This window comes from Ignavibacteriales bacterium (assembly GCA_016214905.1).
Classification (GTDB): Bacteria; Bacteroidota; Ignavibacteria; order UBA10030; family SZUA-254; genus PNNN01.
In genome coordinates this window covers 57,672-115,342 of the sequence record JACRMQ010000006.1, presented here as the reverse complement: position 1 = coordinate 115,342, position 57,671 = coordinate 57,672, and the positions used below count along the sequence as shown (strand labels likewise).

Below are 57,671 nucleotides of genomic sequence, written 5' to 3'. Positions count from 1 at the left end.
TTTTATGTTTCATCTTGATGGTGCTTTTACACTTTGGATCGTTAGTATTTCTGCCGAGCTTACTATTACTGCTTATCTTTAAATGGAAGAAAAAACGGATTATCGCCATCGGATTGATCGCCGGGATTGGTATTATCGGGATCTCGATGATGTATTTTATCGGATTCAATTTAATGAATATAATCCGCCCTCTGAGATCAGGGTCGGTCGATTTCCTTCAACCTTTTATTGCAGAAGGCGGAAACTTTCCATATGCGATGTTTTCTTTCGCTCATTTGCTAGATTGGTTTAACGCCATCATGCTGGTTGCGCCTTTTGGTTTATTCCTAACAATTATTCTGATCCCGGCGCTATCACCGGAAAAAAGATGGAATAATCCGATATTTTTGTTTTTATTGACTGCCGTTTTCTGCGGAATATTTTTCACTTGGGTTATAAACAGTGCACTAGGTCTTGCTAGAGATTGGGATCTATTTGCAAGTTTTTTTGTCCCACTCATTGTGCTACCAATATATTTATTATTGCAGCCCCTCGAGATCCAATTACGTAGAAACATTCTTTTTCTAATTGCACTAGTGTCAATTTTGCATACTGCTCCATGGATCGGAGTCAATGCATCAGCTGAGAAGCACTTAACCAGAATGCAAATGCTTAATAGTTCACTGTTGTTATCAAAAACAGCTCAGTTGGTACATAGTGAAGCTTTGGCAAATTATTTTTTTGATAACCAACGATATGCCGATGCAAGGAGCTACTATGAACTTTACATGGTGATTGATTCGGCAAATCCGCGCATCATCGGAAACATTTCAGACGTTTACAGGAAATTAGGTGAGAAGGAAAAATATTTCTATCAACTAAAACGTGCTGCTGAAGCAAACAGTCCGGATCCGGGTATCTATTCCAATTTAGGTGTTGAATACGCAACACGCGGTGATACACTGAAAGCAATCGAGTTTAACGAGCGTGCCATCCAAATGAATGGCAATAGTTCGCGCGCGCACGCGAATTTAGGAATCTTGTATTCAGCAAAAAATGATTTTGCAACGGCTGATAAACATTTCAGAGCGGCTATTGACCTAGGAATGCGTGAGCCGCTTTTGTTTCTGTATGCAGGCGATTGTGCAACACGGGTAGGAGATTTACAGCGTGCAATTACGAATTACGACACATATCTTTTAAATAATCCGAACGATAAGCGGTTGCGCGCGTTAAGAGATAAAATGTATGAATATTTATCGAGAGGGAAAAAATAAATTAATTAAGTTCGGCTAAATGCAAGTTATAGAGATCAACATTTTTTATTATTTTCTTTTCTCTTGAAAGAGATCCCCAGAGCGATTCCGATTGGAATTCCTATTGAAAGTCCGAGAAGAAGATCACCAAGTGCCACACCGATTGCACCCGACAGGGCAACACCAAGGGCGACACCCCTAATCATTGCGGTGCTGTTTTTCTGTTGCAGATCTGGTTCAACATTTTGATTCATTATTATCACTTTAAATTAGTAAAATAAAAACCACAAACATCTGGATGATACTTGTGGTTTGTGGGCCCTGTAGGACTTGAACCTACGACCCGCAGATTATGAGTCTGCTGCTCTAACCAACTGAGCTAAGGGCCCTTAAATAACAAAACGTTTATAAATCTTGATAAATATATCACTATTTTGTCAAATTTCAAAGAAAAATAATCAAAAATCTTTATAATTGACTCATTTGAAAGAATTTCATATATTGTATATGCTGTGATGTAGGTGTTCGGTAACTGAATCTTGGGAACGTGTAATAGAAACCTCGTTCATATCTTCGGTACATCTCAGAAGTTAACTAATTTTCCAATGAACCAATTGGGGAGTACGAATGGGACGTACAAAATATTCTGGACGTTTCTGTGCATATTGCAACAAAGAAACACGGATGGTGCAGGTTGGTACAATGGAAGGAATTCAAGGTAAAACTTGGTTCCGTTGTACACGGTGTCATCATGCAGCTTTGTTAGAAGAAGAGTCTGTTGATAAAGCGCAAGCTGAACTCGAGCCTTCACAAGCAAGGGTGTACAATCCATGGCAATCATTCCATATTGGTGAATCGATATTTCATCAAGAATGGAATGAAGTAGGAAAAGTTCTATCTAAAATAAAAATGTCGGACGGCAATCAAGCAATTGTAGTGTCGTTCGAAATCGCGGGTCAGCGGCGGCTGATCGAAAATTTAAAGCCGGAAGAACCGGTAGAAAGCGAAATTGTATCGTAATTCGTTTGTTACTAAGATCGGAAGGAGGTGAATCGAATGGTCGGTATTGTTGTAAATGAAAATGAAAACATTGACCGTGCGATCCGAAGATTCAAAAAGAAATATGAACGCTCAGGTATCCTGAAAGAAGTGAAGAAACGTTCATACTTCACCAAACCTTCCGTGAAGAAACGCATGGAGAAAATTAAAGCCGTGCGCCGTGCCTATCGCACAAATATGGAAGAGATGTAAAATCCGTTTGCACAGAATAATTAAAGGGCCGGTATTGCTACCGACCCTTTTTTATTCCCCATTCTAATAAACTTTTCTCAAACAGATTTATTATCGGTAATCTGTATTTTCTTTCCTAATCCGATTCGCTTTTTAATTGCCGGAATCTGGATCAACCCTACTAAAACCAACAACAGGCTGATGCCCCAACCGGCATTCGTAATTGCTAAACCGGTTTCATAAATAGAAGCATCGAACCGGAACTCTACTGTGTGCTCACCTGCAGGTATAATAAGTGAACGCAAAACATAATTCGTTTTATAAATCTCCACAGTATTCCCGTCAATAAATGCTTTCCACCCCGGAGGATAATATATTTCGCTCACCACCAACAGTGCGCTTTGAGCAGTAAATACTTTCATGCTCAGTTTTTGGGATTGATATTGAATGTCAGATACCCTCGTTGAATCAGATTTTAAGATTGCGGATGGAAGCGCAGTTTCAAGAATTGCTGTTTTGTGTGGATTCCAATCGGGTGAGTTAAGATGGAGAAAAACTGCATTTTTGGATGATGCGACAATCGCGGTATCAACAAACCAAGCTCTCGGTAAGCAACCCGGATTTATGTAAGTTAACATTTTCTTCGTCTGATCGAAGTTTACCATCTGGAACTTATTTGCGGGTAATTGACCGGGCGCTATAAGGTATTTTACGTTAAGCATATTTACAACGTTCATATTGATTGGAAATTGCGGATCGGCTCCGTTATAAAGGGCTGACTCAATCAGATCTTGATATATTCTGATTTTCGCCGGGCTGTAACCCCCAATGGATGATAGTTGATGATACATGAAAGAATTATTTTGAAATAAATCCTGACCGGACCCATCGCGTCCGAGAGGGAATATCCTATAAAGCGAGGAATCATTATTCAGATACTGTACAGTCGCGTCTGCTTGTGGTTCTTCGAAGGATGTTCTCGGACGGGGATTGACAAATTTAACATCCACCGCTGCCAGATCAACAGTCACAAGTAAAATCATTCCGGCGGCGGCAAGTGTCGGCGATTTCCTTCCCTTGATATAAAAATAAATTAATCCCAGCAATGCACCTGAGAGGACAAACATTTTTATCATGTCACCCCAAAATACATCAAAACGTTTTTCTTTAAGGAGTGTTTGATATTGCAGAGCACCTTGTTGTCCGGCTTGCTGGATAAATTCCCTCAACTCCCCTTCTTTGGAGAACATAAAATCCGATAGAAAACTTTGGAGAAAAGATTTACCCACTAGTGAGAATACGATCACAGCACCGATGATTGCTATCCACTTAAGAATATTTTTATTTATTTTTTCAAGATCGATTTCTTTGCCACGCTGGTGCAATTCCATTAAAAATGAAACACCGAAAGCCGCAATCAACCCGCACGTCAGTGAAACCAGCGATAGAATCATGGCAGGCGCGCGTAACGAATTGAAGTAAGGTAGATAATCAAAAAATAGATTGTAGATAAGACCCAAATGATTTCCGAACGATAGGAATAAAATGAAAATGGTGAAAATTGTCAAGAACCATGTGAGGCGGTTTCGCTTATATATAAACGCGAACACCATAAGCAACGCAGGTATAATGCCGACATAAACAGGTCCTTCCACAAACGGCATCCAACCCCAGTAAAGCGGCAAAGCCTGCTCTGCCCCCTGGATCTCCGTGATATAATTATTTGAGAAACCGAAAAATGACGGGTGAATAAATGTGAGCATCTCTAACGGATGGTTAGACCAGCTTGTGGCATATTCATAAGTTAAACTGCCTCGGATTGAATGTGGTTTGTACTGCTCGGTGGGGAAATATTGATACGTGAATATCGCGAAACCGATCGCCATAGCGGCTGCAAATAAGGCGAATCTTTTTGCAACAATCACTGGTTGTGTTTTAATGTCGAGTATGGATTCGTATAGAAAATAAATCCCAATTAAAAGTAATCCGTATAATGCAATCTGGGGATGTTTATTCAGAAGCATTGTACCGGTGGCAGCACCGAGCAAACCAAGACTTAGGATATCTCTACGCTGAAATAACGAAACAGCTAAAAGAAACACCAATGGTACGAAAGTCAGTGTCATCATCTTAGATCCGTGTCCCGATTGTGCCAAACCGATTGCGTACGGATTCAGCATCATAGTTATCGCAGCGAATAGGGATGGAAGGTGGAGAAATTTCAATTGACGCGCAAGGAAGTAGGTGAATATACCCATTAGGAAATAGTGAAGAATAAACCACGACATCTCACCACCGAAGAAAAGAGGTTTACCAATAAATAGTAAAATGATTTCGGGATAGTTGAGATCGCGGGAAAAAATCATTGCGCTTGCAACCGGCAAACCACTGAAGATGTACGGTATCCAGAACGGGTCTACTTTTTCTGTAGTTCTGATATGTTCCATCGCCTTATCCCAGCTACGGACCGAAGCAGTATCACCAGAATCTGCGAACATCATATCAGATGTAATAATCTTGAAGAAAAGAATATACAGCAGTACAAAAAGAACAGCTATACTGAATATATCTTTTTTCACAGAAGAAAGATTATCGAACCATGTCGGTTTTAAATTAAACGAACTTTTTGTGCTTGATAATTTAGATTTGGTTGACATATAGACTTTCAATCGTTATTGTTTTCCATTGACAGGAATGAATATACGGAAAAAAAGGGAAAGAATTAACAAGGGTGCCGAATGACACCCCTTCAAACTGTATCTGATCGGAAAATATTTATTTAACCATGACTCGAAAATCTTTGTATTGAATTGTTGACATATTCTCATTTCCGATTCCTATATACCCTTTTTGAACATCGGCAAGAAATTCGGTTGCGGGGTGTTGCCCGGTAAATATGTCAATTTCAGAACCATCATAAAATATTTTTAATGTATTATTTTTGTCCTGAATTTCTATTGAATGCCATATTGTTGTGTCGATTGGGAGACTAACTTGATTGTAAAAATATGAGCCATTAGGCCACCCATAGTAAAAACCATTCCAATTTATATGTGCAAGAATGAACGTACTCGGATAAACCCATTGCAGGATCAATGCTTTACCGAGTAATGAGTCTTGAGGTGAAATTCTCCAAGCAAATTTAAAATTGTCCCCTTTAAATTTGAAACTATACGCACCCTCTCCTTGGTTGACTGTCTTGTTTATAAAGTGGACATGATTAACCGGGGAAATAGATATTATATTGTTCTGAAATAAAATCTTATCTTGCGACCCGCCACCCCTTGCATCGCGCGTCCATTCCCAAAGCAAATTATTGGGAAAAATTGTGTTACTTGGCCAAATTGCTTTAATCTCGATATCACCAGTAATTGCAACCATATTAAGTTCAATCAGTGTTGTCTGGCCTTCTATAACATCTAAATCAGCTTCACCATAGTAACAAATGATATCCGAGCTATCAAATGCATCTATCAACAAATGCCATCGGCCTACGATAATATTTTCAAACTTTCCATTAGCAGAAATACCCGTATCAGAGATCGATAAAAATATCGTATCACTCTCAAATCCCGTGCGAGTTATACATGCTCGAATCGATTTTATACCGTTGGGAATGTCGCTTAAACTGAAAGCTACTTTACCAAGCTTGTCAACTCCAGGGCCAATTATTGTCTCTTCATTTTTGCTACAACTTGAGAAAAGAGAAACAAATAAAATAAATAAAATAAACCTATAGGAAAGCATAGATCCTCCTTGGATAAAAAATATATTATGTTTTGAGATTTCTAAATGATTGTTTGAAAAGAAAAGTATTTGATCTGATATAATCAAAACCATTCGAAATTATTTTGGTTCGATTAAAAATAATCACCCTTCCAATCGATCTTTCAGTTAGCTCAATGTTTTAATCAGTTAATTCAAGAATAAATTACTGATTTATTCAATAATAGTCAATACAAAAACGTTTGCTTAAATCCTCTTTCTCTGCACTTGTGTTACATCTGATTATCGAGTGCGCTTGCATGGTAGATTTTGTATATCTTAGTATTTCTAAAGATCTTATCAGGAATTTCCCTATTGACATAATCGTTTAAATTGAGTACTTTTATTAGGAGATTTATCATTTTGGGAAAACAACTTATAAACTTTATAAAATCATTCATAGGAGCTAATATGGTAATCCGGATTTTTTGTATATTCGGTATCCTTTTTCTTTTTGCGAGTCTTTCACTCAGTCAAAGCTTGTTTACATTTGAAGACCACTTTGATAGTGTTACATCATCAGGTAACTGGCATCATACACAAGATTACCGAGGTGGTGGTGTTTTTGAGGTTGTTGATGGACAATTTAAACGCACTACACCAGGTTTTGTTTTTTATTACAACGATGGCTTTACAAACGGTACTGGGACATACGAATTTAAAGCCCAAGGGTGGTGGGTTTTTCTATGGCGGGGATCAACTAATGCTTATAGTGGGAAAGCAGTTCTTATTGGATCGGCAGGTTCTTCAGCAGAATATTTAGATTATGATGAAGCTGTTTGGTCTGGATACGATCACCAATATCATAACGGCTCTATTCTCCGACAAGAAAGAAAGTTTGTCGGGCAGTATCTTCGCGATAGTATGAATACAATAAAGATAGTTGACTCTGGTGATAGTGCAAAAATCTATGTCAACAATGAGCTCATTCATAACGTTATCATTTCACCTGATTGGAGACAGGATGGATACATAGAGATTGGTGCTAATGGAGAAACCGATTTAACTGCTTTTGATGATATAGTTATTTCCGGTATAATAAATACATCTGTAAAAACAATTGAGAACACAACCCCAACCACATTTCGTCTTCAACAAAACTATCCAAACCCGTTCAATCCAATAACAAAAATAAAATATCAAATACCGGAAGATACAAGGGTATCCTTTAAAATATTCAATGTTTTAGGTGAGGAGATTAAAACTATTGTTAATGAATATCAATCGGCAGGGTATAAAGAAATCACATTCAATGGAGAAGACCTGCCATCCGGTTTTTATTTTTATCGATTACAAACCGATAAATTTACCGATGTCAAAAAAATGTTATTGGTAAAATGATATTCTAAACTATTTAATTCTGAACTACAAACAAACCGCCGGTCAATGCACCGGCGGTTTTATTTTACAAGCAAGCTCGTGGCAGGTGATAAAATAAATTTAAACCTTCACAAGTTTATAAAGTTGAATTCTATGAAAAGCCGTTCTGAAAAAAGGCCGAAAACCTGTTACTGCCCACCAAGCAGGAAATGGACTGAATATCTCCGAGTTTACTATTTTGAAACCGCAATAATCAAACATTCGAGATAGACCATGCTCTTTATATTCGATAAAGTGAGCATCGGTTTGATATATGGGGATAACTGCGAGTTTCGGCGTCGAAAGATATAATACACCGCTGGGAGTCAACAATTTGTGAATTTCTTTTAAAAAGTGAGACGGATTCATAACATGTTCCAAGACTTCAAAACATAGAATCGTTTCGTATTTTTCACTTTTAGTCTTGATAGAATCATTAAAATCAGATTTTAATGTATTCTCGATTTTGATGTTGTGTTGTTTTGAAATTTGTTCGCCTATCCAATTAGGATCGCTGATATCAAGACATGGTTCACTAATTTTTTCTATCATTTTCAGATAGTGTTTTAAACGGTTCCTTTGATTTAGATCGGGTGAAAAAATTACTTCATGTGCGAATGGTATATCCCGGAGTGTTTCTTTAGTCTTAAATCCTCTGTCAAATAATTTCATTGATATTCCTTTTTTTTAAATTCTCGATCGTAATAATTTCATTCACCCGTTTTCTGAACACGGGGTATACAAAATCATGAAAGCGATTACGTGCACGTTCTCCTACACTGATGTCAACCTCCCCATGGATAATCCTGGTCGATAATTTCATCAAATCATCAATTGTATCCCACAAAAATCCATTCATTCCATGTGTGATAATTTCCCGCTGTCCTCCCTTTGCAATAACGACCGGAATACACCGCGCAGACATTGCCTCAACGGTGGTCATTCCGAAATGTTCGGCGTTTTCAGGATTCCGCTCCTCGTCAATTCCGTACCCCGCGCCATGCCAGAATATCGTTGCTTCATTATACATCCGCCGCATTGTATCAAACGATTCATTGACGTGGAATATAACCGGATAATTTTTATTATCTACTTCCAATTGACGAATCATCTCCCTCGAATCGCTATCAGTTGAGGCACTTCCGACCAGATGATATTCCCAGTCGTGTAGACCGGCGTCGTACAACATTCGGAATGCAGCCGTTAACACATCATACCGTTTATTATTATACAACCCTTTGAAGAATCGTCCCACACTCAGGATAATATTTTTCTTGGATATACCCGGTTCATACAAATCCTGAATGGGTGGATAAAGAATACAGCTCTCGATATCATAATTCCTCTTCAGGATATCTTGAACAAACTGAGAGTATACCAGCACAACAGACGCCTGTCTCCGGGCAAACGACATCAACCGCAACCGGAGAATATCTTTTCCGCCCTCTCGTATCTGACCCCGGCATACTTTCGTTGCGACCGAAAGCGGTGTAATTTCCCTATACGGGATTTGGATGATTTGGACGTGTGAACGCGCTCTTGTGACAATCTTTCTTACATTCGACTGAAATATAAAACAGTCGGCATCACCAACCACTTCCGGAACATCACTCATTCTGGCTGCATGCTTAAAGTGTACCTTTGAGAGATCGATATGAGAGAATTTTTCCAGTTGCATCTTACTGATCGACGCATCCGAGGAAACAATCGTGGCATCATGCACGGGATTCTCCGATAACGCTTCAGCGATACCGAGAAGATATTTCTCCCCTCCGCCAAACGTTCCCCAATATGGTGAATATAGGAAAATACTCTTCATCGGCTATCCACGGATTTATTTTGTAATGGTATCCGGAATAATTTCGCCGCAAGTTCCATTTCTTGTTCTCCAAATCCACCAATGAAATATAAAACTATCAAATAGGAAACAGCACCTAACAAAACAATTAAAAAGAAATTCAATCCCGATAATAAGACTAAGAGAGTACCCATTAATAGTGCCGCGACAAACGGTTTAATGATAGAGATGATCGATAAATTTCCATAAGATATTTTTTGAAGATACAAACGGTGAACAATAAAAATCAAGAACTCAACACCAATCATCGTTAACGGCAAAACGATGTAACCATACTTGGGCACTATGACTACGGAAAACGCGGTAGTTGCCAAACCAATAATTATTGATAAAAACATTAATAAAGTTTGTCGGTTAATTGCCATAAGAAATGTTGCAGTAACCCAGTTCAAATATGAAATGATAATCGAGATTATTCCCAATTGGAGAACAATAATGCCTGGATTAAATTCAGTGGTGAATATAATGGCAAATAATTTAGGTGCGAGTATAATTATTCCGGTCGCCACAGGAAAAGCTATAATCAGCATAATACGAAGAGAATCGTTTAAAGCTTTTGATAATTTATTTGCTGCAGTAGTGTAGAATTCTGAAAATATTGGATAAACAACCTGTGAATAAGCCGTTGGAATCATCATCAATATCGAAATCAATTTATACCCCGCGGTATAGATCCCGACCTCGATATCACCTCGCGTATATTTTAGCACTGTAGGACCTATAAACATATACATTGAGGCTCCAAGTGAATTCATCGCGATTGGTGTGCTGTCATTCAGGAAACTTCTCCATATTTTTTTATCGATGGAATATTCGGGAATACCGATCGTACTCGAATACTTAAAATACAAGAAAATCATGTTTGCAAGAGCAACGATAATACTTAAAATCAATACCGTTATTACATATGGACTCGCTTTAATAAGAAGAACTACAAATACCGATAAGAGCAAATCATTCAAAATATTTGAAACCGAGACAATGGTCATTTTACGGTGTGCTTGAAAAGCGCTTAAAAATATCATCGATATTCCGTTAATGGCAAATACGACTGTAGTTAAAAGAACTGCCCAGTTAGTTTGATTATCAAAATGTAAAACTATACCAGCCAATCCAACCACCAAACCAGCAATAAGAACAACAATAATCTTTAAATAGATTATTCTGCCAACGAGACCGGTACTTTTTGATAAGTCACGCGCAATTTCTCTGGTAAGAAGCTGGGACATGCCGAAATCGAATAGCACTTGAAAGAGTGAACAAAAATACAATGCAAAATTCAAAATACCGAAATTTGCCACTCCAAGATTTGCTGCGAGATAGCTTAATCGCATCATTCCGAAAATGAGGCCAACAACCTTTCCGAAAAATATCGCTGCTGTATCAAGAGTTATTTTTTTTGTCTGCGTTGCCATCTGAATGAATATCAATACCTGAAATTATCAGATTCAGATGAAGTGAGCCATTGAGCTAAAGTTCGAGCTGTTGAATCGCGTTGTGAAAGTACGGGATTTTTTGTCGGCCAATCAATTCCAATATCCGGATCGTTCCAAAGTATGTTAGATTCCCCGTTCGGATTATAAATACCGGTACATTTATATTGTAGTTCGGCGACATCGGAAAGAACACAAAATCCGCGTGCAAAACCCGGAGGAGCCCAAACCTGCAATTTATTTTCCGCCGATGCCTCGATACCGAACCATTTACCAAGTGTTGGAGAATTTTTTCTTATATCGACTGCGACAAGAAATGCGGTTCCGACTATAACGCGCATTAATTTCCCCATAGCGGGATTCCATTGAAAATGCAATCCTCGCACAACATCTTTTGCAGACCGTGAATGATTATCCTGCGGAAAATAAGATGGGATTCCTAACGCCTTAAATGTATCTTCACGAAACACCTCCATAAAATATCCACGATCATCCTTGAAAATTTCGGTTTTAAGAACAACGATTCCATTTAAATGTTTCGATAAAATAGTGAACGGCATAAGCTGATGTTTGGTTGATGATTATTAAACTGATTGTAAAATAATAATTAAAATTTTTATGAAGAACAATTATTGGATATCGTTTTGCTTCGATCTATAAATTGTAAACAAGATATTCAAAGGCATTAAGAAAGGTATGGTAAACCAATGAAATGGTTTTGCATAGCGAACGAGAAAACGTAACTGACTTTTCAATTTGTTCCAATTTTTAAACCACGAAAAATGACCACCGGTGCTAACCGATACCTTATGCCACACTAATGCCTGAGGTACAAATAGTAATTTGAATCCGGCGCGAACGGCTCTTAAACTCCAATCTGCATCCTCTCCATAAATATAATATGATTCATCCAGGACGCCAATCTGTTCGATTACACTCTTTTTAACCAGCATACTACATCCTGTGACATAATCAGTCGTTTTTATTTTTTCGAATTGTCCGATGTCGATTTCCCGGACTCCCAGATGAGATGTTGATCCAGTCCACCAATCAATTACACCACCAGCATACCAGATCCGTTTCGGATCGGAATGATAATATATTTTTGGTCCCGTCATTCCAATCCGTTCATCTGATTCTGCAGCTTCTACAAGGTGAGAAAGAAAATTTTCTGCAACTATCGTGTCGTTATTCAACAATAAAATATAATCAGCTTTATTATTAAGCGCAGTTTTTATTCCGATGTTATTGCCACCTGCGAACCTAAGGTTCGATGAATTTCTGATAACCTCAACAGACGGATAAAGATGTCGAACTTCTTCTGCGGTACTATCGGTGGATGCGTTGTCAACCACAATAATCTTATAATTAGAATAAGATAGTTTCTGAAGAGATTGTAAACACTCAAGGGTATCGGCTTTCCCGTTCCAGGTGAGAACAATTATATATACCAACGGTGGATGGATCACTATTTTACCTTTTCGAGGAGGATATTCACAATGCGTTCAGCAGCTTTTCCATCTCCGTACGGATTTGTTTTTGTCGACATATCTTGATATGCCTTCTTATCCGAGAGTAATTTCTGCGCTTCGGTCACGATAGTTTGATAATCCGTTCCAACAAGTTTACTGGTTCCAGCATCGATTGCTTCAGGTCTCTCAGTTGTAGTTCGCAATACTAAAACCGGTTTACCGAGCGAGGGGGCTTCTTCCTGAACCCCGCCCGAATCTGTAAGAATCAGATACGATTTATTCATCAATTGAACGAATGGACGATAATCCAACGGCTCTATCAAATGAATTCTTGGGACACCGGCAAGTATCTCATCAGCTTTTTGGCGTACATTCGGGTTTGGATGAACGGGATAGATCATCTCAACGTCTGAATTATTTTCAACGATATATCGGCATGCTGAAAATACCCGCCCCATCGGTTCTCCGAAATTCTCACGGCGGTGCGATGTTAGGAGAATTACTTTCTTTCCGGAATAATCGATTTGATTCAGTGGAGATTCTTTGAATTCAAAATTCGGATCAACAATCATCAGCAATGCGTCGATTACTGTGTTACCGGTTACAAAAATATTTTCCTCGTTGATACCTTCTCTCACTAAATTTTGTTTTGCCCACGGTGTGGGTGCAAAATGATATTCGGTAAGGCGTGTGGTAATCTGTCGATTCATTTCCTCAGGGAAAGGATTTGTCTTGTTCCAAGTTCTCAGCCCCGCCTCAACATGTCCGACCGGAATTTTCAGATAAAAAGCGGCAAGACTTGCCGCGAATGTTGTTGTTGTATCCCCTTGCACCAATAGCACATCAGGTTTTTCTTTTTGAAGAACCGGTTTGATTTCATCCAACACAGCGCTCATTACATGGAATAAGTCTTGATTATGTTTCATTATGTCCAGATCATAATCCGGTTTGATTTTAAAAACATCTAATTTTTGATCGAGCATTTCACGATGCTGTGCGGTAACTATAACGAGCGGTTGTAATCCGCGTTTTTCAACCTCCTTAACTACCGGAGCCATTTTTATGGCTTCTGGACGAGTCCCGAACACGATTGCGATTTTCATTAATTCATTTCTCCTTTGATGCGAAGATTTCAATTCTATCGCCGAAAACTTTCAGCGTGCGGGTGAGGAATACATTCGGATATTGAAACAATTTTTTCATCAGCTTCTGCAATGCCGATCCGCGGAGTGATATATCCGCCACAGGCATTATGGTCTGGTTTAACAATTCAATTTTGAATTGGTGAGAATTCAACAAATATTTTATGCTTTTAGCTCTGTATTCAAAAAGATGATACGGCGGTAAATGCACCGTCGCCCTTTTCCTGAGCAAGGTATAAACCATGAAGCCAATACGAGAATACAGTGTATTCGTTTGCATTGGACAGCGAATTCCCAAAACTCCGCCCTGTTTCATTATTCTGTGAATCTCACCTAAAGTAGCGTTTGGATCAGGCAGATGTTCAAGCACATCTCCCATATAAACCAGGTCGAACATGTTGTCGTCAAACTTCGCCGATAAAAGATCGCCGGTGTGAATATTTAGATTGAATCTTTCTTTCGCAAATTGAGTTGCCTCAGAAGAATATTCGACTCCCTGAACCGAGTATCCTGCTTCGCGAAGTGTGTTTAAAAAAGCACCACCGGCACATCCAATTTCTAAAAACGTCCCTTTATCTTTAAATTTCTTGAATTGAACCAACAATTTATCTTCGCCAAGCGAAGCAAGGGCAGATTCATCGAAATAACTTCCGGTATGACCGCAGCGAAAATCGTGTTCAAAATATTCTTTGGAATATAAAGAAGCGATTTCCTGATTCGTAGGTTGAGGGTTGATGAAAATTATTGTACATTTTTTACATTCAACAGCATTTAACCAGCGATTTTTAAAGAGATACCCGAACGGTTTTGCACCTAAATTTCGGTTACCACAAACAGGGCATAGTAAATTACTTTCGTTCATGAGTTTCCATTAATCCTTCAATCGCTCGTATAAAATTCTCCCACGAATATTTAGTTTTTTCTATTTTCACCATGGCAACAAATTCCTGCTCATTTTTTTCCGTATAAAATCTTTTAATCGCGCTCGCTAAAGCAGCCGCATCGTTTGGAGGAACTACGTACCCAGTCCGTCCATCAATCACAACTTCCGCCAATCCGCCTACGTTTGTTGCTATAACCGGTTTATCAAAATTATATGCAATCTGTGTTATTCCGCTTTGAGTGGCAGATAAATAAGGCAGCACAACTATATCGGCAGCACTGAAATAAAGCGCTACCTGATCGTTTGGTATGTAATCGGGATAAAATTTTATTCGAGATTCAAGTCCGAATGATTTAACCTTATCAACGTATTTCTTTTGATCATCATAGTATTCCCCGACCGCTAATAATTGGACATCATCTAATTGTTTCATAGCATCGAATAGAACAAGCAATCCTTTATACGCTCTGACGTATCCGAAATAAAGTATAACCTTTTTAGAATTAATTCCGAGATTAGTTCTGGCTGTTTCTTTATTCATTGGTTCACCGAAATTTTCATAAACCGGATGTGGAACTTTGCAGTAATGTGCAATAGGAAAATACTTTCGCAGATCCCGTTCGACCGCATCGGACTGAACTATAAAATAATTTGCCTGTTTGAATGCATACTTTGTAAAAACGACATCACCAAACCGGCGTTCGTGAGGAATAATATTATCGCAAATAAAAAGTACTTTTGTGTTAGATTTACGTTTGACCAATTTTGCAATCGTACCGAAGCAAGGACCAAAAAACGGAAGCCAGTATTTGAAGATAAGCAAATCAGGTTTTTTTTCTTTTATGATTTTTGCAACCTTGAGCCAGTTTAATGGATTAATCGAATCTACCAACTGCGGAGCTTCTGCAACGTCAATCGGTGCACCCGCCTCATCCTGTGTTTTGCCGGGGAATAGGAATTTCGGATATTGACGTTTAAAAGTAACTGTCTCAACCGTGTGGTGAATACCAAGATGTTTGGCGAGCAAAGCATTGAAATGCGCTATTCCACCACGAAGAGGATATGCTGTTCCAACAATTACTATTTTCATAAATTTATCATTTTACCAATATCAGACGATATATTTCGTCTAATTTATTTTGAATTTCCGTTTTTTTATCCTCCTTTAAACTCATAACTGCCAATAATCGGGCACTTTCTTCCAGTAACATTCCCTGCGCATCGTTAATATCCCGATTATTGATATTCTTATTATAAAAAGAAAAAAGATTAATTGCTTTATCGAATTGTTTCAGTTGTATCTTAGATAATCCCAAAGTTTTAAGCGCCGAAGCATTTTGTGAATCATACTGAAGAGCATCGGCACTACGATTACCGGAATTTTCAAAATCGCGTTGTTGATAATAAAGAACAGCCAGTTTATAATATAACATGCTGATATTCAGGTCAGGTTTAGAAGTGTACGGCAACAAATCTTTAATCGTTTGTTCTCTATGTTCGATTTGTTTCTGTGAATCACCCATCATCTTCTCCCCCATATTTATAATATAGGTAGAACCGTTATAATAACTTTTGAAAACCCACTTACCAACACCTTCCAGACGTAAAGCCGACATTTGTTCATCTGCGTTTATGATAAATAATGTACCGGATAATATTGCAGCAGCACCAACGGCACCAATTATTTTCGAATAATAGAATCTGATTCTTGAATTTTTAAATAGTTGAAAAGTTATTGCAATAGAAGCAAAATTAATAGCTGCCGCAGTGGGAGACAACATATCCCAATCGCGCGGCATCGACAGCATCGGATTGATCGTGAAATTAAATATGATAAAATAAAACAGAGCAATGAGCGAAAATATTAAACGGGGTTCTTTCCACCGAATATTTTTACCATAGCCAACGATGGCCATCGTCAATAACACGAGCGCAGGTGACGCGATAAAAAATAATTGCTGAATAACATCAGAGAAATGATTTAAAGAAATAAGAGAATACGAATGCGGTTGCTGTAGCGGATTTACAACCGGAAGAAATATTTTCGTCATTATTTCTTTCTGGTCACCAACTGAATACCGATACGCATCAAAATAAAAAAGATAGACAAAGAATGAGCCAACCATGGAAGCTAATATAAGAAACATAATATTCCGCGGCTTCAACCAACGGTTCAATTTCCCTTGCCTTTGTTCCACCAAAAAAGCACCCGCATAGAGTAGCGCCGGCAGCAATAAAATCATTTCGATATGAAGTCTTGATCCGATAAGGAATACAATGATCATCCAACCAAACACTTTTTTTCCATCAAATAAATTCCAGGCAAGAATAAGGAACACGGTGATAGCCAAATAAACAAGAGTATAATCTTCCACATGTCCAAAGAACAATTGGTTGGCACCGGCAAAAAAGAAAACGATTAGTGCGAGCAATTTCCATGATCTTGTATTATTCCTGTTCACTATGAAGACAGTTATTAAAACTAAAAATATTCCCCCGCTAACGGCACTCACAATTTGGAACATCGATTTTTGATCCACACCAAATTTTGATGACAGAGATTGATGGATCATACGAGTTAACGGCTCTTTATCACTAAGGTCGAACAAATCCGCAAGCGCATATCGTTTTTCTGATAACAAACTTAAAAGAGTCAAGGTATCTCCGTACATCTCGGTACGGATTCGGTAAGAATAAAATATAGCTGTTCCTGAAATTGCAATCAGAGACAGGATTAAAATGCGAACTATGAGAGAATAAGAAAGAAAATGAATTTTATCATCGATAAAAAATTGAATATTTCTTGATATTAAAAGGAATCCGATGGACAATGCAATCAAGAGAAATACTATCCGCATCGAAACTGGAAGAAATGCCAGATGATTGATTCCCCACATGAATGAATCGGGGAAAAATGAAGCAAAACCATAGATAATCACTATGCCCAATATGAATAATCCCAAAACTTTTTCGGATTGATCACTGGTTGAAATATTTGAGTTAATACCAATCATTCTATTAAAAGTCTATCCAAATTAATTTTGTATAACAGGGCGACAGGATTCTTCGATATCGCAACCAATTCAAATCCGGGGGGAGCTGCATCACCTCTGAAAATTTTTTTAAATTGAGGTCTCATTTTTGCTTCAATAGAACTAAAATATAAATAATCTACACGCTTTTTTCGAATTTCTGAAACCAATTGGTTTATATCTGTCACATTTGGAAATTGCTCAAATTTCATCTGGAGTTGATAGGCAATTTGGGGCTTCCTCGCAATGATAACTTTTCCTTTTTCGCTTGACGAAAAGTTTTTATAAAAATCCGAGGAAATATTCAAAACATCTTTGGGTCCCAGAACTATCTGTCCAGCATTGTAATATACTGTATAAAATGCAGATAGCAGGAGTAAAATTGAAATTATTGCTAAAATAATTGTATGATTCATAATCTTAAATTTCTTTGACACTACCCAAGCGAAAAAGATAACGGCAAGCAGGAAATATATTGACATGAGTGGGAGTGTAAATCTTTCTGCATAGAAAACAGGTAGCAAGGAAGTAAAATAAGCTACTCCGAAAATAATTATTGCAAGTTGTTTTTTCTCGAGCTTGAATATTTTCAGCATGATGATTGCTAATAAAGAAAACAATCCGATCCAGTAATCAATTAAGAAGACAAGATCATCAAGCAGGTGATAATAAACATTCATTAAAGAAACCTTGAAAAATGTCAGCGGTTCATGAAAGATGACCCCTGCGAACGATTTATATTTGTAAGACTCTTGTGTCCACCAATCATCCCATGAAAAATACCTTTTACCGTAAAGTTCAAATGCTATGTTTAGGTAATTCTTTTGATAAAACATATCTCCGGTATTGATATACAAAAGTAGTGACCAAGGTAATACCACCGATAAATATCCTGAAATAAAAAATAAAATATAGTATAAGCGTTTTTTGATCGATTCATTGAATATATTCATTAGCAAAATTAAGAATACAAAAACGAAAAGTAAAAATACGCCATTGTATCTCACAAGATATGTAAATCCGCTCAGCGCCCCGCAAAACGCGAATCGGTTTCCGGACAATTTCTGATTGGACCAAAATACGTAGATAGAAATCATTATTAAAGCATAAAATACCATATCGGTGCTCGCTGTGTAAGAGTATTGCACAAATATTTTATTGGCAATTGTCATCAATACGACCAGCAAGCTAACATCGTAACTGAAATATTTAGCAAGCAATTTGTACAACATGATTAAAACTATTCCGGCAGAGATCGCGGAAATAAATATCCCGGCAATAAAATAATCCGCTGTCAACAAGTTTACGATGGAAAGAAGGATTGTATATCCTGGACCTTTAAAATCATCGATTGTAAGTTCACCGCTAGATAATTTTGCCGCCTGAGGCGCGTATGTCCAGTAAAAATCTGTCTCGACGCTGTAATCACCTATCTTGTGCCAGATCATGGCAATTACAATTATCGAAATCATATAAATGATGCCGATGAGATATGGGAAATACTTCAGTCGTATCCAAGACGGAGTGTATTTTCTTAAAACATCCCACTTCAGGTAATTGATATTATGCTCTGCTGCCAAGTCAATGAATAAGAAGAAAGATTAAAATTGCGTAAGAATATTTCTCGTTTAGAACGTCACCAATCAAATACCTACTTTATCTTTCACAATGTAAATAGGGCGGTGCTTTACTTCATCGTAAATACGCCCGATATATTCTCCGATCACTCCGAGCGTAAGCAAAACCATGCTGCCTATGAAAGTGATTGCAACAATTGTAGATGCCCAACCGAGGATTGCCTTATCAGTGAATAATTTTTCATAGATAACATATAAGCCGCCGATGAATGAGATTACCGCAACAGCAAGTCCCACGTAAATTGCAAGCCGCAGAGGCGCATTCGAAAACGATATCAATCCATCCAAGGCGAGATCAATAAGTTTTCTAATAGACATTTTCGGTTTACCAGCATAGCGTGCTTCGCGATCGAATTCTACGCCTGTTTGCCTAAAACCGGCCCACGCACGCATTCCGCTTATATATCGATTCCTTTCAGGCATGGATCGTATTACATCAACAACTTTCCGGTCCATAAGAGAAAAATTACCGGCTTCCATAGGAATTGATATCGAAGAAAATATATGCATCACCCTGTAAAAAGACGTGAATGCTAACCATTTTAAGGCGTTTTCTTTTCTGCTCCTTTTTATCGTATAGACTACATCGTAACCTTCAGACCACTTTGCTAACAAATCAGGTAATAATTCAGGAGGATCTTGAAGATCTCCATCCATAAGTATCACCGCTTCTCCTTCCGTGAATTCCATTCCGGCGGTAATAGCTATCTGATGTCCGAAATTGCGCGCAAGACGAATTACTTTAAAACGGGAATCTGTTTGATGAAGTGATTCAATCATACTAAAAGTTTTATCGACGCTGCAGTCGTCAACAAATATTATTTCTGCCTCCATATTCATTCTATCAAGAATTAGTTTCAAGCGGCGAGATAACTCCGGGATAATCGCCTCTTCGTTATAAACTGGGATGATAATTGAATATTTCATTATTGTTTTTCCGGATGTTCTAATTTACTTTTTCTTCTTGATTTGGATAAACAGAATAGACACTACTGATATCAACAGCGTTGAAAATGTTATCAATGAACCTATGCGAAAACTCTCGGGTTCAAAACGTAAAACTATTTCATGTCTCCCCGATTTCACCGGTATTGCTCTTAAACACCAATCAACCCTATGAATTGGCGTAAGCGTACCGTCGATATATGCATTCCATCCTGGATAAAATATTTCACTTAGAATTAATAATCCATTTTTCGGAGTTTCTGCTTGAACTGAAATTTTATTCAAAGAGTATGATGTGATAACCGCCTTTCCATCTCCGGAAATTCCATCAACTGTAAATTGAGGATCTCGCTCAAACACTGCTGTAGATCGTGGATTGAATTCATCACGAATCATATACGCACGGGCAGAATCTTCGTTGGTGATTATCTTTGAATCATAAACGAAAAAAACGCGAGGTAAATATGTTTTAGAAGGAACGAGGTCCATTAATCGGCGTGATTCATCAACAACGAGCTGATACTTTGCGTTCAGTAAATCGCACGCACGATCGAAGTCTTTCACGATAGGATAATTTCTTTGAAGCGAGAGCGGTGTATATCCTTCCATCATAAAGATACGGTCAATCATTCCCTGGTTTCTATCCAGTATCATGGTATTCTCGCGGCGCGAATTGACCCTGAAATATTCTTGTTGTCCCGCTTCTCGCAGCGATCGCACCAAACTTTCAGTCCTGCGGTAATATTCGTCGGGATTAGTCGTTCCATTGTTATGGTTAAAACCGAATAGATTGATATCAATAAATAGAACGATCAACAAAGCGCCTAACATTATAAACGCTGAAAACCGTCGGCTTATCAAAAATATTAAACCAACAGATGTTAACGAAATTAGCAACATTGAAGTCGATGCTTCAACGGTATTCGCATGTATTTGATCTGCCACTCTGCGGTCAACACCGCCTTGCATCCACCCTGCCAGGCTTAGAAGAAATAGGATTATCACGATGGCACCTATCCCGATCAAAATCTTTTTAAATTTTTGAGGCGATTGATTAATAAGATCGAACATTGCCTGGATTCCAAAACCAGCCAGTAGCGAAAAACTAAAAGCCGATATCAGCATAATGCGCCCCACACTGCGAAACTTATCGAACCCCGGTATATAATGAAAGAAGAAATTATGCAGAATAAAATTATCTCCCAATGCATAAAGTACAGAAAATATCCCTATGCTGAAAAAGAAAATGATATAACGATTTGCCCGAAATCTGGTCATCGAGAATATAATCAGAATAAATGCCGGAATACCAAGATAAAAACATGTTTCCCAGTAAACCCAGTATGCCCCATTTCCCCAATAAGTCGAACCCTCAGCGCCGCTTGATCCAAAATATTTAGGAATGATGAAAGTAATTAACTGCTGCCAAACAAGCTGGCCTTCCTGTGATTTTTCATATGTAATTTCAGCACGCTGCGATAATGGAGCTAATTCAATCGTCGGTAACAACTGTATTGCGGTGAAGGCGAGAGCGATTATAACAAATCCGATTGCGATTGAACTTTTCTTAACCGAGCCAGAAATAGAGTTTTCTTTCCAACCATTCAACAGTTCGAAGATAAAATAGATGAGAAGAAAAAACATAATGTATAAAGATACCTGCGGTGAACCGGCGAGTATCACATTACCGAGCACCATTCCACCTAAAATCATTGTAATAAGAGAGTGTTGTAGAACGGCACGACGGAAAAGAAGTATTATAAGAGGAAGCCATGCAATATGACAGATGATTGTATGGTGGATTACATGAGAGATCATGAATCCAGACAATGAGAAAATCACACCGGTGAACAGAGCGGCAAAGTTTAAGAGGCCGAACTCCTTCGCCAAAAAATAAATACTCACTCCGGCAATCATCATGTGTATGATAATTTGAATTTCTAGCCAATAGAAATTCAACTTTCCTCCGGCAACAAACAGTGTAAGTATCAAATTGGGTATATAAAAAACTGCTGATTGAATGTCTGCCTGGAAAGGAGAACCGCTGAATGTGTAAGGATTCCACAGCGGCAACTCGCCGCCCGACAACGATACGGCGGAAAAATTTCGGTACGGATAATATTGATATAAAAAATCATCCCAGAAAAATGCCTTTTGAAGGAGAATATCACGGAAGAATATCGCCACAAGTGAACAAATTATAATTACGGCGTGCCAATCTTTAATATGAGGCATACCAATCGAAGTTTTAGTTTTGCCTTTCGTCATATCCACCAAAATCTATTTTTTTGATTCGAGGAGGCGAACACAGGCATCGAAAACTTTGTCAACTTTGAGGTATTGCATGCAATCATTAGCACAGGTTGGCGAATAGAAACAATTGCAATCAAAATCCGGTTCTAAAACTTCGCCCCGCCCGTATAAATCGAATTCATGTTTATTGAAAATATTGTTGAACAGCACTATCTTTTTTCGTAAACCGATTGTAAGATGCATCGCCATTGTTACGGCAGTAACAACCAGATCGCATTGATTCACTTCGCTCATAAATTTATTCAGAGGGAAATGCCCGAAGTAAAGCGCCCCACTTTCGCGCGCGAGTCTTTGATTCTTCAGATGTTCCTGTTCACCGCCCAACATCAACGGAATATATCCTGCTTTCTTCAGTTTTTTCGCGAGTGAAATCCAATTTTTCTCTGCCCATAGTCTGGAAGTCCATCTGCCTCCGCAACCCGTGTTCAAACCTATAATCTTTTTATTCTTAGGTAATTTCCAGTTATAATTTATCAAAGAAGGCATTATATATTCTTCATTCGAGAATTTGTAACCGCATATTTCGAAAATTTCTTCCTGATAACTTTTTGTGTTAGACTTACTCAAATCGTCGAAAACACCGGTGAGATATTTATGGTCTGCATCATTATCGATCGGCACACATTTGCCTTCTCGCAATATAAAACCTTTTTTAACACGAGCTGAGATTTGATTGGCAAGTGCACAAGCTTCTTTATCTTTATCCAGATTGAATAATAGATCGAAAGAAACCGACCTTAATATCGCGATCGATTGAACGTTGAGCGGCAATATTACATCAACCGACCCGGGTACAACATCGGGTGTAAGGGTGAGCCACCAAATTTCTGCAGATGGTTCAACTGCTTTCAATTTGTGTAATAGTGGTGTCGTTCGGATTACATCTCCGATAGCTCCCAATTTTATTATTAGAATCCGTTTGTCGGTCGGTTCATAATGTTTGCAGGATTTACCTTTTGAATCGACACAATGAACTCCATTCAGCTTATGGGGCTTACAAGGAATATCACCGCGGAAATACCGACAATCAGATTTAATTTGTTTGGAGGAAAATTGTTTCATTTTATTTCTGATCTGATCGCCTCATTTCCAAAATTCTTTTATGGAGTACTCTTTCTCGTTTACAGGTCGGGTTTTTGCAATCATCTCTCCCAATAATCCGATTGAAATAATTTGAACACCTACTATCGTTAAGAGAATTCCTCCTAAGAAAAGCGGTCTGTTGCTTAGAGCAATCCCTTCAACAAATTTTAAAGCTACAAGGTATGCATCAATACCGATACCGATGAGGAAGAAGACCAATCCCCATAATCCAAAGAAATGAAGCGGACGTTGCAGATATCTCGTGGTGAATAGTGTGGTCACCAAATCAAGAAATCCTTTCCAAAATCTTCCGAGACCGTATTTTGTTTTACCAAATTTTCTTGCATAGTGTTGGACAACAATCTCACCAATTTTAAATCCGCGCCAGTGTGCAAGAACCGGGATATAACGGTGCAGTTCTCCGTAAATTTCAATTTCCTTGACTACTTCTTTTCTGTACGCTTTTAATCCGCAATTGAAATCGTGAAGTTTTATTCCGGTCATCTTCGATACAACAAAATTGAAAAACTTTGATGGAATCGTTTTGGTGATTGGGTCTCGCCGTTTCTTCTTCCACCCGGAAACGAGGTCGAATCCTTTTTTAATTTCGTTGACAAGATTCGGAATCTCATTTGGATCATCTTGCAAATCGGCATCCATCGTAATAATAATATCACCCTTCGCATGATTAAATCCTACGCTGAGTGCTGCCGATTTTCCATAATTCCTTCTGAAGCGAATAATTTTTATCCTTCTATCCCTATGTCGCAGATCATGAAGTATGCGCATCGAGTTATCAGTACTGCCATCATCAACAAAGATGATTTCAAATCTTTGATTCCGGTTTAAGGCATTTCTAATTTTATCATAGAGTTCTCTCAGAGATTGTTCTTCATTGAACAATGGAATCAGAATCGAAAGCTCTCTCGCCGTATCTTGTTGCCTTTCTGTATCTGTTCCCTGAGGACGCTGTCTGCGATATCTGTTATGCCGTTCCCTTCCCCGTTCTTCCTGTTTTTGTCTCGTCTGTTGTTGACTTTGTTGTGGGCGGGAAGGTGTTTGCGATTCTGCGGCAGGTGTGGCAAAATTTTCATTTTGAGGTGGATTCACTGGTATCTGTTCTCTCTCCCTGTCATTTTCATGCATATTATCTTGATTTTCCATTCTTCTCCTATTTAATTTGAGTCAAAATACGATATTTTTTTGTTATAATCAATGAGAATTTCATACTAACCACTTGATACAATAATAGTAATTTTATACATTAGAGTAATAAACACCTCAATGAACCGTCACCTTATTCCGGAGTTCTCTGTATGCAAAAATTATTAACAATTATATCGCTCATATTTATAATATCAGCAGTACAAACTGCTATCGCACAACCTCAAAAAAACTTTGCACAACGACGTGGTTTAGAAATTCGTCAAGAACTTGCTGAAGCAGAATCTCTCGCTGTGAAATTAAAAATGCCATTAAGAGCCACACTTGAAGATGGAGCCGGTGTTGCAGTCCATCGAGTTCAAAATGGTTTATTGATTTACAGAATAACTGATAATATTAATGCAGCAAAAACCATCTCAACAAATAAAGTTTGGCCTACAGGCGGTAACGGTTTGGCACTGACTGGTGAAGGTATTATACTAGGGGAATGGGACGAAGGTGCTCCGAGATCTACGCACAAAGAATTAACCGGAAGAATACTTAAAACCCAAGGCAGCAACAGCGACCACTCCACACATGTCGCTGGTACGATGATTGGAACAGGTTTAAGCGCGAATGCGAAGGGGATGTCTTATCTCGGATCTTTGAAAGCATTCAACTGGGATTACGACGTTACAGAAATGGATACGGCAGGTGTTTTGGTTTCGAACCATTCTTATGGAGCAATCACCGGTTGGCGCTACGGATACCCAAATGCCGGCGCATGGAATTGGTGGGGAGATGTAACAATCAGCACCTTTGAAGATTACAGATTCGGATTTTATGATGCCGACGCCCGCGATTTCGACCAGATATCAATCAACAATCCTTACTACCTCATTTGCAAATCTGCCGGAAATGATCGTGATGAAGGGTCTTCATATCAAACTACACACTATGTGAGGAAAAATGGTGTGTGGGTAATTGAAACCGCGACCCGCAGTAGAGACGGAAATGACGGTTATGATTGTATCGGTGACGCGGGTGTTGCAAAAAATATTCTTACCGTCGGTGCTGTCGAGGATATTACTGGTGGATATAACAACCCATCCGGTGTGGTTATGTCGAGTTTCAGTTGCTGGGGACCTGCAGATGATGGCAGAATAAAACCAGATATAGTTGCAAATGGCGTGGGATTATATTCAACACTCCGCGCTACCGATTCCGCTTATGGTTCAATGAGCGGCACATCGATGGCAACACCCAACGCATCAGGTTCAATTGGTTTGTTGCTGCATCATCAACAACGCTTGCATGGCAGCACACTATTGCGTTCTTCCACAATGAAAGCAATTATTTTGAATACTGCTGATGAAGCTGGTCCAAACCCCGGACCAGATTATATGAACGGTTGGGGATTGATGAATACACTCAAAGCTGCTCAACTTATGACTCAAGACAGCATTGATGGAGCTAATTCGCATATCAGAGAATTATTACTGAGTCAAGGCGACACCATTCGTTTCAATATTCTAAGTGATGGCACATCTCCGATCAGAGCATCTATTTGCTGGACCGATCCGGCCGGAACGCCTGTCGCGCCCGCACTCGATCCAACCAATATAATGCTGAAAAACGATCTGGATCTTCGAATTACCAAACCCAGAGATAATAATGTTTATAATCCTTGGATACTCAATCCAACATCACCTACTGCCGCCGCAACCACAGGTGATAATATTAGAGATAACACAGAACAAATTTCAATCTCACCTACAGAGCGATCTGTTTATACTGTCCAAATTACAAACAAAGGTACTTTAACAGGAGGTTCACAATATGTTTCTTTCGTAGTTAGCGGGAATGGTAAAAACTTAGGTCCTGTTTTTGCTTCATACGGATCAAGCTATGGATATACTATGATCCCTGATAGCGTTGTCCATGATTCTGTAAAAATAAAAAACTTAGGCGACTCGCTATTGATATTGAAGCTATCTGTTCCATTAGTAGATCAGGGATGGTTGGTGTTAGAAGATGACTCGATCGCGATTGCATCTCTCGATTCAGGATACATCAAATTTGAGATTCAACCTAATTCTCTCGATACATGGACTGAATATAACAGTACAATCACAATCGAACATAATGATTCCACAACAACTCCTGATATTGTCACGGTCAATTTAAACACACTCGGCTCAACAGCCCACAAGTCAATATCTCAACATACATACGGTATAGATTTAGGTGAGATTGTAGAAGATTCGTTTTACATTTGGAATACCGGTCATATCCCCCTCACCTTTTCAATTGCCGATACAGGCAAGAACCTTCCTAACTGGTTAGTAATTGATCCGGTTGATGGATCTATATTGCCCGGTGACAGTTTAAAGGTACATTTAACCTTAAACGAAGTAGACCTCCCTCGCGATAATTATTATTCAACCGTCGTGATTGAGCATAATGATACTCAGACAGAGAGTTATACAATACCCGTAAGTTTGTATGTCGGTACACAAAAAATTGTCTCCACCGATGTCACAGATTTCTGGAACATCGTATCATTACCGGTTATTGCAATCGACAACCGGAAAACATCCCTCTATCCATCAGCGCTTAGCAATGCATGGGCGTACGATGGAAGCTACAAAGCAAAAGATAGTTTGTACCCCGGCTCAGGATATTGGCTCAAGTTCGCGGCTCCTGAAACATTCCCTATGACCGGATATGTATTTAGTTCAGAAACTTTATATGTTACAAGCGGATGGCAAATGATTGGCGTTTTATCAAGCACGATTCTCGCAAACACTGTTACAACAGAACCACCAGATTTAATCATATCTAATTTCTTCGGCTTCGACCATGGCTATGAATTTGCCGATACGCTTTACGCCGGAAAAGGTTACTGGGTTAAAACGAACGATGCAGGTAAAATCATACTGTCGGGGAGTATGCCTCCTCCGGCAAAAACATTGGCACTCGATCAACTATCCGACTTTAACAGCTTAACTTTCTCGGATGAAGCTGGCAACAAGCAAACGCTTTACTTCAGTGTAGGTAAGAAACCAACACGAGATATCAGTTTCTACAAACTGCCTCCACCGGCACCCGAGGGTAGTTTCGATGTGCGATTCGCTTCGGGCTCTATGCTTGAGGTGCTTGATAAAAACTCATCTCAAACAATCAACATACAATCATTATCAGGTTATGTAGTCGTTAACGCATCGTTGGAACAACACAACGGCCCTTCCATCGCGTTTGTTGATGATGCCGGACGTCAGTATCTCTTTGACGAAAATAATCATATCGTTTTAAACGGAGTGAAATCTATTTCGGTGCTCAACAAAGGTATAGAAATCCCGACTGAGTACTCTTTAGATCAAAATTATCCGAATCCGTTCAACCCGACAACAATAGTCAGCTTCGATTTGCCGGTTGATAACTTTGTGACACTTAAAGTTTACAATGCACTGGGACAGGAAGTTGCCACGCTTGTTAACGGATACAAAGAAGCGGGCAAATATTCGTTTGATTTCGACGCAAGCAATTTACCGAGCGGAACATATATTTACAAAATGACTGCCGATAAATTCAGCGAGGTTAAGAAGATGGTGCTGATGCGGTAGAAACGGATGTGGGATATTAGATATGCGATGTTAGATATTTGATATTCGTAATTATAAAGAACCTCCTGAGTGATATCTGCTCGGGAGGTTTTTTTATTATGGTTGTAAATGTTGACTCACCCGCCAATGTTATGATTTTTTCTCCTTCTGGAAAAGGTTCTCTCGGTACGCGACATAGAAGTTGTAGAGTAAAGTCTTTCTGAACCGTACGAAGGAAAAAATGATCGATACAGTATCAGTCCTTTTATTTCGGTTTCCACAATCATCGTGCTGTTAATTAGCCGATACCAAATTCCGCTTTGCGATTCCATTTTAAGATCGTTTAACTCAAGAAATGGAATCGCCTTAAATGTTGCCTGCTCTCCTCCGCCACCATTTATGATTGCGGAAGTTCTCTTTTGAGCTAAAGGCTCATCCGCCTCTGGCGGAGTTACTTTTGCTGAAGGCATCACTTTGTGACTCTTCAAAGAGAAAGTAAAAGTATACATCTTTCATATTCCATAACTATTCAAACAGTATGAGAGGTTGTGAACTAATAGGTTCTAAAGTTCCCTAACCCGATCAAGTGTGTAATGCTGAACATCAACTTTTGTTTAAGTTTAACTTTGTTTGGGAGTCAAAGTATTTTTAGGCAAATGCTTATTTCCGTTTGATTAATTTATCACTCTCGAAATTTTCGTTATACTCTATTTTATTATTCCGTTTAAAACGTTTCCACGAACCATGTTTCTTCCCGTCTTTGAAGTTAGCGATCTGCCATAGCTGACCTGTTTCGCGGTAAAATATCCACTCCCCTTCCATCTTTTTATTTGTATATATACCAACAGCCTTCACTATCCCGTTTTTGTAAAAGTAAGTTAACTTTTTCCCCTTAAGTTCATATAATTTTTGTCCGTTTGCGTATTTCTTTTTTGAGAGCATATTTGTTGAGCTATAGAGTTAATAGAATACTTTTCTTTTATCTCAGGAATTACATTTGTGATTTTGACTTTATAAAGTATTAGACGCAACAAAAATACTGTTGCGAAGCGAGCTCTTAAAAACAAATTTTATGTGTGAAGTAATTATTCATTTTTGTTGGTGTTTGGAACTGTGTTGTCTGATCTATTAGTGAGAAATCGCTCAATTTCATAGTAAAGAATTTGAGGTTTTTCCAAACCCACGAGGTGACCGCACTCAGGAATACTTATGAATCTAGAATTTTGAAAAACTGATATATATTCTAACGCTAATGGCATTCCAACCAGTCATCACAAATGACCACCAACCTGTACCATGGGAGCGGAAATCTTTGAGTACCTCTTTCTTATGGACGAAAGCTTTCACCGAGGATGCAGAAAAGAGTGAGTCTGCTAGCTCATCCATCTCTGTATCACCAGAATAGGAATACGCCTCCCGAATGTCCAACTTCATTAACTCCAAGAGTTTTGAATATCGTTTAAATCTATTCTCACCGAATCGGCGATGAATTTTGTCTAAATCGTCAGCAAGGACATCAGATAGGGATATCATAGTATCCGGCTTATCGGTTAAATCACAATAATCAATGTTTTTTGGTGAGATAAAAATTGCTTTGGTCACGTTTGCGGGATATCTTGAGATGTAATGCGATGCAAGTGTTGCCCCCCATGAGCCACCAATTAGGATGCACGGTTTATTACCTATAATTACTCGAATGCATTCTAAATCCTTAACATGCCGATCCACAGTATAGTTCGTCGGATCATTCAGTCTTGATGACAAACCTCCTCCAATTTGATCGTAGAGATATACATTGAATCCCAAATCCGATAATTTCCTATATCGAGCTCTACGATCCTCGTCAGCAGAAGAAGATACATGGTATCCTCCCGGTCCACCATGAAGAAATATTAGTGGTGTAGCTGTATCAGAATTGTTAGCCAAGAATTCAGCATAGGCTATATGGGAACCGGTTGGCAAGTCCCAGTATTTTGTTATTGAGGAGGAATCATTATCCCTATCGGAGCCATACAAATTTATGATAGAAATGAAGGTTAATATTATTAGTTTAATTTGCATAAAAGATAATGTGAGTTGGAACAATGTGGCAATTAACGCCTCACAAAATAATGAAATATTATTGTGAACTTATGATTCTAATTTCCATAAATAAAAATGTTGCACTTCTATGAATAAGATTCCTTGCGTCTTATTGCAACGTGTTATCCATTGTGTGTAAATTATAAAACATTCGTCAAAATGTCAAATGTAACCATCATGTAGCCGCAATCCTTCGGAGTAACTCCTCAAGACAATGTTTCCTTCCGGCGATTACGCGAGACGATTGCATATCATGCCAATCAGCGCGGACATTTACATTTAGACACCCGATGAATGTCCGCGACTACAACAATGCTTGCTTATTGGTCAACCTTGATTCGGGAGTCGGAACTCCCTCCCAGTCGTGTGTATAAAAAAAGCCCGCTCAGTTATTCACAGAGCGGGCTATAATTACGTGGAATTTATTCTACTTCAACAAAAGCGCTTTCATGCTGCATCTGGTTAATAATTTCCCTCCATCATCAACAGCGGTGAGTTGATAATAATAAATACCGCTTGGTTGTTGTGCCGCTTCGAAAGATACTTCATAATTCCCTGCCGCTTGCTGCTGATTGACAAGAGATTTCACTTCCTGCCCAAGCTGGTTGAAAACTTTCAGCGTGACATAACTGCTAACAGGGATATGATATTTAATACTGGTTGCAGGATTGAACGGATTGGGATAATTCTGATCAAGTGCAAAAGTCTTCGGCAATACTCCACCGATTTCTTTCACTCCAACTGTACCTATGGCATCCCAAACAAACTCATCGAAGTAAACGGGAGTTGATTCTTCGGGATTTAAATTGAACTGCGTAAGGTACACATATGCCATAGAGAGCATATTGCCCCACTGGCCATTGAAGCACACATCACCGCGAATAATCAATTTCAATGAATCAGGATCGGTGAATTGGAAAAGTATATGTTGTCCTGTGCTGTCTTGTGAGGTGCAAAGATCGGTGAAGATACCGTTTTGAGATTTCACCAATCTCCACTGCCTGTAACCGGCCGGGCTTTTTTCCCAAATCAACTGCAAAGAATTTTCAAAGTTTTGCGGGTGCTGCCAGTTCCACGATACATCTGTGAGAATAATTTTAATGGTATTATTGGAATTCATCATACTAGTCGGATCGGCGAAAATCCTGAATTCACGGTTACTGAGACTGAACGGCTTCATCGAAATTACACCCAAGCCCGAGAGAACATCGTTGCTGTTGCACTCGACTTTCAATCTATCGTTCTCTAAAGTAACCGTTGAATTCATTCCCCATGGATTACCGTAATTATATGTGTTCCACATCGGACCGAGGTAACCACCATTCCCGGTAAAATGATCTTCATAAGATGTGAGCGCACCTATCAGATTAAAGTTAGCAACCGCTCCGGCTGTTAATCCCCAATAATTTGTATCAGGATACATACCGGACGGAAAAGGATAATTGCCGCCCCAATCTGTTAAATTCACACCGTATTGTTCCATAGCAACAGAGCTATGAATGTGCAAAGTATAATCGCCATTCACATCGGTCAATCCCATTGTGGATGATTCAAGGGGACCACACCATCCGTTCACCATATATTGGCGCGTTGCAGTACCGCCGTTTTCAGTTACCTTACCGGTAATTGTAGCATTAGTTGAATAGCATGTAAAATTTGAGACTGAATTATCAACTATGGAATCGTTATCTGCGATTGAATAATAATGCGAATTGGGTTGCATATAGTTTGGGAGAACACTCTCCCATTCAACACCAACATTATCGCTGCCCGGCGCTACCATAATTTTATACATACCCGTTGAATCGGTCATGGCACTGCTATTTCTGCCCGCCCAAACTCGAATATTGGGAAGTGGATTTGACAATTCATCTCTCACATAGCCGCGAATATAGGATGAAAGAACCTTTAAAGTGAAATCGTGAACAGTGTTGCCTGTGAATATCATCATCGTATCGAACGAACTGTAACGGCCTGCCCAATCTTGAAGATGAATACCATGTGTACCAGCTTCGATAGGGACAGAAAAATATCCTGTTAAATCAGAGACATCGCCGAGCATATTCATTGAAGAATCTTGCACAAATACCATTGCCCCGCCAATCGGATCACCGACTGAAGTGTAAACATGGCCGCTTAATGTATAAGTCAAAGGTGTGTTTTGAAAATGAAGAACACCAACGGCAGACGTGGCACCTTCGGTTCCAACAGCAACAACATCCATCTGAGGTGTTTCTCCCGTTTCAAGATAAACAACAATTATACCTGCGTTCGGGTTTAGATCAACATCTTTACCCGTACCCCCATTATCGATAAGGTTCGCATCTCCAATCGACAAGTCAAACGTATCCAGAATGCCATTTTGATTGAGGTCAAGATTAAATGTAAGATATACCGTTCCCAACAAAGAAACATCGACCTGAAGAAATAATGAATCCCCATTATTGAGTGTTGCCGGTGATGTAAATGGACCATTGACTGAATTAGAAAATTTTACAAAAGTAATATTTCCTGTTCCTGTGGTAACCTTCGCTTTATCGTGCTTTAAAGTCGGGAATATCTTCCCAAAACTTCCCGCTTCAGTAACCGTGAAGATCAGGCAAAATAACAATATGATAGCAAAAAATCTCATTGATAAATCCTTTCAATTTAGTGATATGAATAATAGATTATTAATTTGACAATTTCAACCTTCATTGTGTTTTAACACACGCAAAAAATTTTCTCCCAATATTTTTTTAATGTCGGATTCTGAATATCCTCGTCGAACTAACTCTTCCGTAATTTTGGGGTAGCAAGTAACATCTTCCATCCCGAGAGGTGCAACCTGAATTCCGTCATAATCGGATCCGAGACCAACATAATCAACTCCGACTAACTTTGCAATATAATCGATATGATCCACCAATTTCTTAACAGATGGAAGAATTTCCGAATATTCTTTTTCCAAAAGCTGTAACACTGTTTTGTCTTTCAGTTTAATATCAGCTTTTTGTTGTGTGCGGAATTCTTCAACTCTACGTTTATTATTTTTAAGCATTAATTTTTCATTAGCCGCGAAACCGCTGTCGATGAAAAATGGCGCGAAGTTTACACAAATCACTCCACCATTTTTCGCAATAGCACGGATCTGCTCGTTTTTTAAATTGCGCCCGTTTGGACAAATGGAATAGACTGATGAATGGGAAGCAATAATCGGTTTCGTTGTTAAGTCAATAACATCCCAAAATGTTTTCTCACCGGCATGCGATATATCGATTATCATACCAATTTCATTCATATGTTTGACGATTTGCGTACCTAGTTTGGAAAGTCCTTTTTTCTTTCGCTTCCCACCTACTTTATTTTCATCTCTGGCTGATGTTGCCCAAGTGGTAGAATTATTCCATGTCAATGTCATATACCGCACGCCGCGTTTATAAAAATGATCGAGTTTAGTGATATCATCTTGAATAGCATGACCGCCTTCGATACCGAGCATCACTACAAATTCACCCACTGAAACCTGATTCCTGATTTCATTTACCGATCTACCCAAGACAACTCTGCCTTCATTCTTTCTGACGAAATTATCTATGGAATCTATTTGACGGTTAGCAATGGAATAATATTCTTTTTTCGGCTTACCGGGGGATACAAAAATTGAGAATATCTGAGCATCTACGCCCCCCTCCAAAAAACGCGGCAGGTCTGAATGACCGGCATTGGTTTTAACTGAGATATCTTCTCCGTCCATAACCCTACCAACAACATCGTTATGGGTGTCGATAACGATGGAATTAAAATGAATATTTCTATAATCGGTTTGAATTTGAAAACCGATCATAGATATGATGAAAGTAAATAATATTAATCCGAGGAAATATTTCATTACTTAAAATATTGGTTTACAAAAATAAAAGACTCCGATTATTCCAATGAAGAAATTCTCGGAGTCTTTCAACTAGTCAGAAAAACGGCGTTACGCTGGTGCGTTTCCGCCTTCGGCTTCTTTCGCTTTTTGCTTGATATCCTGAATTTCTTTACGGACATCTTGCGCTTTGCGGCGAAGTTCGTTCATTTCTTTTCGAACGCGTGTTCCGGCTGATTTGTTTCCTTTTTCGTAGAACTTAATAAAGTCTTTCTCGAAACTGTTTAACAAATCTTTCAGTTCTGTGAATCGGCTCATAATACCCTCCATGGTAATGGTATAGTTAGTGATTTAGTTATTTATTCTTTCGTTTCTTTACTTTTACATATTCTTTGTACAAACTGCTAAGCAATGCTTCGCGGTGGTCGTATAATCGTTTCGGTTTTCTTGGTTTAACTGTTCCAAGCGCATACGAAGTGAGAATCGGTAGCGCGATTGTTGTATCCACATAAGCCACCACGGCATCGGGAAGCGTATTCGGGTCTATCTTACCCCACGATACTGCCTCGGATGGCGTGGCACCTGATAAACCGCCTGTATCGGGACGCGCATCTGTAATCTGGAGAAAATAATCGTGACCAGCTTCGTCAATTCCAAGCACTTCTTGTATTTGTGGTTCAGTTTGAAGCATAAAATTCTTTGGAGATCCGCCGCCAAGTATGAAAACACCGCTTTTACCGCCTTTTCGTTTGGCGTTGAGAACAATTGCCGCAGTTTCATTTACATCCAACAAAACATCTAATTTTATTTTATATCCATCCAATGAGGTTTCTGCTATATTCATCCCAATCGAGCTATCGCCCGGTGATGATGTGTAAATTGGAACACCGTATTTATATGCAGATGCGAGGATGCTTGTATTTTTGATTTTTAAGATCTTCTCACGCTCTGCCACATATTTTCCAAGACGATTATGAAGTTCAGCTGTCCCCATTTCTTTCTGGAATTCTTTTAATCGTAATAATTTTCTAAAAAATGCATCTGTCGATAATAAAACATCGTAATCGAACAAAATATCGTAGATGCGTATTACTTTTGCCGCGCGGAGTACGCGGTCATCTATGAATGGTGTACCGCGGTGGAGTGAACATCCTATTGAAAAATGAGTGTCATGATACAAATTAGCTCCGGTTGTTACTATCCAATCAACAAATCCGGCTTCGATAACAGGAACAACGCACGAACCACCTAAACCCGCAGGAGTTAAAGCTCCGGTTAAGCTCATTCCGATTGTTACATTCTCTTTAAGCATCTTTTCTTTTAGAAGTTGGCTCGCCTCGCGCAATCGTCCTGCATTGTATGCTTGAAAATATTCTTCAACAAGCTGTTTTACAGAAATATTTTTCGGAATCGGCTTTGTAACGATTTGCTTACCGCTAAGAAAGTTATTTGCACGCTTCTTCATAACGGCTAAAATATACAAATTTTCATAAGAAAAATGCAAGGAAAATCTTCAAAAAAACAAAGATTTTCAAGGGTTTTCAAATAATGGCGAAAATGATTAAAATTCGAAGGATTTTTTCTACCCGCACAACACACTTCCACCGTTTACATTCAAAATTTCGCCTACAATGTTATCGGCAAGACTTGATGAGAGAAATAGAACAGGTCCTGCAATTTCATCAGGTAATCCAATTTTTCCGCGCGGTATTGAGCGTAAAATCTCTTTTTTGATTTTTAGATTTTGATATTCTGGCATTACCATATCGGTTTTTATCCAACCGGGAGCCACACAATTAACCCAAATTCCTTTTTTTATTAATTCAGCAGCAATTGATTTGGTAAATGCAATCACTCCACCTTTGGATGCGGCATAATGAGAATAAAACGCTTCTCCGCGTTGACCAGCAGTGCTTGCAATATTTATTATCTTGCCATATTCTTGTTTTTTCATAAACGAAGCAACAACATTGCACATATTGAATGTACCTGTAAGATTGATATCAATAGTTTTTCGCCATTGTTTGGCAGTCATTCTTCCAATTTCACCATATTCCCAGATACCGGCGTTATTCACCAAAATATCGATACGTCTAAATTTTTTAACTACAGCATCTATACAAAATTTACATTGATCATAATCTTCCACGTTTCCACGAAGTGCTAATCCAGTTCTATTTAATTTCTTTATCATATTTACAACGGCATTCGCCGATTTTGTATTGTTACGATATAATATTGCAACGTCGGCTCCGGCTTTCGCCAGCATAACAGCGATTGCAGCACCAATTCCACGTGAACCGCCGGTAACAAGTGCTACCCTATTTGAGAGATCTATCATATTATCCTTTTCAATTAGTTCTAAATTTGACTGCGATTAATGTATGAGAAATGATGAAATAATTCAAATATATATAGTCGTATGTTGCAATCATTGATGAAAAATCTTAACTTTACAAAGAAGGAGAATGAAAATGAACGATTCTAAAACAGCCGAAATGAAACCCGAGATAACCGTAGAGCGAATATACGAGGTATTACGAAGATGCAACGATCCTGAAATTCCCGTTAACATTGTTGATCTTGGACTTATTTACCAGATAAAAATAAAAGGCGATTGGGTTGGAATTACAATGACGCTAACAACTCCCGGCTGTGGAATGGGTGGTTATATTGCAAATGATGTGAAAGAGAAATTGCTTTCCATTCCGGGCATTCACGAAGCGGAAGTAAAAATAATTTGGGAACCTCAGTGGAATAAATCGATGATGACAGAAGAGGCGAGGAAGAGATTGGGTTTTCAATAAATAGAAAGACTGTTAATTGAATTATCTTTTACAAAATAATAAGATTCGGATAAAATTGAAAATTGGGATAATCAGCATATTTCTTCTGTGTGGAATTGAATTTTTTATTAATGGATGTTCACAAAAAGATGCAACTATTACAAAAGAACAAGCATATGAAATATGTGTAAAAGAATTAAGAACACATAAAAAAGATCCTGATGAGTGGATCATTGAAATTGATAATAATCCGATCACACTTGATTCCGCGAAGGGTTTGTATCGCCCAAACGATCCTAGTTGGGATAAAGGGTATTGGGGTTTAATAAAAAGCTTTAGAGATAAGATTTTTTGGATAGGTAAATGCAGAACTAAAACAATGGGATTGGATGGTGGTGTTTGTATATATATTGACTCCCAAACAGGTAAAGTTCTATGTATTGATTGGGTATGTTAGGATTTATTATATATTTTTCTTTATACTGAGAAAGGGGGCGGATTTGGATTTATTATATTATTAATCATATATGTTGTTAATTGAATAACCAAGAGAATCTATAATAGCAACATCGGGATATACTATACATTAAACCTGAAAAAAATAATATCTCCATCCTCAACATCATAATCGTGACCGTGAACTGCGAAGTGTCCTTTCTCTCTTGCGGCGTGTTCTGAGCCGAACTTAAGTAAATCTCCATATTTTAAAACTTCTGCACGTATAAAACCACGCTCAAAATCGGTGTGTATTTTTCCGGCGGCTTGCGGGGCTTTTGTCCCTTTTGTAATAGTCCATGCGCGCAGCTCTTTTTCGTTGTGTGTGAAAAAGGTAATTAGATTTAAGAGTGCATACCCCTGGTGTATTACTTTATCCAATCCCGATTCAGGAACACCAAGATCTTTCAAGAATTCTTCTCTCTCCGAATATTCCATTGAGGCAATTTCGGCTTCCATCTCGGCATCAATTAAAATAGCAGTCGCGTTTTCACTTTTAGCCACCTCACGAACCGGATTCAAGTAGTCACCCTTACCAGTCAATCCATCTTCATCAACGTTTGCCACAAACATAACCGGCTTAACCGAAAGTAAATGGAGATTGGCAAAATATTCCTTTTCATTTTCAGAAACATTGAACGAACGAGCCGGTTTACCTTCTCCCAGATATATTTTCAATCTTGTATAAAAATCAACCTCATTTTTTATTTTCTTATCACCGCTCTTTGCTTTCTTTTCGGTCTCGTGTTGTTTTTTCTCTACGGTGTCCAGGTCTTTTAAAAGTAATTCGGTTTCGATTATTTCAATATCGCGTTTTGAATTAAGATCACTCTCAACATGGCTGACATCATCATTCTTAAAACAACGGACAACATGAACAATCGCATCAACCTCGCGTATGTGAGAAAGAAATTGATTCCCAAGTCCCTCCCCTTTGTTTGCGTTCTTTACAAGTCCGGCAATATCAACAAATTCAATCGTGGTTGGGATTACTTTGGGTGGTTTGAATATTTTCGCAAGATCATCGAGGCGCTTATCAGGAACAGCAACAACCCCTACTTGTGGTTCAATAGTTGTGAATGGATAATTGGCAACCCGCGCTCCTGCGGCTGTAATTGCGTTGAAGAGAGTAGACTTGCCGACATTCGGCAGTCCAACGATTCCACATTTGAATCCCATAATAACACATTCTGTATGAATTAAGAAGAATAATTCACCAGAATGTAAAGAAAATCAGATTGAAATAAAAAAGGAACTGGTTAATGAATTGCCGAGAGCGGCAGTGTATTTTTAAGAGATAGAATTTTAGCGGTTTGCGATTTTTTATCGCTCAACTGCCTGCGGATATTCCTTAAATCTTGCATCTGAAGATCTAACTTCTCAACATTTGAAACAAGAATTTTCAAAAATGTTTCCCTTTTATCATTCGCGACATCAGGGTTATCGAGATGGTACATTGCAAGACGTATCACGCTAATCGGGTTATTCATGTCGTGCATGAAAGTCGCGAGCGATTCATTTATGCTCCTCAGGCGGTTGTTTAAAACATCATACTCTTTTGCTTTCTTTTTCAAGACTGCGTGTTCAACCGTGCTTGTGAATGTCCATTGGAAAAGCGGCGTTTCAATCTCCGATATATTTAGTGTATCATCCACACCGGCAATGCGGTATTTTCTTTGAACCCGTGCTTCGCTTTGATTGGTAAGCAAAAATATCGGTATTACGGTATTATATGATCTGAACAATTTAGTCAATTCAATAATCCGCGATGGCCTGACTTTTTCTCCGAACAGGATAACATCGATCTGATCGGCAACATCTTTAAATGTTTCTTCGGTATCTTTCACGATCGACGTAGTTACCGAAAAACGAATGGTCTCTATCTGCGCTAATTTTTTTCGGATATTATCGGCTCGCGCGATAGTATTTTCTACTAAAAAAATTCGGAGGATTCTCATGTTATTATTTAAAATAAACGGAGTTAATGGTTATAGAGATACAGCAAGTTTTTTTCGAATCGGGGTGGAGTTTAAAAGTTTTCGTAAGCCCTCGCGCATATCGCTTATGCTCTTACCTTTTTCCCAGACTTCTTCGGCAATTGAACCGGCAAGTTTTTGCCTTGAATCGGAATCAAGATACCCCGAGAGTACAATAATTTTTGGTGTATGATCTCGCTTACGGGCTTTTAACAAATCAAGAACTTGAAAACCATCGATTTTCGGCATTCGCAAATCAAGAAGTACAATATGTGGTTTCCTCTCACCGATTAGAAGTAGCGCTTCATAACCATCATCTGTTAAAATAACATTCGCATCCGGAAATTCTGAACAAATTATTTCCTTCAACAGAAGTGAGAAACCCTGATCATCATCGACTACGAGGAAAGTTGTTTGACGCTCATCCACAAAATTAAAAGGAACATTAATTCCCGCCTTGGTAATAAATTCTTTCAAATCGCCGGGCCAAACACGGTAATGACCACCATAAGTTGTGAACGCTTTCAGTGCATCGCGGTATATCCAGTTTAAGACAGTCTTCTTGCTTACCTGACATATTTTGGCAACTAATCCAACATTCATTGGTTTACGATGAACCGTTGACAATTTAATACCGTTTGTACTTTGTCTGTACTCAACCATGATTATACCTGGATATTGTGGGGGAAAATTTACTTGGTGTAATATACAGGTAGAATGAGGATGAACGAGTGATTACTATCACCGTTCTATGTAGGTGTGATTTGAATCAGAAATGAAAGATGCGTTATTTAAAGATTTTTGATCACTCTGACGACTTTCCAGAGAAATGTTACATCACGTTTTCGGACAGAAATCGGTTCAAAACTTGTGTTGATAGGAATAAGATGGACAAAATCATCATCGATCTTAATTTTTTTTAGAACATCTTCATCATTCACGCGGATTACGCAGATATCTCCACTCCGAACTTCTTGCTGAGGACTTACAACAACGATGTCTCCATCTTCAATCATAGGAAACATGCTCTTTCCTTTTACGATAAGCGCAAAAGCCCGAGGATCTTTGATGTTATCGACGGTTATATATTTCTCAACATATTCTGGATGAAAAATTGCCGCGGTTTTTCCTGCAGGAACAGTCGATAACACAGGAAGATCGACCATTGTTACTTTTCTCAGTAGTGCTTCCTGATTAAACGGAATAACCTTTCCTTTTGGTTGAGGAGGATAATACATCTCTCCATCACCTGTGAGGAGCCACTCTGGACGAACATTAGTATGTTTTGCTAATTTAATGAGATAGTTGCTATCGGGGACCTGCAATCCCCCTTCCCATCTTTGTACGGTCCTTGAAGCAACATCGACCTTTTTTGCGAGAGTTATTTGATCGTATCCTTTGTTTTCACGAGCCAAGCGGATACGTTCTGCTATGTTTATTTTCATATTTAGTCCTTTCACGCCATTAATGTCTTGATTATGTGGCTATTAGACATTTATGTCACAAAATGAATATAAAACAATTTATTGAAGGAGTCAAGTAGAGATAATTAACTAAGATGGAAGGAATTCTATTATTTGATTGCTTCCGCAATCTCTGTTTCTGGTTCCCCGGTGGGAATTATGCGAATGTAATACTCTCCGGAAGATGATTGTTCCGCTATCAAGCCGATATCGCGGTCTGTGATTTCATATTCGTTCACGAGCCGGGCAATCTCATCAACGAGATAAGTAGTCATCTGAATACCAAGAAACGATTTTTTACCATTAGAGAATGAACTATTAACTAATGGAATCAAAAACCGAGGCAGATGTAACCCCTCGGTCACGCTTCCTTCAGATAAATCAAACGTTGGTATAGAAGGGGCAAACCATCCGGTAATAACGCCTTCCCATTTATACGGGGCGAGTTCGGTTTGAGAGACAAATGTATTTTCAAAAACAGGTTCCAGCGGAATACGATGTACCTGAATAGGTTCTTCCCGACTTTCTTCATCCGTGTCGTACGATGAAGTATCTTGCACTTGATCCTTCAATCGAATAATAGATGATGCTTGTCTCGGTGATTCGATAATTTTTGAAACCATTTTATTTTGACTCGATCGAGTGAGAGCCCTCAGAAAATCGCGTTGTGAAGAATCGAGTATAGTTACAGACGAACCGTTTTTCTTACCGAAAACATTCCGCCATTGTCCCATCCTACCAGTGAGGGTATCGGTTATTTTTTTCTTCGGATCAAATGAAACAATCCTGTATGTATCAGACGGACTTTGCGGGAAAAATAATTTCCTTGAAGAATCAAGTTTTATGATCCGGGGTGAAACGAGCCCAAAACCCTTATTAACCTGCTGAGATATTTTCCTCCCTGTGAGGTCCAGAGCTCTCTCCAATGCGGCAACAAGCTTCGGATATTCCCACATCTTCAATCTTATCTTTTTCGAAATCTCCAAATATAACCAGTGCCCGAATCCCATGCTGTCGTTTGAAAATGTTCCTTGCGTATTCCATCCACCGGCAAGTCGCGCATAGCCGGAATCGTACATGGCAAGTCCGCACCAGTACCCTGCGGCTCGCATCGTATCGCGGAATGCCAAACTTAATTGAGATATTCCCCATTGTTGATCGGATGTAGAGCCATTACTAACTATAACATCGGTAGAATTAATCGGTTGCGGAAATACGGTTTCATCGTAACTATGAATCGAGAGTGTAACATAAGTTAGATTTGATAGTGTTTCGTGCCATCGCTCAAAAACTGTCTGTCTCATCCGTCCCATATCTGCATTTAAATTACCGGCTAAAGCTTTCCGGCTTGTACCGCCGATGAGCATCCACTCACAGTTCAGACGTCGAAATAATTCTCCACCGATTATAAGTGCTTGAGGATCATCGAACGGGTGATTGATTTCAATATGTAATCTTCTTTTATGGCCGTGATTATAAATGTACGTCCCCCATCCGTATTGGATTGGATATTTTTCTCGAATTATGTCATAAACATTTTCGGTGACTGCATCTTTAAATTGGACTAATTCATAATTGTAATTAGTCAATAAATCACGGCAGCTATCTAATAAATTCATCCGGATTGAATGGATGATCTTACTCCAGTGCATTAAATCATCTTCTTTGGGTTGAAGATAAATTCCGGAGTTTACACCGGGAAGTTTTACCAAAGTTTCCTCAAGATACCCACGAAAATTATCGGGTTGAGATCTCTGACTAACAACGATGGTTGGGATCAACAAAATAGAGATCATCCCGAACAATAGGAAATATTTAATGGTAATATTCACAATTTTTGGCTTATTGAAATAAAACAAGGGAGAGAAAATCTATATACAACGTACAGTAAAATAATGAGAAGCTGAAGCAAAGTCAAGCACATATATCACAAACTAAGTAAATCCAGAAACGTCTTGCATTATCGACATTAATGATCGATTTTTTAGACAAAAACCAAATGAAATTCCAATATTTTAAGAATATTCACCAAAAATCAGATGGCATAGACATTGTAATATTTAATTTAGAAAATGAATTTCAGTATAAAAGGAAAGGAAAACGCGATGAAAAAAATAATTTTGATATTCGGACTCCTGATTGCAGTATCGAACCTTACTGAATCTAAGCATCGATTTGATTTATCTGTAAATATTGGAGTATTTTACAATCCTCTTGCTCGATACGGTGAATGGATAGAATCGGATTGGGGTTATGCGTGGCGACCAATGCACATGCGACATAGCTGGCGTCCTTACATCGAAGGCAGATGGATTTGGACAGATTATGGCTGGTACTGGGTATCGCACGAACCGTTTGGATGGGCAACATATCATTATGGCAGATGGAATTACGACGATTATTATGGATGGATATGGGTTCCGGACAATGAATGGGGACCTGCATGGGTTGACTGGAGATATGATGACGACTATATAGGTTGGGCACCTCTGCCACCGATCGCGACATTCAGCATAAGTGTAGGTATAACATTTTCTCGACATTGGGTTACACCGATGCATTACTGGAATTTTATTCCATTTAGACATTTTACATCCGAGAGAGTCACCGAATATATTCAACCGATAGATCGGGTGCGCAGGATATATAATGGTACGCATGAAGGATACAGAATCCGGGGTGAAGATAATAGAATAATAAATCGTGGAATAGATTTGAGCACGATTGAACAGCGAACCAATTCACGCGTACGAAGAACCGAGATAGTTGATCGCGATAATGCCCGTGGTGAAAGATTAGTCCGTAACGGCAACACAGAACGGATAGAGGCGTATAGACCCCGCGTTAGTGAACAGAGAGATGATAACAGATTGTCTAAAAAGCAACTAGATAGATTATCACCGAGAGAATATCAAAGAGAATCGGAAGGTAAACGAGCCGCGGAACGAAAAGAAGAAAGATATCAGATTCAAAAACGAGATATTGAACGTCCTGAGCGCGGAATAGAGAAGAATAGAAGTTCTGCGCCACGAGATTCACGAATTCAGGGATTTGAGCGAAGAGAAGTACCGGATCGTCAGGTTCGCGAGAGCCAGAGAGAACAAAATAGACCACCGCACTACGAGCGGCCATCTGAAAAGAGGATGCAGGAAGCACCACGGATCGATCGGCAACCACCTCAAATTCGAGAACCTCGTCAACCACAGATGAGAGAGCGACCACAGTCTGAACCACGCAGGGATAATTCAAGGCCTACAGACAGAAATCGAAGAAGGCCATAATATTGTTGGTGGATTAGTAAAGGCGACTGCAACTCGGTCGCCTTTTTAATTTACAGATAACAAACTCCGGATAAACAGATCAACATAAACAAAACAGCAGCCGATTTTGGTTGCTGTTTTGTTTCAAAAACATCTGAAAATGAGCGCTATTCGGAAAGCAATATTTCGATTTGCTGAGTCAATTCCTCTTCCATGCTTGGTCCGTCAAATCCAACACTTTTGAAAGCGATATTGCCAGATTTGTCGATTAAAAATTTCGTCGGTATTCCCTCTACATCATAATCACTTATAACTTTATATTGATCATCCGTTTTTTCATCCAATAAAACCGGGAATGTATATTTATTTTCTTCAATGAATTTTTTCGCATTCAGCAATTGATCTGAATAATCTTTCTGCCGTTCCCAACTGTTTACGGCTAAAAATTTTACACTTTCATTGTTTAGATATTTTTCGTAAACCTTTTGCAAATACGGGAAAGACATCTTACAAGGACCACACCATGTTGCCCAAAAATCGACTATCACTACTTTACCTTTCAGCGCCGATAAGGTTGTAGATGATCCATTAAAATCTTTCAAAGTAAAATCAACAGCAGGGACACTGATGCGACTTGCCAGAATTTTCTTCCTCATCTCTTCAACTTTGATTTTGTTCGCCTCGGCAAGCATTTCTTCATATCTTTTCTTATCCTCAATATTAAGAGAATCGAAGTTTACGCCCGATTTTATAGAATATGAATATGCTGCCTTCAGATGATCCAGCATTGCCGGTGTTTCTTTCCCTTTCTTCACACAACTGAAACCTAATTCCATTACCTTTTCATATTTCTGATTTTTTAAAACAGCACCAATATAATTGGTATTCATCTCCGGATCCGAACCGTCGGATTGTTGATATGCTTCTTCAAACGCGGTCAACGCCTCATCATTTTTCCCCGCCTTCAGTAATCCTGTCCCGTATGTATCAAGTATCATCGCTAAAGTGTATTTGTTATTTTCGTTCCACTCCTTTACTCTCATAGATGAAGGTTTATCCGCTATTGTCTGGCCCCTCAGCAAATCTACTCCCTGCTTGGCAAACAAAATACCTTTATCCAATTGATCACCTTGTTCAATCAGGGGCCAAGCGATAGAGTTATAAATTGTGGGATTCGGTTTTTCAATCGTTGAAAGTAACTCACCTGCTTTTTCATAATTCTTTAATTGAAGATATGCGCGCACAAGATTTTGCTGATACGATTGTCTCACATTTTTTTCCATCTCGGGGAAATCATTCAACAGATTTTCCAGAAGTGTTACTCTTTTCTCTGTATCTTTTTCAGCTCTTAACTGTGCTGCTTCTTTTGCGAGCGCAATCTTTCCTTTCGGTCTTTTGGAGATTGCATCACCTCGTATCGCATCCGCTCTGACTATTTCGTTCATTCGTTCGTATATTCCGATGATCCCGGTAACGGCATCTTCATTGCCAATATTAGACTTGTATAATTTTTCCAATGCTTTTTTAATTTTTGTTTTTTTCTCATCGAATGAATTTTCTTTCAAATCGACATCAATAATTCCTAACGCTGCCTGCCAGGAACGAGGATAATATTTTTTCTCCAACTCAAATTCTTTACGAGCTTCCTTCAGATCAGCTTTTCTTTTAATTTCAAAATATCTACCCGTTAAATAAAAATTTCCAGCGGACAAATGGGAACCTTCTATTGGTTTGGCATCTTTAGTGTAAACTGTTATCATGTTCGGTTCTCCATTATTATCATCTTTCAGATCGCCCGAAACAAATCTATAAACTATAAATCGAGATTTTGGATCAGAGAGTTCTAAAGTGCAACTCCAGCCAGATGCGCTCTTCGTCATCGGAATTTCAAGCAACAACGGCTCAAGATCAGTTCGATCAATATATGCTTCACATATGACAAGTTCGGCTTTTTTAGATATGATATTCGAACCGATAAAATTAATATTTACCAAATCACCTACTTTTATTTTTTCCGACTTATTTTGTTGCTTTTCCTGTGCCTGAAGAAATAGTATCGCGAACGGTAATAGTATAAAAAAGATCTTCTTCATAAAATCTCCTGTTTTGGGGATAATGTTTAAAATGACTTCAGAAACTAAGAAATTATTCGGTGGGAATCAACATTTGTTGAAACGGAGATCGCGGAGAAATATCAATGACTGAAATATTTACTTTCCATTTAATATCTCTAACAATGCTTCTCGCGATTTGGAACCTCCGATACTGCCGAGAAAATAAATAGCTTGATTTTTAAAATCATTTTCTTCGTTCGATAAAGCGATATCCTTCAGAAAATCAACAGCTTCCTCTCCACCATTCTCCGCTATTCGATAGAAAACCATTTCACGCTGTTGTTTTCTGCCCGGTGGAATATTATTAAACAAATTTATTAAAACAGAAATCGACTTTTCCTTATTACTCAAAATATCTACGACCATGAATTGAATATCTTCAGATGTATCCCGTTTTGCCACATCGACGAAAACCGGAAGAACATCTATTTTCTTAAATGCAGATAGATTCATCAGAGCTGTTTCTCTTGCATCTAGCGGCTGGTTTAAATCGAGAACAACTTTTCTTAATTTTCTGAAATTATTTTCACTTTCTTTCATCTCATCAGTATCCACCACAACGTTTATCTCTCTCTGTTTTGTAAGAGGCTTTGGATCAACCCGATCTTGTATCTCTTGCAACCGGTTAATTCGTTTGGTGTGATACTGAAGAACCCGCTCCACCGATTTTAATTTCGAGGAAATATTATATGAATACGAATAACTATTCCCGTCACCGCGTATCGTTATTTTCCCCTTTCCAACTATTAAAGTCTCAGGTCCTTCTCCGATGACAATTTTATCGGTGTTGATTTTAATCTTCCGTATTCCCTCGCCTACCATCTCACCATCATTTTTTACGTAGACTTTTATATGACGATTATCCCATTTCGCTGAAGCATTGTTTTTATTTTTTAATCTTAATTCAGTAAGATCGGCTACCGCATCAGTATAATATCGACTGCCGCGATTTAGTTTGATAAAATTTTCATATGTCGACATTGCCTTTTTTTCATCGAGGTAACTCAAAGCATAAGCACTCCAATATTCGGCATCATCTTTGAGGAAAGATTGAGGAAAGTGACGCAATATTTTATCCATCTTTTCATAAGCACGCTGCCAATCTTCGTGTAAAATATCTGTATAAGCATTTTTATATAACGAATAAGCAGGATCATCCTGATCATTTTCCACGACAGCATTTTCATAATCATCCAACAGATTATAATCAACATCATAATTTGTCATTTGCGGATGGCATTCCGCTGATGATGTGATGATTGAAACTACCGAAAATAATACTGGAATTAAAAATAGAGTTTTCATGGAATTTTGTTCTTCGGGTGAATCTTTAAACGTGATTGCATCGCTTCACTGAATTCAAACTCTGCCATTCTAATTTTGAATAACAAATTGTCGCGATAAATTTTTTGGCGGATATTTTCAAACTCAGGATGGTTTGTCCGTGAACCGATTTCCGAAAAATTTACAAGCAGATTTTCCATATCTCCGATCAATTCCGCCGACCGGATATCTATCGGCTGCCGACGAAGATTTCTCGATTCGTTAATCAATTCCCTGGAAATATTTTGCTCGGTATTGAGATCAAGTGATTGCCCTTGATCCACTTCAAGGTTAGTTAATCCTACCAGCAATGTTTTCGATTTCCTGAAATAATCTCCAACACGTTTCTCCACCAAAATTGTGTCTTGATTTTCAGCAGAACTCCTATACGCCGGACTCTTTATCGTTCGTAATTCATTCGTGTACCATAATCCAACAACAAATATTAAAATCATCGCTGTGGAAAACGCGATAGTCGTTTTTTTATTTATGACAAAAAGAGAATATAGCTGATCGATAATATTTGAAACGATCAATTTATTCCGGCGAGTGTGAATTTTCCTCTCCACACTCATGGCGAAATTATTCCAATACTCTGCATTCCTTTCATCAGCGGGAGCGGTAACGGATTCAAATTTATCTATCACTTTTTTCACATCTTCAACTGAACGCTTACATACCTCGCACGACCGAAGATGATTTTCAACAATTTTTCTATCACTTTCCGGAAGTGCATTTTGAAGATAATCATACAATTGAATTTGTATTTTCTTATGCCTGATCATACCAGTTCATCTTTTAGAATTTCAACTTTTGTTCTCATTTTAAGAATGCCGCGATGCAGATGAGTTTTAACAGTACCTTCGGAACAGCGAAGTATTTCGCCAACCTGTTTGGTGGATAATCCATTAATATGCCTTAAAATTACAACGGCACGCTGAAGTGTTGGAAGTTCATGAAGCGCCTTCTCGATAATTGCTCTTGATTCCTCGGCATGCTGCACCTTGAGGAAATCGCCAGTTTGAACCGCACTATTTTCAACAATGCTCATGTTCGTTATGCTAATCTTTTTTTGTCGGACACGGTTGAGCGACAAATTGGTAACTATGCGATAAAGCCACGTGTTAAACGCAGAATCGCCTCGGAACGATTTGATTGCCTCGTACACTTTAACAAACGATTCCTGAGCAATATCTTCGGCATCATCATGATCACCGACAAATCCATAGGCAATGTTATAGGCATATTTCATATATCGTTCAACCAGGAGGCGAAACGCTTCATGGTCTCCTTCTCGCACCCGAAGGATTAACTGCTGCTCATCTGCAGCTTTCATGCATCGGGCTTCCTTTTCTTTTTGTACTGCTGATTAGACATATTTTTGGATAAAAGGTTGACAATTACATAACTTTGGTACGAAAAATGAAAGAATTTGTTTGGATATGAATCAAATCCCGGCCGTCTCCCCACTATCCCGCGTAGCCACAATCCTTCGGAACAACTCTTCAGAACATCGTCTCCTCCCGGCTTTAACCAGAGATGATTGCACCGTTTGGCTTACAACGTGAACATTTATTTTGACAACATTAAGTAGCCGCAACCTCCTCCCCGTTTTTTCCACGAGATGGTTGCGCTGTTATGCAAATAACGTGAACATTTAACCTAAGACATCCTAAATAAGTTTACGACTATGTAATGAATGCGATGATTACGTTGCTTAATAAAATTTTGTAGGTTGAAGTAACCCAAATAAAGTATTATATTAAAAACAAACTAAATGATTGGTAGAATAATTTGATTCAAAATTTGCGTGATAGATGATCATGAAGAGACTACTTACATTTATGGTTTTCATATTGTACAAATTTCATGAAAACCTAAAAAATTCAAAAGATATAGAATATGAATCTGCCATTTTTACGGCATTAATATTGATCTGGTTAAATATTATTTTTATTTTGATAATATTCGATGCACATGAAATATTAAAAGTATTTGATGGAAGTAATGCAACAATGTTTGTTAAATTCGGATTATATTACATTATTCCCGGATATATCATTTTAAAGTTACTAGTTAAGAAAAAAGATATTATGGAGTTTAAGATAAGTGATAGTGCGTTTGAAAAAGGTAAAGTATTTATGTTCATATATCTAATTTTAACCATTATTGCTTTCTTAATTGGCATTTTTTTACGAACAAAACAAATACAATAATTTTCAAATATAGAATTTGTAAGGAATGAAAAAATATTTTATTAAATGAGAACTTCATAGGGGAATAAGGTCAACACAAACATTGATTCTCAAGGAAGTACAAGAACCGTGAGAGACTCAAATGGTGCAGTTAGCTCCACTTATGATTACGATGCATACGGCACATTGCAGCGTGGTTCGATAGGCGTAAACATGGCTTACAGGTTTACAGGACAGGAATTTGCCTGTCCCGCAATTCTTTTTTGCGGGAATTTTGATGTTAACCTTTACAACTTCAGAGCGAGAAATTATGATAGCGACCTCGGGATTTTTTATGCAACAGGTCCGGCAAGAGAGAATTTTGCGCCAGGAATGTTTATTTCAAAAACTCCACCAATAGCTAATCTTGGCAAGAATCACATTATCCATCGGTAAACTGAACACATCATGGAAATCTCTCCCTACAGATTGTTCATATAAACCATCGTATCCCTGCCGACCTTGTGTCCAAACCAAGAAGAATGTACTCCCTGGTAAATACTCCCATCTGAAAACTATATTGGCATTAAAAACTTTCATGAAATATTCAGGTGAATATTGTTGATCAATTGGAAGTAACGGAAGTTGATCGGGGGCGATTAAAGTTTTTAAATTTACATATTTCCATTTCGCGAGCATTATCTGATTGAAAAACTGGAAGCTTACATTCGGCGTAAATGTCACTGTGCCTTTCAAAGATAAATCAAAATAATCAACATCCCGATCTCCGAACAAATTATATCCGCCGGAATAAGCGCCAACCACCCAAGCCTCTTCTCTATCAGTTTTCATGAAAGTGAAGCCGGGAACAAATTCTATCCAACTTAGCGGGCGAATCGTAGCTTCAACTACAGATTGTAGCGTTTGCGAACCGTTATTGTATTTCATAAACCCGCAGTTCAGCGTGGCGCTGATCGGTTTACGTGAATCGGTTTGCAATATCCCGAATATTTTATTGCCGGGAGGTTTTTTATATAATCCGATTATCCCGCGGTTCTCGTCTTCGTACGACGGCATCTCATGATAATAATCAAGACTCAATCGCCAGAAATTTCTGAACTCAAATACAGGTTCAATCTCAAACTCTTTAACTGTGTTGATGCCATTCCAGTTCCACCTGTAATTAGATTGCACAGTAAGCACATAGCGCCATAATGGCGTTTCCGCTCTATCATTTTTATATGATAATTGGAAATAACCCCCATGTTCTCTCGGCTTGGAATAAAAACCGAGATCATTGATGTTAAAATTTTTTGTGGCGAAATCGTATCCGGTGAATGCGAACCAGTTTTCACCTCGCAATTTTCCGACAGCTATTTTTCCGGCTGACCCAGACAAATTTTTATCGGTATAGAATTTTGATTCTGATCCGGCGAGATAACCGTCGATACCGTAAACCCCATCACCGAAATTAATATTCCAATCAATTCCTCCGGTGTACGATGGAGATTGGTTTTCTTTCAATGAACTTGTTGCCATCAAACCGAAAGATCCGGATGAGGCACAATCCCACAAATTCTTCCAAAGTCTTATAGCGTTATAACTCGCTCTCGGTTCAACCATGATTGACGGGAATTTTTTATCATCCAAATTTTCGAGAACGGCTTCTTCACGGTCTGTCACGGCAGTCAGCGCGCCAATTACCAGACCATCATCAGTCCTGCCCGAAAACTTAGCTGCGCCTAAAATTGTTGTTACCTCCGGCTTGTCAGCATAAGTACTGTTGTATCCGGGGTATAAAGTATCTGCACCGAATATATATTTATTAATATATTGAGACGGGTATTTCCCGATGCGGCGCGAATAAAGCAACGGTAACGGCTTGTTATCGAAACCATTTCCAAATGAAAATATTTGAGATCCCTCAAGGAAGAAAGGGCGTTTTTCCGGATATTCCGTTTCGAAGACTGTCAGGTTTAATACTTTTTTATCAACTTCCACCTGACCGAAATCGGGATTTATGGCGACATCGAGAGTGAAATTGTTCGTTATTCCATATTTCAGATCGACGCCAAAGTTTAGATCATAATCTTTGCGCAATGAAAATGGAGATGGCTGATTCAAAAAACTTCCTTTGGAAACATGATACGGAAGAACTTCAATATGAAGCGGAGGATGAATGTTTGCGATACCTGATAGATTGCCCATTTTTGATACAGATGATATGGTACCTTGCGGAACTTCTGCCCGGGGAATCATCACCCATTCATCTGTTTCTTTCTTCCGGGCGATGTAACGACGGAAATTTACACCCCAAACATATTCTGTATCCTGATTCGAAAATCGAAGAGCGCTGTAAGGAATTTTAAATTCCGCCGTCCAGCCATGATCGAAAATATTCGACGCGAAATCCCATACAGCATCCCACTGAACATCGTACACCAAACCATCGTGAGACAATACACCGTCCGATTTCACTCCCGATACAGATCCGCTGAACAAGAATGCGGTATTATGATCATAATACGAATCGAGCATCACCGAAAATCTATCTGCCTGCACGCTCCGGTCACGGCGCGTCAATTGGTGAACTATCAAATCAGGTTCTGAATCGAAACAAAACACACCTACATACAGCGCGTCGTCATCGTACAAGACGCGAACAGATGTTTCTTCGGTGGCTATAGCTCCTTCATCAGGGTCGAATTGCACAAATCCCGAAACCTGCACAGCCGCAGACCATGATTGTTCTGCCAGCAAACCATCGATCGAAATTGATTCAGTAGTGTGAGATGCTACGATATTCTTTGTTGAAGTTCCTGCAAAGATTATATTTTGAAATATCAATGCAAGTAAAATCCATTTTTTTATATTTTTGACTCCGCTGATATCCGTGCCCTAAATTATTGCCATTTTGAACATACAAGAAAGTATATTTAAAAGCAAGATTATTTTTCGTTTTCTCGTAAGATTTTTTATACCGATTTGCAAATTCACCCAAAATTGAAGAAATTAATGGTGATGCCGCTCATGAAGGATATACAGCACAGAGAATCATCAGCCATCCGAAAAATGTTTGACGGAATTGCGCCTACATATGATCTCCTAAACCGACTGATCAGTTTCGGACTTGATAGAAATTGGCGAAAGCGGGCGGTAATTATTTTTAAGGAAAAAATCAACGGTGATTTTCTCGACATCGCCGCCGGAAGCGGTGATGTTTCATTAGAATTATTACGCCTTCATCCTCAGTCCGTTGTAGCCACAGATTTTTCCATGAAGATGCTGTTGGAATGCAAGAAAAAAATTGAACAACGCGAGAATAATAATATTATTCAATGTGCAGCAGTGGACGCGCATAAGCTTCCATTCCAAACCGGGATATTCGACGGAACCATCGTCGCGTTCGGTATTCGTAATTTTGAAGACAGGTTATTATCGCTGAAAGAAATGTATCGGGTGCTGAAGTCCGGCGGAATATCTGTGATACTGGAACTCACACATCCCCGTTCACCAATCATCTCCGCGCTTTATTCCTTTCATGCGAAATTTCTTCTGCCTGTTATCGGCAGAATCATTTCCCGTCATAATTCCGCATACAGTTATCTTCCACGATCGATTGAAGCATTCCCCGACGAAAATGAATTTCTAGAATTAATGAGAGAAGCCGGATACGTTGAATTGAAAGCACGTCGTCTGACATTTGGGGCGGCGACAATATTTGTCGGAAAGAAAATTACCGAAGAGTGAAAAGCGCCACACTCTCGATATGATCTGTATGAGGAAACATATCGACAGGTTGTATTTTTTGAAGCGAGTAACCTCCATCCGCAAGCAATTTGGAATCGCGTGCTTGCGTAGCGGGATTACAACTGACGTAAACGATACGCTGAGATTTTATTTTCAGTATCTGATCAATAACTTTCGCATGTACTCCACTCCGCGGTGGATCAAGGATAATCACGCTCGGTTCAGGATGCTCGGCTAACCAAGAGCGATCCGTGGTGAGCCGATCTTTTAAATCTCCCTGCAAGAAATAACAATTCGCGATGTGATTCACTTCCGCGTTTTTTTCGGCATCATGTATCGCACTATCTACAACTTCGATACCTATTACCCTTTCAACAGCGTCCGATAAATAAATCGCGATCGTGCCTGTACCGCCATAGAGATCGTAAACAACATCACTCGATTTTAAATCGGCAAAATCTTTTACGATATCATACAATTTCTCTGCTTGCATGGTATTCGTTTGAAAGAATGAATTCGCTGAAATTTTGAACGTATAATCTCCCAATCTTTCGGTGATATATCCCGGTCCGAACATTATCTTTTCAGTTTCACCTATGGCTATCATCGATTTACGTTCGGTTATATTATTGACGATTGTTGTGATCGGAGGAAATTCGTTTCTCAACATCTGTGTAAATTGCTCGATAACTTCTTTTTCAAAATTCGTTGTTACCAGATTAATCATCATCTCGCCCGTTTTCTTACTGTCACGGATCACCAAATGACGCAGATACCCTTCATGTGTTTTTGTTGAGTAGACACTAAGATTATTTGATCGGCAAAATTCTCTCACCTTATTTACGATTTGGGCACTGATTTCAGATTGCAAAAAACATTCCGTCGTATTCAATACTTTATCGAATCTTTCGGGTACATGAAAACCGAGCGCGACCTCATTCTCCGGTATCTGGATCAAATTCATTTCATCTTGTGTCAGCCATCGACGGTTAGAAAAAGTGTATTCCATTTTATTCCGGTAAAAATAAGGCGACTCTGTTCCGATTGTTGGAAGGACATTCGGTAAATCGAATTCTCCGATATGTTTAAAAACATTTTCAATATGTAGTCTTTTAAATTCTTTTTGCGCTTGGTATGAAAGATTTTGCCAGCGGCAACCGCCACATATTCCAAAATGCCTGCATCTTGCAGATACCCGATGTTCAGACGGCTCTAAAATTTCAACTGCCCTGCCTTCGGCATAATTTTTTTTAACTTTCCAAATTCTAACGCGGGCAAGATCACCAGGAACGGCATTATCAGCAAAAACCACCAAACCGTCTAATTTACCTACCGCCTTACCATCGCCTGAGAGGTGACTAAGTTGTAATACTATTTCTTCATTTTTATTCATATCTGGATAATATACAAAAGAAAATTATGATTTATTGATTACCAGTTATTTTTCTCGAAATTATTTGTATATTTCAACATTACATTTTGATTATCAACAATTGTGGAATCAAAACGATGGGTTTAGTCAGAAATTTTCAAATAGATGATATACCCCAAATAATAGAGTTGAACACGAGATTATTTCCCGAAAGTTCTTCTCTCAGCTACGATATTCAAAAAAATATTTTTGAAGAAGCTTGCTTTCGGAATCCATGGTACGATCCGGAAATTAGTTCACTTGTGCACATAGAACCTGATGGAAGAATCAGCGGTTTTATGGCTGTCATTCCAAGACAGATGATTTTTAACGGTAAATTGATCAGAGTTGGTGTAAGCCAGCATTTGATGGCTGATAAATCAACGTTGGCAAGTTTACAATTAAAAAAACAATTCTTCAAAGGACCTCAGGATTTATCTTTCACCGATCGGGGCGTTGATGTCTCACGAACTATATGGGAAAGACTCGGAGGTGTTACAGTTTTTCACGGAAGTGTTTACTGGCGACGTCCATATCGTCCGTTTGGTTTTGCTACTTCTATATTAAAGAAGAATAAATCCGGTACGGATAATATTCTGGGACAAATTATATCTGCCGGTGACGTAATCCTTTCTAATATTCCGTTCAATCCTTTGCGTCCTCCAAAACCACCGGGATATACAAAAGATTTAACGATTCAAGAATTTTTTGATTCCATTTCCCGGTTCAGTTCGTTCAGAAAATTACATCCGAGCTATGATCATAAATCGATTGAATGGTTATTTTACATGCTGGAGAAAGAAAAGCGCTTCGGATCGTTCCGGAAAAAAGCAGTTTATGACGATAGTGATAGGTTGCTTGGATGGTATTTATACAATTTAAAAACAGGTGGGCGCAGCGAGGTAATTCAAATTGCCGCAGAACCGCGAACAATAAAACAGGTTATCGCACACCTTTATAATGAAGCGTGGGAGGGGAAGACAGTTGAATTATGCGGGAGATTAGATCCACACTTCATGAAAGAATTTTCTGACCGACTTAATTTGTTTATACCCGGAAGAAACTGGATGTGCATTCATTCCAGAAATCAGGAAATCATGAATGCAATTCAGGCAGGAGACGCTTTTCTCTCACGACTTGAAGGCGATTTGTGGTTCTTTTAATTTATTGAATTGATTGAACCTGCGAGTATCACGGGTGATTATATCCGTTTTATTTTGCCACCGGCAGTTTTGGGGAGTGATTTTACAAAGTGGACGATCTGCGGAATTTGGAAATCTTCAAGTTTACTTTTGCAATGTGATTTAATGAAATCTTCTGTTGTGCCGGAATCTTTCTTCAAAACAATTTCGGCTTTAATCGCTTTCCCAAGAAGGTCATCAGGGACTCCGATGACGCGCACTTCTAAAACGTCTTCGCATAAGTATATTACATTTTCAATTTCAAGCGGGCTCACTTTCTTTCCGCGACTTTTGATAACATCATCAGATCTGCTCACGAAATAAAAATATCCTTCATCATCGATCGTGAACATATCTCCCGAGTGAAGAACTTTTTCACCTGTCTTCTTATCTTTTTTTATTACTCTTGCGGTAGCTTCAGGATCATTCCAGTATCCCTTCATGATATTCGGCCCGCGCACGCATAACTCACCCACCTGACCGCTCGATAACCGATTTCCTTCCTCATCCTCGATAAATAATTCGACATGCTTCATTCCGAAACCTACAGAAGTGGGTTTTTTATCTATCTGATCAGGCGGTAAATATGTAGTACGCAAACACTCGGTTAGTCCGTGCATCAAATAAATTTTCGTCGTCGGGAATATTTTTCTTAGTTTCGGTATGAAGCTATACGGCATCGCGGCGGCGGCATTAGTGATATACCTGAGGTGTGGGAATGTTTCCCCTTCCAGTTGAAGATGCGTTATGATTGAATAAATCGTCGGTACTCCTGCAAATCCTGAAATTTTTTCTTCCTTCAATCGTTTTATTATTTCATAAGGATACCCGAATCCTTTTTCGAGAACCAAAGTACCGCCTGACCTGAAGGTCACTAGTAATTGCATCAATCCGTAAGTGATTGAAAGCGGCAGCACATCTAAAATTTTATCATCAGGAGTGTGTTCAAGGTATTCTATTACAGATTCAGTGACGACATCAAAATTGCGGTGTGTGAGCATCACACCTTTTGGTTTCCCGGTCGATCCGGAGGTATATACTATTGCCGCAACATCTTCATTCGAAATTTTATTTTTCTTCCCACTATTTGTTGAAATGCATGTAGTTTCGAACCGGATTGCATTATGTGGAATTTCTTGATTTCCAACCAGGATGTTAACAGGTAAAACCGAACATTCTTTCTCCGATTCCAAAATCTGTCCGATTTTTAAAGCTGATCCGATCAGAAATTTCGGTTGGCAGTTTTTAAGGATGTATCCCATCCGCTCAACCGGCGTAGCAGAAGGTATGAAAACGAATGTTCCACCCGCTTCTGCGATTCCGAAAGTTGAAACGACAGCTTCAAGAGAATTATCTAATATAATCGCGACACGGTCGCCTGTTTCCAAACCGTTAGTTATTAGAAAATTCGAAAGTGAAAAGGCAGCATTACCGATTGTCTTGTAACTATATCGGTCACTCCCGCAGACTAGCGCTTCCTTCTCTGGAAATAGTTTGAGGGAATTTAATAAGTATTCACTAACCGCCATGGAATCAATTGGTTGGAAGTGAGAGTTTCTTTGCCATGAAATTCTTGATCTTTCCTACCGAATCGAAATTTTCACCGATCAGTTCATCATCTTCAAATTTTAAATTGTATGTCAATTCAAGAAATGATATCAACTCCAGAAC

Annotated in this window: 50 protein-coding genes and 1 tRNA gene (2 of these 51 cut by a window edge); 12 read left to right on the top strand and 39 right to left on the bottom strand. The window is 38.8% G+C overall.

Features of this window, described 5'->3' with window-relative positions; all coding sequences use genetic code 11:
* Positions 1-1,256 carry the 3' portion of a hypothetical protein gene (locus HZB59_04325; protein ID MBI5020639.1) on the top strand. 706 nt of this gene lie to the left of the window's left edge, so only the last 1,256 of its 1,962 coding nucleotides appear in the window; its start codon lies off the left edge, out of view; it ends in the stop codon at positions 1,254-1,256.
* A gap of 35 nt (positions 1,257-1,291) precedes the next feature.
* Here HZB59_04325 and HZB59_04320 read toward each other — a convergent pair whose 3' ends face one another.
* Entirely contained in the window at positions 1,292-1,489 is a 198-nt protein-coding gene (locus tag HZB59_04320; GenBank protein ID MBI5020638.1) for a hypothetical protein, read from the bottom strand.
* Between the two features lie 61 nt (positions 1,490-1,550).
* A tRNA-Ile gene (locus tag HZB59_04315) sits at positions 1,551-1,624 on the bottom strand.
* A 238-nt stretch (positions 1,625-1,862) separates the two neighbouring features.
* Between HZB59_04315 and HZB59_04310 the strand changes: the two genes are divergently transcribed.
* Together HZB59_04310 and rpsU are read left to right on the top strand one after the other, a co-directional pair.
* Positions 1,863-2,255, top strand: a complete 393-nt coding sequence (locus HZB59_04310) for a hypothetical protein (protein MBI5020637.1) — start codon at positions 1,863-1,865, stop codon at positions 2,253-2,255.
* Between the two features lie 36 nt (positions 2,256-2,291).
* Entirely contained in the window at positions 2,292-2,486 is a 195-nt protein-coding gene (gene rpsU, locus HZB59_04305; GenBank protein MBI5020636.1) for a 30S ribosomal protein S21, read from the top strand.
* Between the two features lie 77 nt (positions 2,487-2,563).
* Here rpsU and HZB59_04300 read toward each other — a convergent pair whose 3' ends face one another.
* Together HZB59_04300 and HZB59_04295 are read right to left on the bottom strand one after the other, a co-directional pair.
* Positions 2,564-5,122, bottom strand: a complete 2,559-nt coding sequence (locus tag HZB59_04300; protein ID MBI5020635.1) for a YfhO family protein — start codon at positions 5,120-5,122, stop codon at positions 2,564-2,566.
* Between the two features lie 118 nt (positions 5,123-5,240).
* On the bottom strand, positions 5,241-6,305 hold the full coding sequence (locus HZB59_04295) for a hypothetical protein (GenBank protein MBI5020634.1): 1,065 nt from the start codon (positions 6,303-6,305) through the stop codon (positions 5,241-5,243).
* Between the two features lie 789 nt (positions 6,306-7,094).
* Here HZB59_04295 and HZB59_04290 point away from each other — a divergent pair.
* Positions 7,095-7,571, top strand: coding sequence for a T9SS type A sorting domain-containing protein (locus tag HZB59_04290; GenBank protein ID MBI5020633.1), 477 nt, complete (start codon positions 7,095-7,097; stop codon positions 7,569-7,571).
* 99 nt (positions 7,572-7,670) lie between these two features.
* Here HZB59_04290 and HZB59_04285 read toward each other — a convergent pair whose 3' ends face one another.
* The 14 genes from HZB59_04285 to HZB59_04220 all read right to left on the bottom strand — a co-directional run bounded on the left by HZB59_04285 (position 7,671) and on the right by HZB59_04220 (position 24,533).
* Entirely contained in the window at positions 7,671-8,261 is a 591-nt protein-coding gene (locus HZB59_04285) for a methyltransferase domain-containing protein (protein MBI5020632.1), read from the bottom strand.
* Positions 8,248-9,408: a glycosyltransferase gene (locus HZB59_04280; GenBank protein MBI5020631.1), complete on the bottom strand. Its 1,161-nt coding sequence runs from the start codon at positions 9,406-9,408 to the stop codon at positions 8,248-8,250. The genes HZB59_04285 and HZB59_04280 overlap by 14 nt, the downstream gene beginning before the upstream one ends.
* Positions 9,405-10,862, bottom strand: a complete 1,458-nt coding sequence (locus HZB59_04275; GenBank protein ID MBI5020630.1) for a flippase — start codon at positions 10,860-10,862, stop codon at positions 9,405-9,407. The genes HZB59_04280 and HZB59_04275 overlap by 4 nt, the downstream gene beginning before the upstream one ends.
* A gap of 11 nt (positions 10,863-10,873) precedes the next feature.
* The gene (rfbC, locus tag HZB59_04270) at positions 10,874-11,440 is read right to left on the bottom strand and encodes a dTDP-4-dehydrorhamnose 3,5-epimerase (GenBank protein MBI5020629.1); all 567 of its coding nucleotides are present in this window, start codon (positions 11,438-11,440) and stop codon (positions 10,874-10,876) included.
* A 69-nt stretch (positions 11,441-11,509) separates the two neighbouring features.
* On the bottom strand, positions 11,510-12,349 hold the full coding sequence (locus tag HZB59_04265) for a glycosyltransferase family 2 protein (protein ID MBI5020628.1): 840 nt from the start codon (positions 12,347-12,349) through the stop codon (positions 11,510-11,512).
* Positions 12,349-13,455, bottom strand: a complete 1,107-nt coding sequence (gene wecB / locus HZB59_04260) for a UDP-N-acetylglucosamine 2-epimerase (non-hydrolyzing) (protein MBI5020627.1) — start codon at positions 13,453-13,455, stop codon at positions 12,349-12,351. Before wecB ends, HZB59_04265 begins: the two co-directional genes overlap by 1 nt.
* A gap of 4 nt (positions 13,456-13,459) precedes the next feature.
* Positions 13,460-14,356, bottom strand: a complete 897-nt coding sequence (locus tag HZB59_04255) for a class I SAM-dependent methyltransferase (protein MBI5020626.1) — start codon at positions 14,354-14,356, stop codon at positions 13,460-13,462.
* Positions 14,343-15,467 carry a glycosyltransferase gene (locus tag HZB59_04250; protein ID MBI5020625.1) on the bottom strand — a complete coding sequence of 375 codons (1,125 nt, stop codon included), beginning with the start codon at positions 15,465-15,467 and terminating at the stop codon, positions 14,343-14,345. The genes HZB59_04255 and HZB59_04250 overlap by 14 nt, the downstream gene beginning before the upstream one ends.
* Before the next feature lie 7 nt (positions 15,468-15,474).
* Entirely contained in the window at positions 15,475-17,391 is a 1,917-nt protein-coding gene (locus HZB59_04245; GenBank protein MBI5020624.1) for a hypothetical protein, read from the bottom strand.
* Positions 17,388-18,881: a glycosyltransferase family 39 protein gene (locus tag HZB59_04240; GenBank protein ID MBI5020623.1), complete on the bottom strand. Its 1,494-nt coding sequence runs from the start codon at positions 18,879-18,881 to the stop codon at positions 17,388-17,390. Before HZB59_04240 ends, HZB59_04245 begins: the two co-directional genes overlap by 4 nt.
* Before the next feature lie 171 nt (positions 18,882-19,052).
* Positions 19,053-19,973, bottom strand: coding sequence for a glycosyltransferase family 2 protein (locus HZB59_04235; GenBank protein ID MBI5020622.1), 921 nt, complete (start codon positions 19,971-19,973; stop codon positions 19,053-19,055).
* A 24-nt stretch (positions 19,974-19,997) separates the two neighbouring features.
* Positions 19,998-22,259: a YfhO family protein gene (locus HZB59_04230; protein ID MBI5020621.1), complete on the bottom strand. Its 2,262-nt coding sequence runs from the start codon at positions 22,257-22,259 to the stop codon at positions 19,998-20,000.
* 12 nt (positions 22,260-22,271) lie between these two features.
* Positions 22,272-23,366 (bottom strand): glycosyltransferase family 9 protein, encoded by a 1,095-nt coding sequence (locus HZB59_04225; GenBank protein MBI5020620.1) that lies wholly within the window; start codon positions 23,364-23,366, stop codon positions 22,272-22,274.
* Between the two features lie 21 nt (positions 23,367-23,387).
* Positions 23,388-24,533, bottom strand: a complete 1,146-nt coding sequence (locus HZB59_04220; GenBank protein MBI5020619.1) for a glycosyltransferase family 2 protein — start codon at positions 24,531-24,533, stop codon at positions 23,388-23,390.
* A 170-nt stretch (positions 24,534-24,703) separates the two neighbouring features.
* Here HZB59_04220 and HZB59_04215 point away from each other — a divergent pair, with 170 nt between their 5' ends.
* Positions 24,704-28,156, top strand: a complete 3,453-nt coding sequence (locus tag HZB59_04215) for a S8 family serine peptidase (protein MBI5020618.1) — start codon at positions 24,704-24,706, stop codon at positions 28,154-28,156.
* Positions 28,157-28,272: 116 nt separating this feature from the next.
* Here the strand turns inward: HZB59_04215 and HZB59_04210 are convergent, their stop codons facing one another.
* The 8 genes from HZB59_04210 to HZB59_04175 form a co-directional block, all read right to left on the bottom strand.
* On the bottom strand, positions 28,273-28,605 hold the full coding sequence (locus HZB59_04210; GenBank protein ID MBI5020617.1) for a hypothetical protein: 333 nt from the start codon (positions 28,603-28,605) through the stop codon (positions 28,273-28,275).
* Between the two features lie 190 nt (positions 28,606-28,795).
* The gene (locus HZB59_04205; GenBank protein ID MBI5020616.1) at positions 28,796-29,077 is read right to left on the bottom strand and encodes a hypothetical protein; all 282 of its coding nucleotides are present in this window, start codon (positions 29,075-29,077) and stop codon (positions 28,796-28,798) included.
* 273 nt (positions 29,078-29,350) lie between these two features.
* A complete protein-coding gene (locus HZB59_04200) occupies positions 29,351-30,196 on the bottom strand; it encodes an alpha/beta fold hydrolase (GenBank protein ID MBI5020615.1) in 846 nt (281 codons plus the stop codon).
* Positions 30,197-30,644: 448 nt separating this feature from the next.
* Positions 30,645-32,168, bottom strand: coding sequence for a T9SS type A sorting domain-containing protein (locus tag HZB59_04195; protein MBI5020614.1), 1,524 nt, complete (start codon positions 32,166-32,168; stop codon positions 30,645-30,647).
* Between the two features lie 735 nt (positions 32,169-32,903).
* A complete protein-coding gene (locus HZB59_04190; GenBank protein ID MBI5020613.1) occupies positions 32,904-34,088 on the bottom strand; it encodes a membrane dipeptidase in 1,185 nt (394 codons plus the stop codon).
* 90 nt (positions 34,089-34,178) lie between these two features.
* Entirely contained in the window at positions 34,179-34,385 is a 207-nt protein-coding gene (locus tag HZB59_04185) for a histone H1 (protein MBI5020612.1), read from the bottom strand.
* 37 nt (positions 34,386-34,422) lie between these two features.
* Complete coding sequence (locus HZB59_04180; protein MBI5020611.1) at positions 34,423-35,532, bottom strand: deoxyhypusine synthase; 1,110 nt, start codon at positions 35,530-35,532, stop codon at positions 34,423-34,425.
* 117 nt (positions 35,533-35,649) lie between these two features.
* Positions 35,650-36,408, bottom strand: a complete 759-nt coding sequence (locus tag HZB59_04175) for a 3-oxoacyl-ACP reductase FabG (GenBank protein MBI5020610.1) — start codon at positions 36,406-36,408, stop codon at positions 35,650-35,652.
* A gap of 157 nt (positions 36,409-36,565) precedes the next feature.
* Between HZB59_04175 and HZB59_04170 the strand changes: the two genes are divergently transcribed.
* On the top strand, positions 36,566-36,874 hold the full coding sequence (locus HZB59_04170; GenBank protein MBI5020609.1) for a DUF59 domain-containing protein: 309 nt from the start codon (positions 36,566-36,568) through the stop codon (positions 36,872-36,874).
* A gap of 16 nt (positions 36,875-36,890) precedes the next feature.
* Positions 36,891-37,310 carry a hypothetical protein gene (locus HZB59_04165; protein ID MBI5020608.1) on the top strand — a complete coding sequence of 140 codons (420 nt, stop codon included), beginning with the start codon at positions 36,891-36,893 and terminating at the stop codon, positions 37,308-37,310.
* 122 nt (positions 37,311-37,432) lie between these two features.
* Here the strand turns inward: HZB59_04165 and ychF are convergent, their stop codons facing one another.
* The 5 genes from ychF to HZB59_04140 all read right to left on the bottom strand — a co-directional run bounded on the left by ychF (position 37,433) and on the right by HZB59_04140 (position 42,619).
* Positions 37,433-38,527: a redox-regulated ATPase YchF gene (gene ychF / locus HZB59_04160; GenBank protein MBI5020607.1), complete on the bottom strand. Its 1,095-nt coding sequence runs from the start codon at positions 38,525-38,527 to the stop codon at positions 37,433-37,435.
* An 80-nt stretch (positions 38,528-38,607) separates the two neighbouring features.
* The gene (locus tag HZB59_04155; GenBank protein MBI5020606.1) at positions 38,608-39,306 is read right to left on the bottom strand and encodes a hypothetical protein; all 699 of its coding nucleotides are present in this window, start codon (positions 39,304-39,306) and stop codon (positions 38,608-38,610) included.
* A gap of 30 nt (positions 39,307-39,336) precedes the next feature.
* Positions 39,337-39,987 (bottom strand): response regulator, encoded by a 651-nt coding sequence (locus HZB59_04150; GenBank protein ID MBI5020605.1) that lies wholly within the window; start codon positions 39,985-39,987, stop codon positions 39,337-39,339.
* Between the two features lie 128 nt (positions 39,988-40,115).
* Positions 40,116-40,769 (bottom strand): helix-turn-helix domain-containing protein, encoded by a 654-nt coding sequence (locus HZB59_04145; protein MBI5020604.1) that lies wholly within the window; start codon positions 40,767-40,769, stop codon positions 40,116-40,118.
* A gap of 128 nt (positions 40,770-40,897) precedes the next feature.
* Positions 40,898-42,619: a hypothetical protein gene (locus tag HZB59_04140; GenBank protein ID MBI5020603.1), complete on the bottom strand. Its 1,722-nt coding sequence runs from the start codon at positions 42,617-42,619 to the stop codon at positions 40,898-40,900.
* 273 nt (positions 42,620-42,892) lie between these two features.
* Here HZB59_04140 and HZB59_04135 point away from each other — a divergent pair, with 273 nt between their 5' ends.
* Positions 42,893-44,068 (top strand): hypothetical protein, encoded by a 1,176-nt coding sequence (locus HZB59_04135; GenBank protein ID MBI5020602.1) that lies wholly within the window; start codon positions 42,893-42,895, stop codon positions 44,066-44,068.
* Between the two features lie 146 nt (positions 44,069-44,214).
* Here the strand turns inward: HZB59_04135 and HZB59_04130 are convergent, their stop codons facing one another.
* The 4 genes from HZB59_04130 to HZB59_04115 all read right to left on the bottom strand — a co-directional run bounded on the left by HZB59_04130 (position 44,215) and on the right by HZB59_04115 (position 48,820).
* Positions 44,215-46,140 carry a redoxin domain-containing protein gene (locus HZB59_04130; protein ID MBI5020601.1) on the bottom strand — a complete coding sequence of 642 codons (1,926 nt, stop codon included), beginning with the start codon at positions 46,138-46,140 and terminating at the stop codon, positions 44,215-44,217.
* Between the two features lie 117 nt (positions 46,141-46,257).
* A complete protein-coding gene (locus tag HZB59_04125; GenBank protein MBI5020600.1) occupies positions 46,258-47,466 on the bottom strand; it encodes a hypothetical protein in 1,209 nt (402 codons plus the stop codon).
* A complete protein-coding gene (locus HZB59_04120) occupies positions 47,463-48,269 on the bottom strand; it encodes a zf-HC2 domain-containing protein (protein ID MBI5020599.1) in 807 nt (268 codons plus the stop codon). The genes HZB59_04125 and HZB59_04120 overlap by 4 nt, the downstream gene beginning before the upstream one ends.
* Entirely contained in the window at positions 48,266-48,820 is a 555-nt protein-coding gene (locus tag HZB59_04115; protein MBI5020598.1) for an RNA polymerase sigma factor, read from the bottom strand. The genes HZB59_04120 and HZB59_04115 overlap by 4 nt, the downstream gene beginning before the upstream one ends.
* 487 nt (positions 48,821-49,307) lie before the next feature.
* Between HZB59_04115 and HZB59_04110 the strand changes: the two genes are divergently transcribed.
* Entirely contained in the window at positions 49,308-49,700 is a 393-nt protein-coding gene (locus HZB59_04110; protein ID MBI5020597.1) for a hypothetical protein, read from the top strand.
* 108 nt (positions 49,701-49,808) lie between these two features.
* On the top strand, positions 49,809-50,114 hold the full coding sequence (locus HZB59_04105) for a hypothetical protein (GenBank protein MBI5020596.1): 306 nt from the start codon (positions 49,809-49,811) through the stop codon (positions 50,112-50,114).
* On the opposite strand, the gene HZB59_04100 is transcribed toward HZB59_04105, so the two are convergent.
* A complete protein-coding gene (locus HZB59_04100; protein MBI5020595.1) occupies positions 50,061-52,505 on the bottom strand; it encodes a carbohydrate binding family 9 domain-containing protein in 2,445 nt (814 codons plus the stop codon). The genes HZB59_04105 and HZB59_04100 overlap by 54 nt on opposite strands.
* A 183-nt stretch (positions 52,506-52,688) precedes the next feature.
* On the opposite strand from HZB59_04100, the gene ubiE reads away from it, so the two are divergent.
* Entirely contained in the window at positions 52,689-53,408 is a 720-nt protein-coding gene (gene ubiE, locus HZB59_04095; protein MBI5020594.1) for a bifunctional demethylmenaquinone methyltransferase/2-methoxy-6-polyprenyl-1,4-benzoquinol methylase UbiE, read from the top strand.
* Here ubiE and rlmD read toward each other — a convergent pair.
* Positions 53,395-54,801, bottom strand: a complete 1,407-nt coding sequence (rlmD, locus tag HZB59_04090) for a 23S rRNA (uracil(1939)-C(5))-methyltransferase RlmD (GenBank protein ID MBI5020593.1) — start codon at positions 54,799-54,801, stop codon at positions 53,395-53,397. The two genes, ubiE and rlmD, sit on opposite strands and share 14 nt — an antisense overlap.
* 116 nt (positions 54,802-54,917) lie before the next feature.
* Here rlmD and HZB59_04085 point away from each other — a divergent pair, with 116 nt between their 5' ends.
* Entirely contained in the window at positions 54,918-55,982 is a 1,065-nt protein-coding gene (locus tag HZB59_04085; protein MBI5020592.1) for a hypothetical protein, read from the top strand.
* A gap of 38 nt (positions 55,983-56,020) precedes the next feature.
* On the opposite strand, the gene HZB59_04080 is transcribed toward HZB59_04085, so the two are convergent.
* Both HZB59_04080 and HZB59_04075 read right to left on the bottom strand, forming a co-directional pair.
* On the bottom strand, positions 56,021-57,529 hold the full coding sequence (locus HZB59_04080) for an AMP-binding protein (protein ID MBI5020591.1): 1,509 nt from the start codon (positions 57,527-57,529) through the stop codon (positions 56,021-56,023).
* 4 nt (positions 57,530-57,533) lie between these two features.
* On the bottom strand, positions 57,534-57,671 hold the 3' portion of the coding sequence (locus HZB59_04075; GenBank protein ID MBI5020590.1) for an acyl carrier protein. 126 nt of this gene lie beyond the right edge of the window; only the last 138 of its 264 coding nucleotides appear in the window; its start codon lies beyond the right edge, outside the window; its stop codon occupies positions 57,534-57,536.

Bases quoted from the DNA above. Each gene is read 5' to 3' on its own strand.
- HZB59_04320 (MBI5020638.1), bottom strand. From the start codon at position 1,489: ATGAATCAAAATGTTGAACCAGATCTGCAACAGAAAAACAGCACCGCA.
- HZB59_04310 (MBI5020637.1), top strand. From the start codon at position 1,863: ATGGGACGTACAAAATATTCTGGACGTTTCTGTGCATATTGCAACAAA.
- rpsU (MBI5020636.1), top strand. From the start codon at position 2,292: ATGGTCGGTATTGTTGTAAATGAAAATGAAAACATTGACCGTGCGATC.
- HZB59_04300 (MBI5020635.1), bottom strand. From the start codon at position 5,122: ATGTCAACCAAATCTAAATTATCAAGCACAAAAAGTTCGTTTAATTTA.
- HZB59_04295 (MBI5020634.1), bottom strand. From the start codon at position 6,305: ATGGTTTTGATTATATCAGATCAAATACTTTTCTTTTCAAACAATCAT.
- HZB59_04290 (MBI5020633.1), top strand. From the start codon at position 7,095: ATGAATACAATAAAGATAGTTGACTCTGGTGATAGTGCAAAAATCTAT.
- HZB59_04285 (MBI5020632.1), bottom strand. From the start codon at position 8,261: ATGAAATTATTTGACAGAGGATTTAAGACTAAAGAAACACTCCGGGAT.
- HZB59_04280 (MBI5020631.1), bottom strand. From the start codon at position 9,408: ATGAAGAGTATTTTCCTATATTCACCATATTGGGGAACGTTTGGCGGA.
- HZB59_04275 (MBI5020630.1), bottom strand. From the start codon at position 10,862: ATGGCAACGCAGACAAAAAAAATAACTCTTGATACAGCAGCGATATTT.
- rfbC (MBI5020629.1), bottom strand. From the start codon at position 11,440: ATGCCGTTCACTATTTTATCGAAACATTTAAATGGAATCGTTGTTCTT.
- wecB (MBI5020627.1), bottom strand. From the start codon at position 13,455: ATGAAAATCGCAATCGTGTTCGGGACTCGTCCAGAAGCCATAAAAATG.
- HZB59_04255 (MBI5020626.1), bottom strand. From the start codon at position 14,356: ATGAACGAAAGTAATTTACTATGCCCTGTTTGTGGTAACCGAAATTTA.
- HZB59_04250 (MBI5020625.1), bottom strand. From the start codon at position 15,467: ATGAAAATAGTAATTGTTGGAACAGCATATCCTCTTCGTGGTGGAATA.
- HZB59_04245 (MBI5020624.1), bottom strand. From the start codon at position 17,391: ATGATTGGTATTAACTCAAATATTTCAACCAGTGATCAATCCGAAAAA.
- HZB59_04240 (MBI5020623.1), bottom strand. From the start codon at position 18,881: ATGATTTCGATAATTGTAATTGCCATGATCTGGCACAAGATAGGTGAT.
- HZB59_04235 (MBI5020622.1), bottom strand. From the start codon at position 19,973: ATGAAATATTCAATTATCATCCCAGTTTATAACGAAGAGGCGATTATC.
- HZB59_04230 (MBI5020621.1), bottom strand. From the start codon at position 22,259: ATGACGAAAGGCAAAACTAAAACTTCGATTGGTATGCCTCATATTAAA.
- HZB59_04225 (MBI5020620.1), bottom strand. From the start codon at position 23,366: ATGAAACAATTTTCCTCCAAACAAATTAAATCTGATTGTCGGTATTTC.
- HZB59_04220 (MBI5020619.1), bottom strand. From the start codon at position 24,533: ATGCATGAAAATGACAGGGAGAGAGAACAGATACCAGTGAATCCACCT.
- HZB59_04215 (MBI5020618.1), top strand. From the start codon at position 24,704: ATGCAAAAATTATTAACAATTATATCGCTCATATTTATAATATCAGCA.
- HZB59_04210 (MBI5020617.1), bottom strand. From the start codon at position 28,605: ATGCCTTCAGCAAAAGTAACTCCGCCAGAGGCGGATGAGCCTTTAGCT.
- HZB59_04205 (MBI5020616.1), bottom strand. From the start codon at position 29,077: ATGCTCTCAAAAAAGAAATACGCAAACGGACAAAAATTATATGAACTT.
- HZB59_04200 (MBI5020615.1), bottom strand. From the start codon at position 30,196: ATGCAAATTAAACTAATAATATTAACCTTCATTTCTATCATAAATTTG.
- HZB59_04195 (MBI5020614.1), bottom strand. From the start codon at position 32,168: ATGATGATATTCACAGGCAACACTGTTCACGATTTCACTTTAAAGGTT.
- HZB59_04190 (MBI5020613.1), bottom strand. From the start codon at position 34,088: ATGAAATATTTCCTCGGATTAATATTATTTACTTTCATCATATCTATG.
- HZB59_04185 (MBI5020612.1), bottom strand. From the start codon at position 34,385: ATGAGCCGATTCACAGAACTGAAAGATTTGTTAAACAGTTTCGAGAAA.
- HZB59_04180 (MBI5020611.1), bottom strand. From the start codon at position 35,532: ATGAAGAAGCGTGCAAATAACTTTCTTAGCGGTAAGCAAATCGTTACA.
- HZB59_04175 (MBI5020610.1), bottom strand. From the start codon at position 36,408: ATGATAGATCTCTCAAATAGGGTAGCACTTGTTACCGGCGGTTCACGT.
- HZB59_04170 (MBI5020609.1), top strand. From the start codon at position 36,566: ATGAAACCCGAGATAACCGTAGAGCGAATATACGAGGTATTACGAAGA.
- ychF (MBI5020607.1), bottom strand. From the start codon at position 38,527: ATGGGATTCAAATGTGGAATCGTTGGACTGCCGAATGTCGGCAAGTCT.
- HZB59_04155 (MBI5020606.1), bottom strand. From the start codon at position 39,306: ATGAGAATCCTCCGAATTTTTTTAGTAGAAAATACTATCGCGCGAGCC.
- HZB59_04150 (MBI5020605.1), bottom strand. From the start codon at position 39,987: ATGGTTGAGTACAGACAAAGTACAAACGGTATTAAATTGTCAACGGTT.
- HZB59_04145 (MBI5020604.1), bottom strand. From the start codon at position 40,769: ATGAAAATAAACATAGCAGAACGTATCCGCTTGGCTCGTGAAAACAAA.
- HZB59_04135 (MBI5020602.1), top strand. From the start codon at position 42,893: ATGAAAAAAATAATTTTGATATTCGGACTCCTGATTGCAGTATCGAAC.
- HZB59_04130 (MBI5020601.1), bottom strand. From the start codon at position 46,140: ATGAAGAAGATCTTTTTTATACTATTACCGTTCGCGATACTATTTCTT.
- HZB59_04125 (MBI5020600.1), bottom strand. From the start codon at position 47,466: ATGAAAACTCTATTTTTAATTCCAGTATTATTTTCGGTAGTTTCAATC.
- HZB59_04120 (MBI5020599.1), bottom strand. From the start codon at position 48,269: ATGATCAGGCATAAGAAAATACAAATTCAATTGTATGATTATCTTCAA.
- HZB59_04115 (MBI5020598.1), bottom strand. From the start codon at position 48,820: ATGAAAGCTGCAGATGAGCAGCAGTTAATCCTTCGGGTGCGAGAAGGA.
- HZB59_04110 (MBI5020597.1), top strand. From the start codon at position 49,308: ATGAAGAGACTACTTACATTTATGGTTTTCATATTGTACAAATTTCAT.
- ubiE (MBI5020594.1), top strand. From the start codon at position 52,689: ATGAAGGATATACAGCACAGAGAATCATCAGCCATCCGAAAAATGTTT.
- rlmD (MBI5020593.1), bottom strand. From the start codon at position 54,801: ATGAATAAAAATGAAGAAATAGTATTACAACTTAGTCACCTCTCAGGC.
- HZB59_04085 (MBI5020592.1), top strand. From the start codon at position 54,918: ATGGGTTTAGTCAGAAATTTTCAAATAGATGATATACCCCAAATAATA.
- HZB59_04080 (MBI5020591.1), bottom strand. From the start codon at position 57,529: ATGGCGGTTAGTGAATACTTATTAAATTCCCTCAAACTATTTCCAGAG.